Origin of the sequence: Desulfoluna sp. (assembly GCF_030145185.1) — a bacterium.
Taxonomy (GTDB): domain Bacteria; phylum Desulfobacterota; class Desulfobacteria; order Desulfobacterales; family Desulfolunaceae; genus Desulfoluna.
In genome coordinates, this window is the sequence record NZ_JAQYWB010000005.1 from 57,672 (window position 1) to 115,342 (window position 57,671).

The 57,671-nt window shown below is 55.1% G+C and carries 50 protein-coding genes and 1 pseudogene (2 of these 51 cut by a window edge); 34 read left to right on the forward strand and 17 right to left on the reverse strand.

The window, feature by feature from the left end; all coding sequences use genetic code 11:
• The 3 genes from Q1Q75_RS02325 to Q1Q75_RS02335 all read right to left on the reverse strand — a co-directional run.
• Positions 1 to 2,675 carry the 5' portion of a hypothetical protein gene (locus tag Q1Q75_RS02325; RefSeq protein ID WP_300667403.1) on the reverse strand. It extends 1,378 nt beyond the left edge of the window, so 2,675 of the gene's 4,053 nt are visible here — the first part of the coding sequence; its start codon is at positions 2,673 to 2,675; its stop codon lies beyond the left edge, outside the window.
• 332 nt (positions 2,676 to 3,007) lie between these two features.
• Positions 3,008 to 3,736: a methyltransferase gene (locus tag Q1Q75_RS02330; RefSeq protein WP_300667404.1), complete on the reverse strand. Its 729-nt coding sequence runs from the start codon at positions 3,734 to 3,736 to the stop codon at positions 3,008 to 3,010.
• Between the two features lie 2 nt (positions 3,737 to 3,738).
• On the reverse strand, positions 3,739 to 4,062 hold the full coding sequence (locus tag Q1Q75_RS02335; RefSeq protein ID WP_300667405.1) for a DUF721 domain-containing protein: 324 nt from the start codon (positions 4,060 to 4,062) through the stop codon (positions 3,739 to 3,741).
• 421 nt (positions 4,063 to 4,483) lie between these two features.
• Here Q1Q75_RS02335 and hflK point away from each other — a divergent pair, with 421 nt between their 5' ends.
• Both hflK and hflC read left to right on the forward strand, forming a co-directional pair.
• Entirely contained in the window at positions 4,484 to 5,428 is a 945-nt protein-coding gene (gene hflK / locus Q1Q75_RS02340) for an FtsH protease activity modulator HflK (RefSeq protein ID WP_366945139.1), read from the forward strand.
• Positions 5,425 to 6,366, forward strand: a complete 942-nt coding sequence (hflC, locus tag Q1Q75_RS02345) for a protease modulator HflC (protein WP_300667407.1) — start codon at positions 5,425 to 5,427, stop codon at positions 6,364 to 6,366. The genes hflK and hflC overlap by 4 nt, the downstream gene beginning before the upstream one ends.
• Positions 6,367 to 6,512: 146 nt before the next feature.
• On the opposite strand, the gene Q1Q75_RS02350 is transcribed toward hflC, so the two are convergent.
• Positions 6,513 to 6,611, reverse strand: a complete 99-nt coding sequence (locus tag Q1Q75_RS02350; protein WP_073474648.1) for an AURKAIP1/COX24 domain-containing protein — start codon at positions 6,609 to 6,611, stop codon at positions 6,513 to 6,515.
• Positions 6,612 to 6,874: 263 nt separating this feature from the next.
• On the opposite strand from Q1Q75_RS02350, the gene Q1Q75_RS02355 reads away from it, so the two are divergent.
• The 15 genes from Q1Q75_RS02355 to Q1Q75_RS02425 all read left to right on the forward strand — a co-directional run bounded on the left by Q1Q75_RS02355 (position 6,875) and on the right by Q1Q75_RS02425 (position 18,870).
• The gene (locus tag Q1Q75_RS02355) at positions 6,875 to 7,399 is read left to right on the forward strand and encodes a hypothetical protein (RefSeq protein WP_300667408.1); all 525 of its coding nucleotides are present in this window, start codon (positions 6,875 to 6,877) and stop codon (positions 7,397 to 7,399) included.
• Between the two features lie 148 nt (positions 7,400 to 7,547).
• On the forward strand, positions 7,548 to 7,760 hold the full coding sequence (locus tag Q1Q75_RS02360) for an FmdB family zinc ribbon protein (RefSeq protein WP_300667409.1): 213 nt from the start codon (positions 7,548 to 7,550) through the stop codon (positions 7,758 to 7,760).
• Positions 7,761 to 7,909: 149 nt separating this feature from the next.
• Complete coding sequence (gene groES / locus Q1Q75_RS02365) at positions 7,910 to 8,203, forward strand: co-chaperone GroES (protein ID WP_300667410.1); 294 nt, start codon at positions 7,910 to 7,912, stop codon at positions 8,201 to 8,203.
• A gap of 88 nt (positions 8,204 to 8,291) precedes the next feature.
• Entirely contained in the window at positions 8,292 to 9,941 is a 1,650-nt protein-coding gene (gene groL / locus Q1Q75_RS02370) for a chaperonin GroEL (RefSeq protein ID WP_300667411.1), read from the forward strand.
• 247 nt (positions 9,942 to 10,188) lie between these two features.
• Positions 10,189 to 10,899, forward strand: a complete 711-nt coding sequence (gene tolQ / locus Q1Q75_RS02375; protein ID WP_300667412.1) for a protein TolQ — start codon at positions 10,189 to 10,191, stop codon at positions 10,897 to 10,899.
• Positions 10,896 to 11,309 (forward strand): protein TolR, encoded by a 414-nt coding sequence (gene tolR, locus Q1Q75_RS02380; protein ID WP_300667413.1) that lies wholly within the window; start codon positions 10,896 to 10,898, stop codon positions 11,307 to 11,309. The genes tolQ and tolR overlap by 4 nt, the downstream gene beginning before the upstream one ends.
• Positions 11,310 to 11,343: 34 nt before the next feature.
• Positions 11,344 to 12,180, forward strand: a complete 837-nt coding sequence (locus Q1Q75_RS02385; RefSeq protein WP_300667414.1) for an energy transducer TonB — start codon at positions 11,344 to 11,346, stop codon at positions 12,178 to 12,180.
• 6 nt (positions 12,181 to 12,186) lie between these two features.
• Positions 12,187 to 13,539, forward strand: a complete 1,353-nt coding sequence (gene tolB / locus Q1Q75_RS02390) for a Tol-Pal system beta propeller repeat protein TolB (RefSeq protein WP_300667415.1) — start codon at positions 12,187 to 12,189, stop codon at positions 13,537 to 13,539.
• Between the two features lie 19 nt (positions 13,540 to 13,558).
• Positions 13,559 to 14,125: a peptidoglycan-associated lipoprotein Pal gene (gene pal / locus Q1Q75_RS02395; protein WP_300667416.1), complete on the forward strand. Its 567-nt coding sequence runs from the start codon at positions 13,559 to 13,561 to the stop codon at positions 14,123 to 14,125.
• A gap of 127 nt (positions 14,126 to 14,252) precedes the next feature.
• Positions 14,253 to 15,023: a tol-pal system protein YbgF gene (ybgF, locus tag Q1Q75_RS02400; protein WP_300667417.1), complete on the forward strand. Its 771-nt coding sequence runs from the start codon at positions 14,253 to 14,255 to the stop codon at positions 15,021 to 15,023.
• A 77-nt stretch (positions 15,024 to 15,100) separates the two neighbouring features.
• Positions 15,101 to 15,589, forward strand: coding sequence for a crossover junction endodeoxyribonuclease RuvC (locus tag Q1Q75_RS02405; RefSeq protein WP_300667418.1), 489 nt, complete (start codon positions 15,101 to 15,103; stop codon positions 15,587 to 15,589).
• A 15-nt stretch (positions 15,590 to 15,604) separates the two neighbouring features.
• Entirely contained in the window at positions 15,605 to 16,219 is a 615-nt protein-coding gene (gene ruvA, locus Q1Q75_RS02410) for a Holliday junction branch migration protein RuvA (protein WP_300667419.1), read from the forward strand.
• 165 nt (positions 16,220 to 16,384) lie between these two features.
• Positions 16,385 to 17,428, forward strand: a complete 1,044-nt coding sequence (gene ruvB / locus Q1Q75_RS02415; RefSeq protein ID WP_300667420.1) for a Holliday junction branch migration DNA helicase RuvB — start codon at positions 16,385 to 16,387, stop codon at positions 17,426 to 17,428.
• A gap of 260 nt (positions 17,429 to 17,688) precedes the next feature.
• Positions 17,689 to 18,456 (forward strand): hypothetical protein, encoded by a 768-nt coding sequence (locus tag Q1Q75_RS02420; RefSeq protein WP_300667421.1) that lies wholly within the window; start codon positions 17,689 to 17,691, stop codon positions 18,454 to 18,456.
• Positions 18,457 to 18,477: 21 nt separating this feature from the next.
• Complete coding sequence (locus Q1Q75_RS02425) at positions 18,478 to 18,870, forward strand: polymer-forming cytoskeletal protein (RefSeq protein ID WP_300667422.1); 393 nt, start codon at positions 18,478 to 18,480, stop codon at positions 18,868 to 18,870.
• A gap of 56 nt (positions 18,871 to 18,926) precedes the next feature.
• Here the strand turns inward: Q1Q75_RS02425 and cyaB are convergent, their stop codons facing one another.
• Positions 18,927 to 19,538: a class IV adenylate cyclase gene (gene cyaB / locus Q1Q75_RS02430; protein ID WP_300667423.1), complete on the reverse strand. Its 612-nt coding sequence runs from the start codon at positions 19,536 to 19,538 to the stop codon at positions 18,927 to 18,929.
• A 166-nt stretch (positions 19,539 to 19,704) separates the two neighbouring features.
• On the opposite strand from cyaB, the gene rplM reads away from it, so the two are divergent.
• The 3 genes from rplM (at position 19,705) to Q1Q75_RS02445 (ending at position 20,887) form a co-directional block, all read left to right on the forward strand.
• The gene (rplM, locus tag Q1Q75_RS02435) at positions 19,705 to 20,145 is read left to right on the forward strand and encodes a 50S ribosomal protein L13 (protein ID WP_366945140.1); all 441 of its coding nucleotides are present in this window, start codon (positions 19,705 to 19,707) and stop codon (positions 20,143 to 20,145) included.
• A 40-nt stretch (positions 20,146 to 20,185) separates the two neighbouring features.
• A complete protein-coding gene (gene rpsI / locus Q1Q75_RS02440) occupies positions 20,186 to 20,581 on the forward strand; it encodes a 30S ribosomal protein S9 (protein ID WP_300667425.1) in 396 nt (131 codons plus the stop codon).
• Between the two features lie 138 nt (positions 20,582 to 20,719).
• Complete coding sequence (locus tag Q1Q75_RS02445) at positions 20,720 to 20,887, forward strand: hypothetical protein (RefSeq protein WP_300667426.1); 168 nt, start codon at positions 20,720 to 20,722, stop codon at positions 20,885 to 20,887.
• On the opposite strand, the gene Q1Q75_RS02450 is transcribed toward Q1Q75_RS02445, so the two are convergent.
• Positions 20,872 to 22,854, reverse strand: coding sequence for an LTA synthase family protein (locus Q1Q75_RS02450; protein ID WP_300667427.1), 1,983 nt, complete (start codon positions 22,852 to 22,854; stop codon positions 20,872 to 20,874). The genes Q1Q75_RS02445 and Q1Q75_RS02450 overlap by 16 nt on opposite strands.
• A 434-nt stretch (positions 22,855 to 23,288) precedes the next feature.
• On the opposite strand from Q1Q75_RS02450, the gene Q1Q75_RS02455 reads away from it, so the two are divergent.
• The 3 genes and pseudogenes from Q1Q75_RS02455 to Q1Q75_RS22570 all read left to right on the forward strand — a co-directional run.
• The gene (locus tag Q1Q75_RS02455) at positions 23,289 to 24,401 is read left to right on the forward strand and encodes a hybrid sensor histidine kinase/response regulator (protein ID WP_300667428.1); all 1,113 of its coding nucleotides are present in this window, start codon (positions 23,289 to 23,291) and stop codon (positions 24,399 to 24,401) included.
• A 7-nt stretch (positions 24,402 to 24,408) separates the two neighbouring features.
• The gene (locus Q1Q75_RS02460; RefSeq protein ID WP_300667429.1) at positions 24,409 to 27,495 is read left to right on the forward strand and encodes a cache domain-containing protein; all 3,087 of its coding nucleotides are present in this window, start codon (positions 24,409 to 24,411) and stop codon (positions 27,493 to 27,495) included.
• 87 nt (positions 27,496 to 27,582) lie between these two features.
• Positions 27,583 to 27,891: pseudogene (locus tag Q1Q75_RS22570) on the forward strand (hypothetical protein); the annotation flags it as partial.
• Between the two features lie 57 nt (positions 27,892 to 27,948).
• Here the strand turns inward: Q1Q75_RS22570 and Q1Q75_RS02465 are convergent.
• Together Q1Q75_RS02465 and Q1Q75_RS02470 are read right to left on the reverse strand one after the other, a co-directional pair.
• Complete coding sequence (locus Q1Q75_RS02465) at positions 27,949 to 28,224, reverse strand: hypothetical protein (RefSeq protein WP_300667430.1); 276 nt, start codon at positions 28,222 to 28,224, stop codon at positions 27,949 to 27,951.
• A gap of 110 nt (positions 28,225 to 28,334) precedes the next feature.
• Positions 28,335 to 28,664 carry a hypothetical protein gene (locus Q1Q75_RS02470; protein ID WP_300667431.1) on the reverse strand — a complete coding sequence of 110 codons (330 nt, stop codon included), beginning with the start codon at positions 28,662 to 28,664 and terminating at the stop codon, positions 28,335 to 28,337.
• 122 nt (positions 28,665 to 28,786) lie between these two features.
• Here Q1Q75_RS02470 and Q1Q75_RS02475 point away from each other — a divergent pair, with 122 nt between their 5' ends.
• Entirely contained in the window at positions 28,787 to 29,971 is a 1,185-nt protein-coding gene (locus Q1Q75_RS02475) for an MFS transporter (RefSeq protein ID WP_300667432.1), read from the forward strand.
• A 75-nt stretch (positions 29,972 to 30,046) separates the two neighbouring features.
• On the opposite strand, the gene Q1Q75_RS02480 is transcribed toward Q1Q75_RS02475, so the two are convergent.
• Entirely contained in the window at positions 30,047 to 31,660 is a 1,614-nt protein-coding gene (locus Q1Q75_RS02480; protein WP_300667433.1) for a PilT/PilU family type 4a pilus ATPase, read from the reverse strand.
• Positions 31,661 to 32,121: 461 nt separating this feature from the next.
• Positions 32,122 to 32,511 carry a hypothetical protein gene (locus Q1Q75_RS02485; RefSeq protein WP_300667434.1) on the reverse strand — a complete coding sequence of 130 codons (390 nt, stop codon included), beginning with the start codon at positions 32,509 to 32,511 and terminating at the stop codon, positions 32,122 to 32,124.
• Positions 32,512 to 33,315: 804 nt separating this feature from the next.
• On the opposite strand from Q1Q75_RS02485, the gene Q1Q75_RS02490 reads away from it, so the two are divergent.
• From Q1Q75_RS02490 to Q1Q75_RS02525, 8 genes are all read left to right on the forward strand, one after another.
• Positions 33,316 to 35,034, forward strand: a complete 1,719-nt coding sequence (locus Q1Q75_RS02490) for a Na+/H+ antiporter NhaC family protein (RefSeq protein ID WP_300667435.1) — start codon at positions 33,316 to 33,318, stop codon at positions 35,032 to 35,034.
• Positions 35,035 to 35,377: 343 nt separating this feature from the next.
• Positions 35,378 to 35,587, forward strand: coding sequence for a hypothetical protein (locus Q1Q75_RS02495; protein ID WP_300667436.1), 210 nt, complete (start codon positions 35,378 to 35,380; stop codon positions 35,585 to 35,587).
• Positions 35,588 to 35,597: 10 nt separating this feature from the next.
• The gene (locus tag Q1Q75_RS02500) at positions 35,598 to 35,795 is read left to right on the forward strand and encodes a DUF2892 domain-containing protein (protein ID WP_300667437.1); all 198 of its coding nucleotides are present in this window, start codon (positions 35,598 to 35,600) and stop codon (positions 35,793 to 35,795) included.
• Between the two features lie 253 nt (positions 35,796 to 36,048).
• Entirely contained in the window at positions 36,049 to 37,443 is a 1,395-nt protein-coding gene (locus Q1Q75_RS02505) for a TolC family protein (protein WP_300667438.1), read from the forward strand.
• Between the two features lie 6 nt (positions 37,444 to 37,449).
• A complete protein-coding gene (locus Q1Q75_RS02510) occupies positions 37,450 to 38,568 on the forward strand; it encodes an efflux RND transporter periplasmic adaptor subunit (protein ID WP_300667439.1) in 1,119 nt (372 codons plus the stop codon).
• Between the two features lie 176 nt (positions 38,569 to 38,744).
• Positions 38,745 to 41,954: an efflux RND transporter permease subunit gene (locus Q1Q75_RS02515; protein WP_300667440.1), complete on the forward strand. Its 3,210-nt coding sequence runs from the start codon at positions 38,745 to 38,747 to the stop codon at positions 41,952 to 41,954.
• A 903-nt stretch (positions 41,955 to 42,857) separates the two neighbouring features.
• Complete coding sequence (locus Q1Q75_RS02520; protein ID WP_300667441.1) at positions 42,858 to 43,856, forward strand: TRAP transporter substrate-binding protein; 999 nt, start codon at positions 42,858 to 42,860, stop codon at positions 43,854 to 43,856.
• 317 nt (positions 43,857 to 44,173) lie between these two features.
• On the forward strand, positions 44,174 to 45,328 hold the full coding sequence (locus Q1Q75_RS02525; RefSeq protein WP_300667442.1) for a uroporphyrinogen decarboxylase family protein: 1,155 nt from the start codon (positions 44,174 to 44,176) through the stop codon (positions 45,326 to 45,328).
• Positions 45,329 to 45,830: 502 nt separating this feature from the next.
• Here Q1Q75_RS02525 and Q1Q75_RS02530 read toward each other — a convergent pair.
• The gene (locus Q1Q75_RS02530) at positions 45,831 to 46,559 is read right to left on the reverse strand and encodes a helix-turn-helix domain-containing protein (RefSeq protein WP_300667443.1); all 729 of its coding nucleotides are present in this window, start codon (positions 46,557 to 46,559) and stop codon (positions 45,831 to 45,833) included.
• Between the two features lie 538 nt (positions 46,560 to 47,097).
• Between Q1Q75_RS02530 and Q1Q75_RS02535 the strand changes: the two genes are divergently transcribed.
• Together Q1Q75_RS02535 and Q1Q75_RS02540 are read left to right on the forward strand one after the other, a co-directional pair.
• Positions 47,098 to 47,730, forward strand: coding sequence for a corrinoid protein (locus tag Q1Q75_RS02535; RefSeq protein WP_300667444.1), 633 nt, complete (start codon positions 47,098 to 47,100; stop codon positions 47,728 to 47,730).
• 491 nt (positions 47,731 to 48,221) lie between these two features.
• Positions 48,222 to 48,848, forward strand: a complete 627-nt coding sequence (locus tag Q1Q75_RS02540; RefSeq protein ID WP_300667445.1) for a histidine phosphatase family protein — start codon at positions 48,222 to 48,224, stop codon at positions 48,846 to 48,848.
• Here Q1Q75_RS02540 and Q1Q75_RS02545 read toward each other — a convergent pair.
• From Q1Q75_RS02545 to Q1Q75_RS02570, 6 genes are all read right to left on the reverse strand, one after another.
• Positions 48,845 to 50,104: a M23 family metallopeptidase gene (locus Q1Q75_RS02545; protein WP_300667446.1), complete on the reverse strand. Its 1,260-nt coding sequence runs from the start codon at positions 50,102 to 50,104 to the stop codon at positions 48,845 to 48,847. The two genes, Q1Q75_RS02540 and Q1Q75_RS02545, sit on opposite strands and share 4 nt — an antisense overlap.
• A gap of 200 nt (positions 50,105 to 50,304) precedes the next feature.
• On the reverse strand, positions 50,305 to 51,177 hold the full coding sequence (gene speB, locus Q1Q75_RS02550; RefSeq protein WP_300667447.1) for an agmatinase: 873 nt from the start codon (positions 51,175 to 51,177) through the stop codon (positions 50,305 to 50,307).
• A 662-nt stretch (positions 51,178 to 51,839) separates the two neighbouring features.
• Entirely contained in the window at positions 51,840 to 52,985 is a 1,146-nt protein-coding gene (gene nspC, locus Q1Q75_RS02555) for a carboxynorspermidine decarboxylase (RefSeq protein ID WP_300667448.1), read from the reverse strand.
• On the reverse strand, positions 52,982 to 54,160 hold the full coding sequence (locus tag Q1Q75_RS02560) for a saccharopine dehydrogenase family protein (RefSeq protein WP_300667449.1): 1,179 nt from the start codon (positions 54,158 to 54,160) through the stop codon (positions 52,982 to 52,984). The genes nspC and Q1Q75_RS02560 overlap by 4 nt, the downstream gene beginning before the upstream one ends.
• Before the next feature lie 728 nt (positions 54,161 to 54,888).
• Entirely contained in the window at positions 54,889 to 56,823 is a 1,935-nt protein-coding gene (gene speA / locus Q1Q75_RS02565; RefSeq protein ID WP_300667450.1) for a biosynthetic arginine decarboxylase, read from the reverse strand.
• Between the two features lie 612 nt (positions 56,824 to 57,435).
• Positions 57,436 to 57,671, reverse strand: the 3' portion of a protein-coding gene (locus Q1Q75_RS02570; RefSeq protein ID WP_300667451.1) for a hypothetical protein. It continues 205 nt past the right edge of the window; 236 of the gene's 441 nt are visible here — the last part of the coding sequence; the start codon falls outside the window, past its right edge — the gene reads right to left on this strand; it ends in the stop codon at positions 57,436 to 57,438.

Consider the following 57,671-nt stretch of genomic DNA (forward strand, 5'->3'; position numbering starts at 1 on the left):
TCCAGCCTGCGTTCCACCTGAAACCAACTGAGGAGCCGCCCTTTGCCGGTGAGGGGTTTCAGGGCATCGGCCCCTGTGGCCATCCGGGTGGCCCGAATCACCCCATCCACTTGAAGGGTATCGGTCAACCCCGTGACCTGCCAGCCGGTCTCCTCCTCCACACGAACAGAACCCGGCGGCAAAGGGAACCGAAAGGTCCACTCGCCGGTCTGGCCCGCCCCTTTAAGAGTCAGGTGATGAATTCCCGGAACCAGGTGCACCCAGGTTTCTCCATTCAGTCGGAGGCGTTCAAGGGAGCCCCTGCCTTTTTCAGCCACCTCGACCAGTCGCCAGCTTCCATCTCCTGACGGGAGAGGGACCGCCACATGGGCCTGGGTATCGACCTGAAGTCTCAGCGTCACGGCATCGCCCTGCTGCTGAGGCAATATTACGACAACACGGGTTAAAGCGGCACAGGAGGGGTAACAGGGGGAGGCCTCTGTCAGACGGGATTCAAGCTCTGAAAGGAGGGGTTCAGAAGGAAAGGGCCCGGCAAGAGCCATCCGGGGGGAAAGGGTCAAAAAAGCACCCACAAGAATCAGGAGCACACCCCCGGCGCCCCTGGAAAAGCCCCCCCGCGTCACAGGAGCCACACGAAGCAGCAGCAGGAGCAGCAACCCCACCCGCAGCACGCACAGCCCGCGCCAGACAAGGGAAGGAATCAGATGCAAGGTGATGAGGTGGGTTTCTGAGGCCGGACCCGTGGACGCCGTCACACGCTTGCCGTACCAGCTCGGAAGGGCAGGACCGGTCTGGGTTTCCCCCTCTTCCACGGCCGGTACGACCTGTGAACGGGCCCTCTTCCCCGCCCCTTTCTGCATGGACCGCGTCATCACCGCATCCATCTGACTCCTCGACTCATTGGCCATTGATTTCACCTCCATCTCCAGGGATTCAGCCCGAATCGGAGCCATCGTGGGTTGCTCCAGCTGGGGATAAAGGGCCTGACGAAGCTGTTGAGACGCAAAAAGCAGGGACACCGCAAAAAGAGCCACAAGCACGACACCATGAAGTCCCCTGACCCCTTGTGCCCAAAGCCCACCGAGCCATCCCTCCCCCCGACCCGCCAAACGCATGAGCGCAGTGGTCACCAGAACCGCCGGCCAGACCAGGGCCGGTGTATAGGGTTCATGCCACACCAGGGCCAGCCCCGGGACAAAAAGAAGCCCCCAGGAAATCCCCCAGAGCTTGAAGGCCGCCACCGCCACCACCAGGATCAAAAAAAAGTCGAGGAGGGACCAGGCCTCTATAAAAACACGCCCGGACTCCACGGCGGCCCCGGCAACAGCGAAAAGCCCCCAACCCACCGGCAGATGAACCGCCAGTGAGGTGCGGTCAAAGGAGAGATTCCACCCCACGGGAAGGGGCCTGTTAACAGCCCCGGTCTCCATGCGTGAAACGGACTCAAGGTTCACCGCCCCCTTTTGAACCTCCACGCCAAAGCGGCCCTCACCCGAATCGGCCACCCGGCGAGCCCGTCCGTCCAGGCGAATGCGCCCGGGCTCATAAAGCCCCTTCGGCAATGAAACAAACCGACGGGCATTGACCTCTCCGGAAATCCGGTCCCGAACCGTGGCCCCTCCCCCGTCAAAATCGAGCCACACGTCCCGTTTTAAGGTGAGCCGGGAGGCACTTTTTCCCTGGCCGCGCCTCACCTCGGTGACGGCAAGGACATCCCCTTTTTTCGCCAGATAAGCCGGAAACCGCTTCCAGGCATCGGGCAGACGGGTCATCTCGGGGTCCACCTGCCTCAAGCCCGCAAGAGAAACCAGCCTCATGGCCGAAGACCGCCTGAATGTCCACACCTCCTGCCCGAAAGGTGCCGCAAAGGGAGCCAGGGTCGACAGGATCCCATCATAGACCGCCGTCACCGTGACCACCCATTTCCCAGGCCTGACGTCCACCTCCAGACGCCCGTTTTCCGCCATACGGGCCGGCAGCTCACTCCGGAGTTCCACCGGCGACGTTCCGGCAAGAAGAATACCCGAAAGGGTCTCCCTCCGTTTGCCCCCGGAGATGGAGAGGGTCAGCTTCGTGGTCACCGTGGCCGGAAGGGTATCTGAAAAAAGGCGGGCCACCTCCACGGTGGTTTGATCGTTTTCCCGGGGTTTTTGGCTGGGACGACGCATCCAGAGCCGATCCCCAGCGTCGATATAGGGGACTTCCACCGCCGTCCCATCCACGGTCAGCAAAAGCGAGGCCGTGGTACTTGGAATCGGGATGGCATGGGGACGCCGTTTCCAGGCAAACCGACCGGCAAGGGCATGATCCCCCGCCGTGAGATACACCCGGGGCCGCCCGCTCTCAAGGGTCACCGCGATGGGCTCGCTGTCCGCCGTCACCCTCTGAGGCCAAAGGGTTTGATCCCCGGGGAGCATCACAAATCCGTCGGCAAACAGGGTCACTTTCTGACGAAAACGCCCGTGATCCGGTGCCACCACGAGGTGAAGGGTCCCGGGCCAGAGGCACTGATATCCTTTGTCATCCTGGTAAAGACGGGGACAGACGACCTGCTCGTTGCCGTGCATCACCCAGCCCTGCCACGCAGAAAGAGACTCCGGTACCGTCCCCCCATCCGCAGCCAAGCTTGCGGAACATGATAGAAAAAAGAAAAGAATCGCAAAAAACCGTTTCATCCTGTCTCCCCAAAGAAAAGCCTCCGGCGGCAAGGTGACGCCCCCTTGAAAGCGAGTTTGCGAATGCGATGCGGGTGTCGGTACTCTCAGCACCTCGCGTCCGCATTCGCGTTACGGGTGAGGGGGTGCACGTGTCGCGGCAAAGCCAAAAGCGGTGACTGATCGTACATTGCAAGCGCATGAGCTGCCGGTTCTTCCGTGTCAATTCACGGGTTAAGATCAACCGGAGCCACGCCGACGGCGAGGTAGTGAAACCATACATCCAGCTCCCGAACCACGACAAGACGGGGATCGAAGGGGCTTAAACGCGAGGGGCTTCGCCATCAACCATCCTATTTTTTAAACATTTTATCAACCTCATCTGTGAAGGGTCCATGGGGTTCATGGACCACCAGAGGCGGCAAAATATGGTGAGATATGGGACATATGGAAAGAGAAAGAAGCAGGCGTTTGGGCGGAGCCCCGGCATGGGAATGGACCATGCGGAGTCTTCCGGGATGAAATTTTTTCCGGCTGGCAGTGGCCATCACCTCCTCCAGCCGTTCGGCTGGATAGACCATAGAAAACATCCCCGTAGGAGACAGGTTCAGGCGGGCGGCGTCCAGAAGTTCGGAAAGGGAAAGGGCCACTTCATGGCGGGCAATGGCTTTCTGGTCCCGGGGATTCAGTCGGCCTCTGCCCAGGGGGGTGTAGGGGGGATTGCTCACCACCCGATCAAAGGGGCCACCTTCATAGGGTTGCGTACAATGGCGCATATCGGTGTGAAGAATCGTCAGCCGATCGGTCAGGCCATTTTCTACCCGATTTTTTTCGGCCAGGTGGGCCAGTGCGGCCTGCAGTTCCACCCCCACCACTCGGACCAAACCGGGATGACGACGGGCCAGGACCAGGGGCATGACCCCACACCCGCAGCCGAGGTCTAACAGGGAAACCGCCCCTGTCATCTCTGCAAAATGGGCCAACAGGACCGAATCGATGGAGAACCGGTATCCCCGCTTCTCCTGAAAAAGAACGAGTTCCCCGTCAAAAAGCGTATCCGCGGTCAAATCGGAAGGGACCAAGGTCAGGGTTCCTCAACATGGCCGATGGAAAATCGGATCTCGCGCAGAGTCTCCTCGCCGAGCTGTTTATTAATACGAGCCATGATCTCATGTTTCATCATGGAGAGGTGGTGGATCCAGACGGAGCTGTCCACCGTGACAAGCAGGAGGGTCCCCCGAAAGGCCTTGGGCCGGGTGTGACGCGCCACCTCCTCACCCACAGCTTCCGTCCAGGTTTCCCAAAGGGAGAGAAGCTCCAGGTCGGCACGACCGGCAAGGGCTCCAATATTTTTCGTCAGGATATCGCCGATATGGGATGCATCCTGTTTTTTTTCACGTCTCTTCATAACCCGAAGGTTCACCACACCTGCTTCAACCTGTCAACCTCTTCCATGGCCTCTGGGTCAACTTTATCTGAATTTGTACTTTGGTCCTTGAAACTTTTCCCGTATTTGATTAGATTTTTAACATTGATGATTTTGTAAATTAGCGTACATTTAGAGTGTGGCTTTCCAAAGAGCCTGATGTCATGGCAAATCAGAACTGGGGAGAAGACGACCTCGGCCATGAGCCCCTCTTGAATCAACAAAATAAAATCATCGTTCCATCGGTATGAACCCCATCACGCATCTGCAATCACAAACCACAGGAACCACTATGAATTGGGACTGGGACAAGCTCAGAGAACAACAAGGCAATAAAAAACCTTTCGGAGGTGGCGGTGGATCAGGCGGCGACGGCCCCACCCCCCCGCAATTGGATGACCTGATGAATCAGTTTAAGAACTTCAAGCTGCCCGGTGGGCTGATCCTTATCGTTCTTTTTCTGCTTTTTTTTGGCAAATCCATGGTCTACACCATCGGCGTAGGCGAAGTGGGTATTATCCAGCAATTCGGTAAATACTCTCGACAGACCTTGCCAGGCCTTCACTTCAAGCTGCCCATCGGCGTCGAGAAGCTCACCAAGGTCAACGTCGACATCATTCGAAAAGAAGAGTTCGGCTACATGCAGGCTCAGTTCACCGGCCGGGGGGGAAGTCCCAGCGATGACGTCTCTCTGATGCTTACCGGTGACTTGAACGTAGGGCTCGTGCCATGGCTGGTACAGTACCGCATCGACGATCCGGTGAAATACCTTTTTGAAGTCGAATCCCCTGAAAATCTTCTCCGAGATATGTCCGAAGCCTCCATGCGCCAGGTGGTGGGGGACCGCACCATCAATGAGGTGATCATCAAGCGTGATGAGATCGCCATGGCCGCCAAAGAGCTCCTCCAAGAAGAACTCAAGGACGCCAAGACAGGCATCGTGGTCTCCACCATTGAGATGCAGAAGACCAACGTACCCGGACCGGTTCAGCCCTCCTTCAACGAAGTAAACAAGGCCCAGCAGGAAAAGGAGACCATGATTTATAAAGCCCGGGAGGGTTACAACACGGCCATCCCCACGGCTCATGGTGAGGCAGAACGAACCGTTCTCGCCGCCGAGGGTTACGCCCTGGATCGCATCAACCGCGCCAAGGGTGATGCCAACCGTTTCCTCGCCCTGTTCGAAGAGTACGACAAAGCCAAGGATGTCACGACCCGCCGCATCTACCTGGAAAAAATGGGAGAAATACTCCCCAAGCTGGGTCGAAAATACATCGTGGATGAAAATCAGAAAAACATGCTTCCCCTGTTGAACATGGGACCCGGCAAGGAGGCGATCTCCAAATGAAAAAGACAGCCCTATCAACACTGATTTTAATCTTTGCCGCCGTCGCCGTACTGGTGACGTCCGCCTACATCGTGGACGAAACCGAGCAGGTGGTGGTGACTCGATTCGGCAAGGTGATGGGGACCCCCGTCACCGAAGCTGGGCTCCATTTTAAGATGCCCTTTATTGACCAGGGGAACACCTTCCCCAAAAACCTTCAGGAGTGGGACGGTGAAGCCGGAGAGATCCCCACACTCAACAAAACCTACATCCTCGTAGACACCTTCGCCCGCTGGCGCGTCGTGGACCCGGTTCTCTTTTTCCAAACCTGCCGGGACATGCGCGGAGCCGTGATCCGCATTGGTGACATCATTGACCCGGCGGTGAAAAACGCCATCGCGTCTTACGACCTCATCGAAACGGTTCGAAACTCAGACCGCCTTGTCAACGTGGACGATCCCATCTTCGGCGTCACAGGTGACGCGGCCAAAGCGAACAAAACCATCAAAGCGGGCCGCACGGTCATCACACGCCAGATCATGGCCAACGCCGGGGAAAAACTGAAAGGTTTCGGCATCGACCTGGTGGACGTGAAACTCAAGCGCCTCAACTACCGTGATGACGTCCGAAACTCTGTCTACGACCGCATGATCGCCGAGAGAACGCAGATTGTGGAGAAGTTTCGTTCGGAAGGACGGGGCGAGGCCCAGAGGATTCGGGGTGAAAAGGAAAAAGAGCTGAAAAAGATCGAGTCCATGGCGTATCGAACCGCCCAGGAGCTCAAGGGTAAGGCCGATGCGGAAGTCACCCGCATCTATGCCGATGCCTACGGCCGGGACCCGGAGTTTTATTCCTTCACCAAATCCCTTGAGGTTTACGGCAACGCCTTGAACAAGGAGAGCACCATCATCCTCTCCACTGATTCAGAATTTCTCAAGTACCTGAAAAAGAGACTATAGCCCATCAGCAGAGAGCGGGTACGGCCCAAGGCCGTACCCGACACGTATAAAAAAAATCCGGAACTGCCCGGTTGCCAAAAACAAAAAAAGCACCTGAGCGCATGCGCCGGTGCTTTTTCTGTTTCTTCAAAATCGGGATAGAAACCCTATTTACCCTTTCGTCGCTGATGACGAGTACGGGCCAAAAGTTTTCTATGCTTGTGCTTGCGCATTTTCTTGCGCCTTTTTTTAATCACGCTACCCAACAGACCACCTCCGTTTCATAGAGATATTTTATGCAATCATAATCACATTTAATGTGTTTCGGTAACAGCCGGCGAAATCACCGAAAGAATCTAATATTCGGTGCGGTACACAGAAGATAAGCTCTTCTACAATGCTGGAATCCTAAGGCGATAACCCAAGGAAGCATGTAACTTCTTTACCTTTTCGCCAATATATGGCGTTACACAAAACAAGAATTTAACACCTTCACCCCCATTTTGTCCACATTTTTTTCCAGGAGCTCATGGAACGACAGCATTTCAACAAGGACGAACTCCACCTGGTGGCCCGAGCCGTCTCCGTCTCCGAAGATTTGGTAAGCAATGACTACAAAATTTCGGAAAGTCAATGGCTTAGAAATCGCTTTGACGTCAAGACGGGCGTCAACCTCACCCCGGAGGAACGCATTGCCCAGGACGTTTTCGCCCAGGTCATCCGCTACCGAGGCCGCCCCTCTCCGAATGCAGGCGCCCCGCGGGAGTTCGATCTTTATATGATTTGCCTTCAGGATCATACGATCCTGAAGGAGGTCGCGACCAACGCCGATGTATCCTTTTATCCCTTCCTCCTGTATTTATTTATCCATGAGCTCGTCCATATCATCCGCTTTGGCCGCTTTCTGCAGAGCTTCACCATACCGGATGCCAAACGGGACCTTGAGGAGAACCTTGTCCATGACAGGACCCGTGAAATCCTTGCCTCCACACGCCTTTCCGGCGTTAAAAATATTATCGCCCAACGCTGGGCGATCCGCCACTGCAACCCCTGAGTTCGGCGCAACAAAACCTTGCTGTTTTTTTTGAGTGTTTCTTGACAAGCGTTTTATCCTGATTATATTTCAGACGTTCAAACCCACAGATCTCAAGCGTCAATTCCTGTGAGATCTGATTCTTAGAAGCGACCAGGAGGTAATCATCATGCCGATTTATGAGTATGAATGCACCGAATGCGGTGAAGTGGAAGAGGCGGTTCAGAAAATGACCGACCCTCCCTTGACCCGGTGTAAAAAATGCTCCGGAGCACTCCGCAAACTGATCTCCCACAGCACCTTCCACCTTAAGGGTGGGGGATGGTACTCCGATGCCTACAGCAGTCCGGGGGGCGGTGCCAAGACTTCCGGCGGCTCTTAAGCTGACCGGGCTTCGATCCAGCCGCCACGCCTGAAGGTCAGGCCCTGGCGCAACGTTTCAGTTTTTTTTAAATGAACCCAGACATTTTCTTCTTCAAATAATCATCTTACACCATTTACGTGGATACAGTGCAAAGGAGAACAGGAACCATGAAAATCAGACCGTTACAGGACCGAGTATTGGTAGAACGTCTGGAAGAGCAAACCACCACCAAAGGCGGCATCATCATTCCCGATACTGCCAAAGAAAAACCTGCTGAAGGCCGCATCGTGGCCGCAGGCAAGGGCAAAATCAAAGAAGACGGCAGCCTCATTCCCATGGAATTGAAACTGGGCGACCGTGTCCTCTTCAGCAAGTACGCCGGAAGCGAAGTTAAATTTGACGGAAACGACTTCCTCATCATGGGCCAGGACGACATCCTCTGCGTTGTCGACGAAGCCTAAGGCTCACTTGCAATCCACGACCTGTCTGTAAATGATATTCTAACGACCTGAACTCAACATTTCAACATACACGGAGGTTCGGTGAACCATGGCTAAACAGATTATTTACGATGCAAAAGCACGCGAGAAAATGCTCAAAGGTGTTAAAACTCTTGCTGACGCAGTCGTCGTTACCTTAGGTCCCAAGGGCCGCAACGTTGTCATCGACAAATCCTGGGGCTCCCCCACAGTAACCAAAGACGGCGTTACCGTCGCCAAAGAAATCGAACTGGAAGACAAGTTCGAAAACATGGGCGCTCAGATGGTCAAGGAAGTCTCTTCCAAGACCAGCGACACCGCCGGTGACGGCACCACCACTGCAACGGTTCTGGCACGTGCCATCTATGAAGAAGGTCAGCGCCTCGTGGTAGCGGGTAACAACCCCATGAGCATCAAGCGCGGCATCGATAAAGCCATTGAGACCGTTGTTAAAGAACTCGTCAAGGTTTCCAAGCCCACCAAAGATCAGAATGAAATCGCCCAGGTCGGCACCATCTCCGCCAACAGCGACGCGACCATCGGCAACATCATCGCCGAGGCCATGAGCAAGGTCGGCAAAGAGGGCGTTATCACGGTTGAAGAAGCCAAATCCATGGACACCACTCTGGACGTCGTGGAAGGCATGCAGTTCGATCGTGGCTACCTCTCTCCCTACTTCGTCACAGAAACGGAGAAGATGGTCTGTGACCTGAACGACCCCTTCATCCTCCTCTGTGAGAAAAAAGTCTCCAGCATGAAAGACCTTCTCCCCATCCTTGAGCAGGTTGCCAAGACAGGCAAACCCCTCCTCATTATTGCTGAAGATGTAGACGGCGAAGCCCTGGCCACTCTCGTGGTCAACAAACTCCGCGGCACCCTGAACGTCTCTGCCGTTAAAGCACCCGGCTTCGGCGACCGTCGCAAGGCCATGCTCGAAGACATCGCTGTCCTGACCGGTGGCCAGGTCATCTCCGAAGATCTCGGCGTGAAGCTTGACAGCATCACCCTCGAAGACCTCGGTAAAGCCAAGAGCGTCACCATCGACAAAGACAACACCACCATCGTTGACGGTGCCGGCTCCCGCACGGCCCTCGAAGCCCGCGTGAAAATGATCCGCGCCCAGGCTGACGAGTCCACCAGCGAGTACGATCGTGAGAAGCTCCAGGAGCGTCTTGCTAAACTCATCGGTGGCGTCGCCGTCATCAGCGTCGGTGCAGCCACCGAGACTGAAATGAAAGAGAAAAAAGCCCGCGTTGAAGATGCACTGAACGCAACCCGTGCTGCTGTTGAAGAGGGCATCGTCCCCGGCGGCGGCGTGGCTCTGGTTCGCTGCATTGAGGCACTGGCCAAACTGAAAGTAAAAGCCGAAGAAAAAATGGGCGTAAAAGTCATTATGCGCGCTATCGAAGAGCCCCTTCGCATGATCTCCAACAACGCTGGCGTTGAAGGCTCTGTTGTTCTTGAAAAAGTGAAGAACAGCGAAGGATCCTTCGGCTACAACGCAGCCACGGACACATACGAAGACCTCCTTGAAGCCGGTGTTATCGACCCCACCAAGGTGGTTCGTCTCGCCCTCCAGAACGCAGCATCCGTTGCCTCCGTCATGATCACCACCGAAGCCATGATCGCAGACCTTCCTTCCAAGGATGAGCCTGCCATGCCTGCCGGCGGCGGCATGGGTGGTATGGGTGGCATGGGCGGCATGGGCGGCATGATGTAAGTCCACACCTGAGCGAAAGTGCCTCCGGGCACTTTCCTTAGCCCTGTATACCCCCTTTGCCCTCCCGGACAAAGGGGGTTTTTTATTGATTTTTCAGTGAGTTCTCACCACAAACGCACCTTTGGCCTCACCATCTCCAGCCTTGACACCCAGCCGCGGCTTGTATAGATTAACGTGGAACAACGGCCCCTGCGCCGTTACACCACATTCTTGACACCTCCATCTGCCCAAAACGGAGACGGCACACATGGCCAATGAGTCTTTAGGTATTTTCCAGATGATCAGTGGGGCTGGCCCCATGGTAAAGCTGGTCCTCTTAACGCTCCTTTTCTTTTCCATCACCTCCTGGACGATCATTATCCTGAAATTCCGCACCATCCGACGGGCTCACAAAGAGTCTCTCATCTTTGTGGAGACTTTCTGGAAAAGCAAAAACCTCTCCGACGCATACTCTTTATCCAAAGAGCTCAGCTATAGCTCCATTGGCAAGGTTTTCCGTACCGCCTACGCCGAACTGAAAAAGCTCTCCAGTGCGGGCATCGGCGTCACCAATGAGGTGGGAATCATCATGGGGGGGACGGGGATCGACAACATCAGGCGCACCCTGCGTCGTGCCACCTCCCAGGAGGTCACCCGCCTCATGCAGCTCACCCCTTTTCTGGCCACAGCCGGAAGCACCGCCCCGTTTATCGGCCTCTTCGGGACGGTCTGGGGCATCATGAACTCGTTTCAGGGCATCGCTTACAAAGGGTCCGCCAACCTGGCCGTTGTGGCCCCGGGCATCGCCGAAGCCCTGATTGCCACGGCCGTTGGGCTGATGGTGGCCATCCCCTCGGTCATCGCCTACAACTACTTTTCCCAGCGCATCCGGATTATTGAGGTGGAGCTCAACAACTTCTCCGCCGACTTTTTAAACATCATCGAACGTGACATCATGCGTAAAGGAAACGGAAAATGATCTCTGGCGGCAACGACAACCAGCTGATGAGTGAAATCAACGTCACCCCTTTTGTGGATGTGATGCTTGTGCTCCTGATCATCTTCATGGTAGCGGCCCCCATGATGACGCAGGGTGTTGATGTTTCTCTGCCTGAAGCACCCTCCGGGTCCCTCTCCCGAGATGACGACGAACCTTTTTACATCACCCTCAAGAGCGGCGGAGAGATCTTTCTCAACGACTTCCCTGTAGACGCGGACAGGCTGCGCCCCAAGCTGACCGCCCTGCTCAAAGAGCGCCCAGGCACTCGGGTCTTTCTGAGGGCCGACAAAGCCATCAGCTACGGAACGGTGATCCGAGTCATGGCCGAAATCAAGGGATCCGGCGTGGAAAAATTAGGCATGGTGACGGAACCCCTTGAAACCAAGTAATGATCGGCCCAGACCCGGGAAGAAAAAGCCTCACATGATGCAAGCGTTCACACATTATCTGACCGGTGGCGATGAAAACCGTTTCCTCACCCTTGCCGTGCTCTTTTCTCTGACCGGCCATATTCTGTTGTTTACCCTCTCCCACGTCCTGACCACCAGCGGATACAAGCCCCACAAAACCCCCCGTTCCATTGACGTGGATCTGATGCAGACCGAGCTTCCGCCTCCACAGCCAAGCAAAGAATCCGTCCAGGCAAAAAGCAGCGCAAAGCCTGCGACCCCATCGACCTCCGCGCCGTCAAAAAAAGCCACTCGCAAAAAAACGGCAAAAAAGGTGACACCACCCGCCGCCAAATCCTTCACTGGAAAACGGCCGACCAAGCGCAAGCAAAGAGTGATCACACCGGATGAACTGGTGCAAAATGCCCTGCAGAAGATGGCGAAAGAGACCTCGAAGAAAGAACCCCTTTCCCATCGGCTGAACCGCCTTAAAAAAGAGGTCGCCGATCGCAAGGCTCCGGAGACCGTCGGCGCAAATGACGGCGCCGCCACCGGACAACCCACCGCCGTTCAAATGTCGATCAAAGAACGCTACTATCGAACCATCGAGGTGATTATTCGTAAAAACTGGGCCTTTCCCACCCAGATGGCCAGCAGCAAAACCCAGCTCAAAACCCAGATCATCTTCACCGTCATGCCCGACGGTTCCGTGCGTGACGTCTGGGTGTCCCTGCGCTCGGGCAATGCAAACTTCGACCGTTCCGCCCTGAGCGCCGTCCACAAGTCCACCCCCCTGCCTCCTTATCCAGCCGGGATCACGGACCAGAAAATACCCTTTGTCATCGACTTTGACGTCAGCGAACTTTTATAGGTACCCATGAAAAAAACATATAGAATCATCGTCCAAACCCTTCTTCTCATGGCCTTTCTTCTTTCTGGCACCCCAAGTCAGGCCGAAGACCGGGTCCAATTAAGGGTCACCAACCCTTTCGAGAATAAAACCCCCGTCGCCGTTCCCGCCTTTCACATCGCTGCCGCCTCGGACCACGAAAAGGAGCTGGCAACCCAAGCCGTGACCCTTCTTCAGGAAACACTGGCCTTTACCGGATACTTCCGCATGGTAAATCCCGAAGCCTTTCTGGAAGCCCCGTCACAAACCGGTATCACCGAGCAGGATATCCATTTTGATCGGTGGCGTTCCTCTGGTGCCGAGCTCCTGGTCACCGGCAGCCTCACCGTCAGTGGCCAGGCCATTATCGGTGATTTCTATCTCTACGACATCTTTAGGCAAAAAAGCCTTTTCGGCGTGCGGCTTCGCGGCGCCGGCTCGCCAGACGAGAATCTGCGTCCCCTGATCCTGAAACTCGCCGATAAAATCATGGTCACCTATTCCGGAAAACACGGATTCTTCGGCAGCCGTATCGCCTTTGTCTCCAAAGGATCAAGCACCCCCAAAGAGATCTGGACCTGTGACTTTGACGGGTACAAACCGGCCCAACTGACCCGAAATAAAGCCATCACACTGACACCCGCGTGGTCCCCCGACGGCTCAAAAATTGCTTACACCTCCTATGTGAACGACAAGCCCGACATTTTCGTGCAGGGCGCCTGGCCTGGGGCCAGGCGTGACATTGTAACGGCAAAGGGGACAACCAATATTACACCCGCCTGGTTGCCGGACGGACAAATGATGGCGGCATCGTTGACAATTGAAGGGGATCAGGCGATTTATCTGTTGACCCAAAAGGGTAAAATACGTAAAAGGTTAACAAGAAAGTGGGGCAAATGGGGAATTGACGTGTCTCCGGTATTCTCCCCGTCAGGCGACAGGATGGCCTTTGTATCCAAGCGATCAGGCTCCCCTCAGATTTATATCAAAAACCTGAACAACGGACGCATTGAACGTCTCACTTTCGACGGAAAATACAACACGAGCCCTGCTTGGTCCCCCACAGGAGACCAGATGGCATATGCCGGTTTCAAAGACGGACATTTTGACATTCATGTCATGGATGTCCGAGGAGGCCGTCCCATGCAGCTCACCCTTGGCACTGGGGACAACGAGACCCCGTCCTGGTCACCCGATGGCAGCCTGATTGTTTTTTCTTCAACCAGAAAAGGCAAATCATCCATTTATGTCATGAATGCTTACGGTACAGACCAGCGGCAACTCGTATCACTGCCCGGTGAACAGACCGCCCCAGTGTGGTCATCCAATTTAAACCAATGACATTTGTTGACGAGGAGGAATGATGGGAAAAACCTGGAGAGTAAGATTAGCGCTCATTACCGTGCTGCTCACCATGCTGGTGGCTGTATCGTGCTCCAAGAAAGCAGTGGAGACAGACCCCGCTGCCGGAATCACTGCCCAGGAGACCATGACGGAAGAAACCTCTGACGATGCTGCCGCAACCGATGCGGCCCTCATCGCTGAAGAAGAGCTGATGAAAAAAGAGGCGGCTGCCCGCGAAGAAGCCCGCACCGCTTTCCAAGACACAGATATCTATTTCAACTATGACAGCTCAGCCGTTCAGGACTCCGATATTGCTATTCTTGAAGCAAAAGCCGAGTGGCTCAAAGAGAACCCCGGCGTCCGCATCACCGTTGAAGGCCACTGCGATGATCGAGGCACCACCGATTACAACCTCGCCCTCGGTGACCGACGTGCGGCCCGTGCCATGGCATTTCTTGAGAGCTTAGGCGTTGAGGCCGACCGCATGGTCACTGTCAGCTACGGGGAAGAGCGTCCCCTGGATCCGACAGCCTCCGAAGCGGCCTGGTCCAAAAACCGACGCGCTCATTTTGTAATCCGTTAAGACAACCGGCCATGGCCCAAGGGCCCACCCGGAAATCCAAATGGAATGTTTACCGAAGGGCGTCTCAGACGCCCTTCGGTCTTTTGTGCTTTCAGCAACACCACGTCCGCATCGGGAGAAATCTGCCATGAAGCCCAAGGTGATCGCCTGCCTGTTGGTGGGTCTGTTCTTTTCCGGCTGTGCCCTCCAGAAAGATTACATTGCACTCCAGGGGCGCATCACCTCCATAGAAGATGGGATGCGTGAAAACCAGGCCCTGTCCCAAGGTGTAGAAGACTCTGTGGCCAGCAAAAACGCCCGCCTGGCGAATAAAATTGAGAAGATTCAAGAAGAACTGCGGATCGTCCGCGGTGATATGGAAACAGCCCTCCACCACAGCGAGCAACTCTCCACCCGCAACATCGACCTGGAACAGACCTTAGGTAAGATACGTCTCTCCATTGACGCCCTGTCCAAAAAACTCAGCCGGCTCGAAACCTTCACTGGCTATGAGCCCTCGGATACCGCGCCTCAAAAACCAACGGCCCAGGCCTCGGATCACACCCTCTACATGAACGCAAAAAAAGCCTTTGACGCCGGAGAGATGGACACGGCTAAAAAAGGGTTTACGTCCGTGGTCGAAACCTTTCCCGCATCAGACAATGCCGACAACGCCCAATTCTGGATCGGTGAGATTTATTACCGGGAAAAATGGTATCAGAAAGCCATCCTTGAGTATCAAAAGGTCATCGAAAATTACCCCAAAGGCAACAAGGTCCCCGCCGCCTATTTAAAGCAGGGATTGGCCTTTGAAGCCCTCGGGGAGACGGAAAATGCCCACCTGATCTTGGGTGAACTTCTGAGAAAATATCCCGATACGTCCGAATCCTCCATTGCCCGGAAAAAACTGGGGCAGTAGATACCGGCGATCGCCACACCACCCATGTGCGCCCTGGCCCCAACGGCCAGGGCGTATGAACGACGCAGGCATCAACCATGGTTACAGTAATGGGCATCGACCCCGGCCTTGCAGAAACCGGCATCGGCGTAGTCAGCGGCAAGGGCCTCACCGTGTCTGATTACTCCTTCGGCCACATCCGCACATCAAAAGATGAGAACACCCCGGCCCGGCTTCACCTGATCTACCATCGGATCAGTGAAGCCATTGCCATAAAAAAGCCCGATGCGCTTGTGGTGGAGGCCGTCTTCTCCCTGGAGCGCTACCCAAAATCCGGCATTCTACTGGGCAAAGTGGTGGGGGTGATCCTTTTGGCAGGATGCACCGCGGGCATTCCGGTGACGGAGATCCCGGTACGGGAAGCCAAGAAAATTCTCTCCGGCAACGGAAACTCAAGCAAAGCCCAATTGGAACGATCCGTCCGGGACTTCCTGAGACACAAGGAACCGATCCGACCTGACCACGCCTCTGATGCCTTAGCACTGGCCCTTATCGGCCTCTTCCGACACAACCGACCCCACCCCTGATGAGGTATTTTCCCTATGATCGGCTACCTGCAAGGACGCCTCCTGAAACGAGAGGAAGAAAAAATTCTTCTCCTCGTCGGCGGCGTTGGTTATGAAATTCTCCTCCCAGCCTCGGTGATGGCCTCCATCGCCCACTGCGAGACCGGAGAGGAACTCTCTTTTTCCATCTACTATCACCAAACCGAACGCCAACCCAAGCCCACTCTCATCGGCTTTCACACCGAAGAGGAGAAAGAGTTTTTTCAGCTCTTTATCTCTGTAGAAGACATCGGCCCCATGAAGGCCGTAAAGGCCATGGGACTTCCCATCGAAGAGATCGCAGCGGCCATCGAAGGAAGCGACCTCAAGAGCCTCATGAAACTTCCCGGCATCGGCAAACGAACCGCCCAGAAAATCATCGCCACCCTGGAAGGGAAAACCGCCAGATTTGCCCTTGAAGGCCCCTCCCCCACCGGCACGCCTGCCCCTCCCCAAGTCGCCTTCGTCGACCAGGTGATCGATGTGCTCACCCACCAACTGGGCCATAAAAGCAGCGATGCCAAAATACTGGTGGCCGAGGCCATGGCGAGAAACAGCAGCATTAAAGGACCCGAAGAGCTTCTGGATGAAGTGTATCGGAAATCTCTGTAAAGGAGTCCTTGCCCCAGGCAGGGGGTTGCTTCGCCACACAGGAGCATGTATCATCGGGGATTATTGGCAGCGCCCACCCGTCAGAGGTTTTGACCGATGGGTCGCCCCATGGCATCGGCGCACTGTTTAACCACTCAATAGCATTTCAGGAGTCCCCGACACGCGATGAGCGACGACCTCTTTTCCTTTTCATCCAGCACCCCCCCCATCGTCTCCGGGCAACCCATCACCCCGGAGGAGGAAGAGGGTCTCTTCTCCCTGCGCCCTGAGTCCTTTGCCGACTATGTCGGACAAAGAGAAGCCGTCGAAACCCTCCAGATTGCCATTGAAGCGGCCAAAAAACGGGAAGAGCCCATCGATCACGTGCTCTTCCATGGCCCCCCCGGGCTGGGCAAGACCACCCTGGCCCACATCATCGCCAATGAGATGGGAGGCGAGCTCACCATCACCTCGGGTCCGGCCCTGGAAAAGGGAGGGGACCTCGTCGGCCTCCTCACCAACCTCCAACAAGGTGACATCCTCTTTATCGATGAGATCCACCGCATCCCCAAGGCCGTAGAAGAGTTTCTCTACCCGGCCATGGAGGACTTTTCCATCGATATCGTCTTTGACAAGGGGGTGCATGCCCGCAGCCACCGGTTCCGCCTCAATCGATTTATCCTCATCGGAGCCACCACCCGTATCGGACTCCTGTCAGCGCCCCTTCGGGACCGCTTTGGCATGTTCCGGACCCTGGATTTCTACGACACCGAGGATCTCATCCGAATCGCCCGACGATCCGCTGCCCTGCTCAACACCCCCCTGACACCCGAAGGGGCACGAGCTCTGGCCATGCGCTCCCGAGGCACCCCTCGCATCCTGAACCGCCTCCTCAAACGGGTCAGGGATTACGCCGACGTGCGTGCCGACGGCGTGCTCACCGATGAGGTGGTGGAAAAAGCCCTCGCCCTGGAAGGGGTAGACAGCCTGGGACTCACCAACCTTGACCGGGCCTTTTTAAAAACCATCATCGACTACTACCGGGGCGGACCCGTTGGCATTGAGGCCATCGCCGCGACACTGCAGGAAGAGACCGACACCCTGGTCGATGTGGTGGAGCCCTATCTGCTGAAAATCGGCTTTCTTATCCGCACCTCATCCGGGCGAAAAGTCTCTCAAGACGCTTGCAGCCACTTGGGGTATGCGGTCCAGGGCACCCTTTTTAAATAGAAAGGCAAACGGCATCAGCGACCGATGCCCGAACGTTTTTTATGGGGCCCTCCACATCACCATAGGCATCATGTCACGCACAACAGATGCTGACTTTCCCGACAAACCTGTCGGCGCTACGAAAGGAGTTCCACCCGGCCCTCCCCAGAAGCCAAAGCACCCTTGAAATCGCAGTGAGCGGTGACCCTGCCGCGCAAACACCTGAAATTGTCAGGGAAGGCTCACGCCCTCACCTGGCCCGTTGGATAAGGAGAGTCCTTTTGCCCTCAGACGATTACACCAAAGACATTCAAGAGGAGATAGCCCGCTACGCCCCTGCCAACCTCTATCACCACAAGCGCCGATGGAGACTCCTTTTTGTCAGCAGCGATGGACATGTGAAACAATCCATCAACTATCGGCGGGTGGTCACCTTCACCCTGGTTCTCATCCTTCTTCTGTCCGGTGCCCTCACGGCCACCACCGGCCTCTGGCTCCGAACGCGAAGCCTTGCTGCCGAAGCCATCCTCCAGCAAGGCGAGCTTCGCGCCACCTTGATCAGACAATCCACCGATCAAGAGCTTCTCATGGCTCGTCTGGCCCTGGCCGAAGAAAAGAGCGCCATAAAACCCGAGGAACACCCCGTCCCGAACTCGGCCCCCGCCACGGCGGACACGCCCCCTGTCCCCAAGCCCTTTGTGCGCGTGGACACGCTGGAGACCCACCGAGCCAAAGATGGAACATCCCTTAAGATCAGTTTTAAGCTCCTCAACGACACGAAAGAAGGAAAACGCATTAACGGCACCCTTTTCCTGGCCTTTCCACCCAAAGAGGGAAGCACGCAAGCGCTGCGCATTCTCCCCGCGGTACGGGTCGCCCAGGGTATTCCCTCCCAGCCAAGCCGAGGAAAAGGGTTTCACATGCGGAACTTCAGCTCGATGAGCTTCAAACTTCGAACCGATCCCGGAGAGCTGCCCCACAGCAAGGTGATTGTCTACGCCTTCGACAAAAAAGGCTCCCTGCGTTATAACAACACATTTTCACTCTAGTCCCATGGGAACATTGACATCATGAATCGATCAAAACATCTCTCAGTGATAGACAAAGGACTCTTCTTTACCGGGGACATCACCGGCAAAGGACAACTCGTGGTCAAAGGCGAAATCAGCGGTACCCTCAAGGCCGACAGCGTCATCATCGCCGAAGAGGGCAAAGCCCTGTGCGATGCCACGGTTCACTCCATGACGGTGGGCGGTGTCTATGAAGGCACCCTGAAAGCCGAAAAGGAACTCATTGTGCTCAAGGGAGGCTGTTGCTCAGGCACGGTAAGTTGTGGTGACCTGATTGTGGAGGCCGGCGGAGTCATCAATGCATCGGTGACCTGCACAAAAAACGAGAAGGGCAAGGAAAGCCCGAAATCAGTGACCGAAACACCGAAACCCTTGAAACTGGCGAAATCATAAAGACCGAGGCCCCCAATCAATAAAGAACCCCACTCTGATCAGGGGGCCGCAGGCATTCAGCCGTTGGTTTCAAATCGTGAGAGAACACGCCCAAAATCCTCGGTCCGACCCACAAAATTATCAAAGGTCAGATCCGAAAAGCCAAGGTCATATTCTCGGCACAAGGCCTCAAATAGAGCCAGGTAATTGGAGACAATCCGTCCATGCCTGGCGAGCCCCAACATCTCCGCGACCTCATTGATCGGCGCTTTCTCACCCTCGATCTCCATGAACTCACCGTAAGGAAGGGTATCCAGGCAGATCTCACACCCATTAAGGTGAAAGGTTTCCCGCCATTTTTCATAAATCTGGACCGCTTCAAACCCCAAAGCCTTTAAAAGGCTGTCCATGGTATCAAAGTCACTGACCTCCACCTCCAGCTCCCGATGAATTTTAAACCCCTCTTTTCCACAGTCAACGTGGGGGGCTTTATGCGTCAGCCGGGTTTTTCCATCTTTTCTCAGCCGCAACAGACATCCTGCTTGCGTGATGCCTCCATTTGCAGTATCATATCGGACGTTGGTCTCAAAAGATCGTCCAAAGCCTTTGGCCCCCACCTCAACCAGTCGCCGCCGGACCATGTCGGGATGTACAAGACGATACTTCACTTCCACTTCAATATTTTTCACTTTTTTAAAATCTCCTCTTTATTTTACTGGTGATTCTATGGTATCACGTCTCCGGCAAGCCTTTACCACGTGTGCCCAAAAAATTAAGAAGCCACTTGACAATTCAGGTGAATTCAATTATTAAATTTCAGTTATTTGTATGAAAACCGACCGGGAGTATACAACATTGAAAAAATATACCTATAGCGCAAAGAAATCGGACAATCCACAGAAATGGTTCGTCGTCGATGCCAAGGATCAGGTGCTTGGCCGACTCGCTTCCGTTGTCGCGGCACACATTCGTGGTAAGCACAACCCCATGTACACACCGCACGTTGATACCGGAGATTGGATCATTATCATCAACGCCGATAAGATCAAACTCACCGGTAACAAGCTTAAAAATAAGACGTACTACCGTCACAGCGGCTACGTAGGTGGAATCACCGCTATCACCGCCGGCAAACTTCTTGAGAAGCGTCCCGAGGATCTGCTCCGTTTCGCCGTTAAGGGCATGCTGCCCAAAAATCGACTGGGTCGTGAGCTCAATAAGAAGCTTTTCGTATACGCAGGGGAAGAACATCCCCATGCCGCCCAGAAGCCAGAGGCATTGGCCGTAGCAGTCTAAGCAACCATCACAGCGAATTAAGAGATACTCGAGGATATTCATGGAAAAAGAAAACGTATTCTACGCCACCGGCAAACGGAAAAACGGCATTGCCCGTACCTGGCTTACTCCTGGCAGCGGCAAGATCACTGTCAACGCAAAGCCTGTTGAAGAGGTCTTCCCAAACCCTATGGCACGCCTTGTTCTGGCAGCGCCCCTGGCCCTGACTGAGCTTCAGGAAAGCTACGACATCGACGTCAAAGTCAAAGGCGGCGGAATCATGGGACAGGCCGGTGCCATTCGTCATGGCATCACCAAAGCTCTCCTTCTCGCCGAGCCAGAACTTCGCGATGTTCTGAAACGTGCCGGGTTCATTACCCGTGACTCCAGAATCAAAGAGCGTAAAAAATACGGTCAGAAAGGCGCCCGAGCACGCTTCCAGTTCTCCAAGCGCTAATCCCTCGTACGATTTATACAAAAAAGGAGGCAGATATCTGCCTCCTTTTTTTGTATGCTTTTTCAGGCAACACCCTCCCGATCCTCTCCTCTTGACAACGCATTCTATTCAGAACACGGCCATAAACGACGCACGGACATGGCGACGTTGAGCTGCCCTTGCTATCTTTTCAAAGCCTTGCGTCCCCAGGCCCGCCCAAGGCCGCGCCTTATCATCGCCCTTATCATCGCCCGGCGTATGACCGCCGACATGGCCACCCCCTCGGGTAACAATGCCGATGTCATCCCCCGTCACGGCATCCTGTAGAGCCTGTTGCTGTAACTCCAGGACGCCCACTGGGCATGGGCCAAGGCCTTTTCAACCAGGACTGGATCTGTCTCGCCTTCGGTGAGCTCTCCCCCATCGTAGGAGAACTGTCGATGTACCCCACCGGGCTGCAGTACCACCACCTGACGCCCTTCCATATAAGCCTGATTCTGATAAAACTGCATGACAGCTCGCCCGGCAACCCCTTCAGGCATCTTCATCAAATCTCTTCCGATCATGGGCGTCTGGCCGTCCAGCCCCATCAGAGAGAGAAGGGTCGGCGGTAAATCGGCCTGACTGGCAAGGGTATTATAAACCTCGGGTTCCACGCCCGGGCCGATGATGAGAGCCGGAATCCGAAACCGTTCAATGGGCACAAGCGAATCACCGTAGACCCTTGAGTTATGATCCGCCACCACAAGAAACAGTGTTCGGTCCCAATAGCTGCTTTTCTTGGCCTTTTCGAAAAACTGGCCGATGGCATGGTCGGCATATTTAACCGCATTGTTCACCGTATTTTTCGGTTCTTCATACAAATCAATGGCGTTATCGGGAAATTCAAACGGGGAATGGTTGCTGGAGCTGAACACCAGGGTAAAGGAGGGCGTCTCCCCCTCACCTTCCAGGACTTGGTGCGTCCGGCTCAGAAGATCCTCATCACACACGCCCCAGGACCCCTTAAAACGGTACTCCTCGAAATCCTTCTCTTCAATCACCTCGTCGAAACCATTTCCCAGGAAAAAGGCCTTCATGTTGTCAAAATCAGCTTCTCCGCCATAGACGAAGCGTGTTTTGTAGCCTTTGGTCTTTAGAAAGGACGCCAGAGAAAAAAAACGGTTCTGTGATTTACCCAACTTCACCACACTCCGTGCAGGGGTGGGGAAAAAACCCGTAATAACCGCCTCGATCCCTCGGACAGACCGGGTACCCGTGGCATAGAGCCGATCAAAGAAAAGACCCTCCTCTGCGAGGGCATCCAGATGTGGGGTCAGGGGAAGGCCTCCCATTCGCCCGACGAACTCGGCCCCCAGGCTCTCCTCCAGCAAAATCACAAGATTCAAAGGAACCTTCCGCTCCGCAACCGGCGTAAAACGATGCAGGGTCGGAATGGCCTCCGAGGAAAAATCCTCGGCATCCCCGAGGGCATTGTCTCGGACCACCTCCAGCATGCGATCCACCGCCATCCTGCCGTAAATTTTGGAGGCATCCGCCTCATCCTTCATGCGATACACCGCATCAAGAAGCGTGTACCCCGACGGCAGAGAAAGGCTGTTGACCAGATGATCCGAGCTGAACGCCACCGTACTGGCGTTGGCCGGACGATGCCCCATGGAAGAGCGAGCCCCGGCAAACACGAGCAATCCAATCAAAGGCAGGGCAAGAAGACGAGAGATCCCCCCCCAGCTGGCTCGTGGCCTCACCAGGCTGGGATAGTTCCGGCATGAGAAAAAAAGCACGGCGGTGACCATCACAAAACCGACAAGCAGCTCAGCCTTATAGCCGGTCAGAAGCATGGTGAAGACCTCCCTGGGGTAAACAAGATACTCCACAAAGAGGCGGTTGGGGCGGGTGTCATACTCGAGGATAAAAAAGGGGGTGGCCGTCTCCATAACAAGGAGAAAACACAGAGAGGCGGAAAACCAAAAGGCGGCAAAGAGCCGCCACAAGCCATGGGTGCGCCTGAACCCATTTAAAAAAGGGGCCATGAGTACCGGAAAAGCCACCAGATAACAGATCATCACGGTGTCCATCCTGAGTCCATCCCTCAAAATACGAAGGAAATCCCCCCCCACACGATCCCACTGCCAAAGCATCAGACCCACCCGGCAAGCCGTCAACACGAGATACGCGTGCACGGCAAACTGCCAGATAGGATACCAGGGGCTCTCCTTTATAAAGAACGCTATCCTCTTGCCGGGGGAAGGACCCGCCCCGTTATCACCTGCCGCACCCATTAAACCGCTCATAGCCCACCCATAACATACAAAACAATGACACGCGGCCCGGCCTGTAGTCAGCCACACACGCTCCAATGCCCTCCCTTTTTGCCCAAAAACCAAGGGTCTTAGACATGCACAGCGTTTAAACTACCCGTACACGGTAAAAAATGTCTATGAAACAAATGTAACAGTTTGTATCATGAGTAAATTTACTATAAAGCGCCTCCATCACACGCATCAACCCTTCCCATGTGACTTCATCGATAACGATTTGGATGGAAAAACTTATCCTAGTTGCATTTGATACATTATATTGGTAACCTTTTCATTCCTTAGCATTCTGTCGAAACATCCGCGCAACAAGGCACAAGGGAGTATTACCCGGCAGGAATGAGACCACCGTAAGACATTCCGGTGAGTGAAATACCGCCCAAGCCATTGCTGGTCAGCAAGGAGAAATAATGACCCCCACGCCGTACCGAATGAACGTTCTGATTGTGGACGACATGCCCACCAACATCAAAATTCTCGGTGAAACCCTCAGAAGAGACTATGACATCAGCTTCGCCCGAAGCGGTTCCAAGGCATTGGAAATGATTGACGACCATTGCCCGGACCTGATCCTTCTCGATATCATGATGCCAGGCATTGATGGATATGAGGTCCTGCGGCGTATTAAGGGAAACCCCGATCACACCCACATCCCCGTCATCTTTATCTCTGCTCGAGACGATGAAAAGGATGAAACCTTCGGCTTGGAGCTGGGCGCCGTGGACTACATCACCAAACCCTTTCGACCCGCTGTGGTCAAAGCCCGGGTACGGACCCATATGGAGCTTAAGATGCACCGGGACCGCCTGAACACACTGGTCCATGACCGGACCCGGCAATTGATCCACTCCGATCGCCTCGCCACCCTGGGCACCCTCTCCGCCGCCATCGCCCATGAGGTGAAAAACCCGCTGCACTACGTTGTGGGAAACGCCGAGATGATCATGGATGACATCCTGAATGGAGACATGGTCTCCATCCAGGAGCGCACGGTCAATATTGTCAAAGGCGCCAAACGAATCAATGCGCTCACCGACCGACTCAAAGGCTATTCCAAAAAGAGGGTCCAATCCTACGTCCCCACCCCCTTAAACACTATCATTGACGACGCCCTGGAGATGCTCCGGTACCGACTTTTAAAATACGACGTCGAAATCAATACCTCCGGTGTGGACAAAGAGTTGACGGTTTTCTGCGACCCTCACCAGATATCCCAGGTCTTCGTCAACCTCATCAACAACTCCACCGAAGTCCTCACCCACGGCTCCGGAAAAATTCTCATCCAGGCTCAAAAACAAGACGACATAGCCTGGGTCACCCTTGCGGATAACGGCCCCGGCATTCCTCAAGACAAAATTGACACCATCTTCGAGCCCTTCTTTACCGAAAAATCCGACGATACAGGCACCGGCCTGGGCCTCTTTATTACCCGACACATCCTCGCGCGGCACGGTCGGGACATTCATCTCTCGAGAACCGATGCCTCGGGCTCTGAGTTCACCTTCACCCTTCCTTTAAATTAATCACCCCATGAAAAAACGCTGGACCATCTCGGGAACCTACTTCTCCTTTATGATGCTCCTTATGGTCTGCACACTCACAGGCCTTGGAGGCCTCTGGGTTGCGGAAGAACTCAACCAGTACAAGAAGGATTCCCATCAGATACGATCACAGTTCATGGCGTCTCGACGAACAACTCTCGTTCACCTGACCGATCAGATCGAAACCTCCCTTCAAAGGGATATCGCCCTGGCTGAACGTATTTTTAAGCAACAGCTTAAGGAACGGGTCCTGGAAGCCGCCTCACTTCTTCTGGCCATCCACTCAGAGAACCAGACGGGCCTGCCCCTTGAGACACGCCATGCCCTCATGAAAAATGCCCTGCGCAACACTCGCTACTCGGAGCATCGCCGTTTCTTCTTCGCCTTAAGCGCCGACGGAGCCCTTCTGTTCAACTCAATCCGACCGGAACTCGACGGCACCCCCTTTGATCATCTCGCCCATCAAGAAGAATTCCCCATCGCCCGTCAGATCGTCGACCTGGCCATGAATCACGGGGAAGGGTATCTCACCTACCGCTACCCCAAACCCACGCAAGCCCAGGGGCCGCTGTACCCGAAGACCTCCTATATTCGGCTTATCAAACCCCTGGGATGGATTGTCGGTACCGGCTACTACCACGATGATTTTTATCAAAGGCTTCAAAAACGACTGATTCAGGAGCTGCACCCGCTGATAAACACAAACGGTGACCGCATCTTCATCTTTTCAGACAAAGGAAAGTTGCTGATCGGCCCCTCCTGTCCCGAAATGGATGCAGCATCTCTGTCAATCTCCGGCCCCGGCAAGGCAGGACAATTCATCGACTATGCGTCCCCCTTAAAGGGCACCCCTTTCCTTGCCTACATGCGTCCTTTTCCCCAATGGGGATGGACGATCGTAGCCTCCGCAGACACCCTTGCCATGGACCGGGCCATCCTGCGCAAACAGGAGGCCTTGAAAAAACGAATTCGCGATCACCTCCTGTATGTCCTGCTCATCCTCTGCACTGCCATCACCATTACTGCCCTCGCCTCGGGCCTCTTCGCGAGACACCTGGCTCGGTCCTTTGCTTTTTTCAGCGCCTTTTTCAAAAAAGCCTCCCTTGATTTCACCACGATTGATCCGGCAAAGCTCTTCTTCTCCGAATTCAAAAGCCTGGCCGATGCCGCCAATCGCATGATCTTAAAACGAAAACTTACAGAAACCGCGCTACGGGAAAATGAAGAAAAATACAAAGCCTTGGTGGACAACACTCTGCAAGGCGTTATCATTATTCAAAATCGCTGCATTGTGTTTGCCAATGCCGCCTGCACCACCATCTCCGGCCTTCCCCACGAAGACATCATTCATGCGGAAGACGAGACCCTTCGGCAATGGACCCACCCAGACGACATAGATCCTGTCTGGGCCTGCTTCGAGACGGTCTTTGAAAACCCCGACAGCCCCCCCATGACCTGGACATACCGCGTGATCAAAGGCTGCGGAGCCATCGCCTGGGTGGAAATCACCGTCAGCCATCTCTGGTATCTGGGGCATCCCGCCGCCTTGTGCACCCTCAGTGACATCACCCGGCGCAAAGCCTCAGAAATTGAACTGGCGGGTTATCGAGAACAACTGGAGGAGAAGGTCGCTGAAAAGACGCGGGAACTCACCGAAGCCAAAAACCTGGCGGAGACGGCCCTTGAAGTAAAAAGCCGATTCCTCGCCAACATCAGCCACGAAATTAAAACCCCCATGAACGCCATCATGGGGGTTGCCGAACTTCTCGAAGCCGAGGGACTCACCGACAAGCAACAGAATTACATCGATATTATGGGCCGCTCCTCACGGGCCCTCTTGACGCTCATCAACGATATTCTTGATTTTTCACGAGCCAAATCAGGGAAAATCACGCCCGAAATGATCTCCTTCAACTATCTGGAGCTGATGGAAGAGGTAGCCGATATTTTCACCCCCCAAGCCGAAGAAAAAGGGCTGGCCCTTGTGATCGATATCGACCCCGAGCTGCCCCCCGCCATCACAGGAGACCCCTTGCGCATCCGTCAGGTTCTCGTAAACCTCACCGCCAACGCCATCAAATTCACCCATTCAGGAAGTGTGACCCTGGCCTGCCGTGTGGTCAAAAAAAGGGATCAAACCATCACCTTCCAAACCCTGACCCAAGACACAGGGATCGGCATCGATTTCAAAAAGCTTCCTCACGGAGACGCTCGCAGCCTATTTGAGCCCTTCAGCCAAGCCGACAGCTCCACCACACGAAAGTATGGGGGCACCGGCCTGGGGCTGGCTATATGCCAGAACATCATCGCCCTTCTCGGGGGAGAGCTGACAGTACAAAGCAGCCTGGGCCAAGGGAGCCTCTTCTCCTTCCATCTCACCACGCCCTGGGACACCAGCAAGCGACGCCCCAGACTCAACATCACGGGCAGCGCAGTCCTTGTGGGGCCGCCCTGCCCGGAAGAGACGACGATCCGTCAGACCCTGCAATGGTTCGGGTTTACCGTGGAACGCATCCCAGAAGAAGCATGGACGCCATCGGCTCCCGCAAGATGGACACTCGCCTTCTGGCTGCTCCCCCGCGATGAGATGGACGTACCCGGCCAGCCGATCATCCCGGACTGGCCCAAGGGTCTCAAGAAAACGTTCGCGGTATGCCCTGGCCCCCTGTTCGATACCACCCGCTCCCTGCTCAAAGATCATGCCGATCTGGTTCTGCTCAAAACGCCTTTAAAACCCAGCCAACTGAACCGACGCCTTTCAGAGGTCCAAACCTGTCTTGTCCAGGAGGAAACGCCCCCCCAAGAAAGCGGCCAGAAGATCCCTGCCCCTTCATCGGCCGCCCTGACCGAGCTGGCCCAAACCCTGGCGCTGCTTCGCGAGAAACTCTCGGAAAACAAGTTCGATACAGACCTGGAAATTGAACAACTCAAAGCAGTGCTCCCCCCTGAAGCGGAAGCACTGATCGAGGATCTCGCCTACAACATCGAAAACTTTAATTACTACTCGGCCCTTGTCACACTGAAAAAAATCACCGCCTCCTGTACCGGATGTTCACCCCTCAGCACTGACAATTAATCATGACCCAACAGGCCATCAACCCTCGGTTTTCCTTCGACCACCACGTACAAATCAACGAGGAGGGTCCCCTCAACGCGTGAGAAGACCCTCCCTGTCCGTCGATGCGACATCGATTTTAACGGGCATGCGAACAACAGCCTCTATGCAGAATGCATGATGGAAGGGATTTCAGATGCGTTTTATGAACGGTTCAGGCCTGTTAAGGCAGAAATCGTTTTAAAGGAAGACGTCTTTTACGGGGAAGAGAGGGTGATAAGAACCGACGAGGAAAAAAATCAAAAGGAACCGACAACCCGTCACAGCCTGATCTCTCGGCCCCAGGAGAAGGAAGTCGCCAGAGCAAGGATCCTCTGGAAAAAAAGAGGGCGGTCAAAAGGTTCACACCACCCGTAACGGGAAAGGCGAAAAGACCTCTATTTCAGATAATAACCGGTGCCCGTCTGGCCGTGATCAATCTTTTTTCAATCCACTGAGAAGAATGAGCAAAAGCCCCACGCCAAAGCAATAGAGATACAAAGGGGCTCCAACCATCCAGGTAACGGCAGATTGCAATCCCGAGCTCGAAATCGTTTCGATCCATGTCAAACGATCCGGATCGAGCAACACGTTAAGGCTGTAATTGAAGCGTTCCGGGTCACCGGGCATCAAGCGAGCCAGGCCTTTCATGACCAGTAAAAACAGGCCGACCATCATCGCTACACTACCCCAAAAAAAGGATCTGTTCATGACCGTCTCCATCGCTGCAAAATAAGATTTATAAGACAAAGCTTAAGACCTGTATCCCGGCTGAATCCGTGAAGTCAAGAGCACAACACCTCCCCTGCACCGGCAGCCCCCTACCAGGGCAGCTGCACAGGATAAAGCTCATGAATCAGCTCCCGGTAGGCCTCAGAGCCCTGATAGTAAAACTGTGCCAGCACCACCAACCGCATACCAGCAGCCACCACAGCATGAATCATTTCATGGGATGACATACCTCTCTTTTCGAGCATTTGGCGCTCTAAGGTCAACCTTTTTTTAAGGGCCATCTTCAAAATAGAGTCGGGAAGTCGCCGCCACACAGAGTAATCCCGGTTAAAATCCTCCATATCCTCCTTGAGGAGGAATTCACCCAAAGCCTCCACATCGACAATTTCCTGGTCCATAAAGGGTTGCAGTCGTCTCATCTCTCCCCCTGTCGGGACGAAGCCCTTACGCGACTCCGTAAGAAAAGGTTGATCTTGCCCCGAAAGAGGCCCTGTGCCATACTTTCATTTTTTTATCCTCAAATATTCAAGTGATAGAGGCCATGCCCAAACTTCCGCTGCAGTCCTGGAATCAACCCATGTACCGATTCCTCCTTCTTTTGACCCTCTGCGCCACCTTCGGGCTGCAATCCTGGCGTATCCTCTTTGACAACTTCTCCGTTCAGATCATAGGGCTGGATGGCAGCCAGGTTGGAGCCATCCAATCCATCCGTGAGATCCCAGGTTTCCTGGCACTTCTTGTCATTTATGTCACCCTCATCATGAAAGAACACCGCATCGCCTCCCTCTCCGTCGCACTTCTCGGAATCGGCGTAGCGGCCACGGGATGGTTCCCCCAGTTCTATGGCCTCGCCCTCTGCACCCTGATCATGAGTTTCGGATTTCACTATTTTGAAACGGTCAACCAATCCCTCACCCTGCAATACTTTGACCGAACGACCGCCCCTCTGGTACTGGGCCGGCTTCGAAGCTACGGGGCTGCCGCCAGCATTGGGGCCAGCCTCCTCTTCTTCTTTGCCTCCCCGTACCTCAGCTTCCAAAACATGTTCGCCGTCAGCGGTGGGGCCATCACCCTACTTGGGCTCTGCACTCTTTTTCAACAACCCACCAGCCACACCGCCGTCCCACAACACAAAAAAGCGATCTTTCGAAAACGCTACGGGCTCTTCTACTTTCTCACCTTCATGGCCGGTGCCCGACGGCAGATCTTCGTCGCCTTTTCCGTCTATCTTCTGGTCCAGCGATTTCATTTCTCCGTCCAGGAGATCGCCATGCTGTTTCTCTTCAACAACCTGGTCAACTACTTCATCAGCCCTCTGATTGGACGGGCCATCAATCGATACGGCGAACGACGACTCCTCTCCCTGGAGTACTTCAGCCTCATCTTCATCTTCATCGCCTACGCCTATGCCGAATCACGGGTTCTGGTGGCATGTCTCTACATCCTGGATCATGTCTTTTTCAATTTTGCCATGGCCATCAAAACCTTCTTCCAAAAGATTGCCGAGCCCCAGGACATCGCCCCGAGCATGGCTGCCGGATTCACCATCAACCATATTGCCGCCGTGGCCCTGCCCGTGATCGGGGGCATGCTCTGGATGGTCGACTATCGCATTCCTTTTTTTGCGGGAGCCGTCATGGCCTGTATATCGTTGGTTGCGGTTCAAAAGATACCCGACCCACCGAAGCGAAACGATGGACCCGTCGCCTCAGACGACCAGGGTTAAGACACCTCAGGGAGGGGCTGAATCAGCGAGGGGGACGAAAAGCGGCCACGCCATACAGGCGTGACCGCATGCAGCTTACCCTTCTTTGGCGGGCAGATATCCGTTCTGGATAGAGGCATTTTGCAAGGTCCCGATGTTTTCCATGTAGCGGGCGGCATCCTCAAAGGACACGATGCCCCGGGAATAAAGGTCCGCCAGGGCAAAATCCATGGGAATAAACTCGTCGGAAGCCGTCTGCATCTGCGTACGGATCATGTGGGTCTTCTCTTCACGAATCAAGTTCTTCATGCGGTAACTGTTGATAAACTTCTCCACCGCCAGCACCAGCCCCTTGCCGTCTTTCCGCGGAATCAGACGCTGGGAGATCGTGCAGAGCAGAGAGGCAGCCAAAAGGGAACGGGTCAAATTCTGCTGGTGTGAGGGAAACATGTTGATCACCCGTTCGATAATACCCGTCGAGTTGTCGGCGTGAACCGTGCTGATCACCAGATGACCGGTATGAGCGGCGCGAAGGGCAATCTCAAAGCTCTCTTTATCCCGCATCTCGCCGATCACAATGACGTCCGGTGACTGCCTGAAAATACTCCGCAACCCATTATAAAAGGTGTCACAGTCGCGACCGACCTCACGCTGATTCACGTTGCACTTCTTGTGTTTGTGGAGATACTCCACCGGGTCTTCCAGGCTGATGATGTTGCACCGGCGATTGTCGTTGATTATATCGACCATCTTGGACAGGGTGGTCGACTTGCCGTGCCCTGCCGGCCCGCACACCATGATCAAGCCCTGGGGTTTCAAAGCGAAGTCATGAATCCAGTCTGGAAGGTTCAGGGCCTCCATGCTGGGCAGCACCTCAGGCAACCCCCGGAAGGCGATGGACACCGTGTTGCGCTGTTTGTAAAAAGCGATGCGAAAGCGTCCGACCTCCTTGACGTTAAGCGCCATCTCAAAATCATTGTCTTTTTGAAAGAGCCCCCACTGTTCATCACTTAAGAGCTCCCGTGCATACTTTTCACAATCGACGGGTGAGAGTACCCCCATGGGCATTCGCTTGAGCTTGTTGCTGATTTTAAGGGAGGGAGGGGCACCGGCCGAAAGAAACATGTCACTGGAACCCTGCTTCACCATCTCCTCCAGGAGGTTTTTCAACTTGGGTGCCTTTTCAATACGAAGGCTCAAGGCCTCAGCCGTCCGCCGAATCACCTCTCCAGAGATGCCGCCCCCGTAGCCACCGGCAAGTGACTGAAGGGCCGCTTCCATCATAAAGCTAGGCGTCACCACGGGCTTGATCTTCATGCCCAGGGAAAATCCGAGGTCATTAAGGGTGACAAAATCCTGGGGTGCCACCATGGCCAGAACGAGCTCATGCCCTTCCACACGCACCGGCATGACCCGTAAATCACGCATCTTCTCCAGCGGAATGAGGTCGAGAACATGCTGGGAGATATTGATGCTGAAAAGATTGACCGGCTTCACCTCAAAATGCTTGCCGAGGAACTTCAGAAGATCATCCACACCGATATATCCCATATCGATAAGAATCGACCCCAACTGCCCCCCGTCATGCATCTGGCGTTTCAGGGCGGTTTCCAACTGCTCTTCACTGATGTAGCCATATTCCATCATCAGTTCGCCAAGGCGATGCTTTCGCCCCGGGACACTTTGCGCCCCGTTCTTCTCTTTGGCCATCGTGATGCCTCCTTCCGCTTGGACAGTTCCCGTTCATTGGATCCAAAATTGCCACATACCCCGCGGGACCCATCCCGCATGCGTTCGCACATTACCCCAAATCCATAAACTGATTTTCGCAAAGGTTCAAGGAAATACAATGCCGTGTTAAGCCATCAAACTCAAAGCGTTTCTCTCCCGGGCACACCGCCTGATACCCTCCGGCGATGCCTCTATCCCGGATATTTCATGAGAAAACAATCAGGACTAAGGAATAACCCGTCATTACAGTTCTTTGCAGTAATATTTTCAGCCGTTTCAAAAACGCAAAATGTAATCCACGGTATTCTGTTTGATTTTCTCACCCTTCGGGCGAGCCGGGTGCACTCATCTGCCGCGTTATCAGAGCCTTGAGGTAAACCACTACATCTTCAGCTCTGATGCCTTGCATATGAGCGCGCCCAACTCGTGAAATATCCGGGCTAGGGCTGAGATATTTCATCATCAAGGCTATGGACGATTTCAAGAGCCACGGAAACGTCCACGCTGCCCCCGTCATCACCCGCCACTTTCATGGAGGCACGCATCTCGCCCCCTCGGAGATCCTTCACCGTGGCATAATATTCCCCCCACTCGGAACGACTCTCTTTTGTGACATCGTTTTGAGAAAACCAGAGAGACATGATCTTCAGCATCCCCCTGGGAAGCCTTTTACGTATAGAAAGATGGGTCATGGCCGGAATCCCACCGTCGGGATTTCCCTGATAGTGTCTCTGAGAAGCCACCAGGGTAAAAAGACCGGATATCTCTGGAGGAAGACCACGAAGAGCCAGGGTGATACGAAGCTTCTGAGCCGGTGAGCCCTCATTCATGGAGACCCCTGAATCGCCCTAGTCGGGCAGATGGCGAGTGAACATAGCCCGGATATTTCATGAGAAAACAATCAGGGCCAAGGAATAATTCGTCATTACAGTTCTTTGCGGTAATATTTTAGTCGTCCCAAAAATGCAAAATGTAATCCACGCTATTCTGTTTGATTTTCTCACCCTTCGGGCGAGCCGGGTGCACTCATCTGCCGCGTTATCAGAGCCTTGAGGTAAACCACTACATCGTCAGCTCTGATGCCTTGCATATGAGCGCACCCAACTCGTGAAATATCCGGGATAGACCCGTAGCCCCTTCTTATAAAAAATGACAAAACGCAGGATGCGGGGGGGGGGAGCCGAATCGACCGCAACGGAAAGGAACACAGAATAAGTCGAATATTAAATATTTGTAATTATAACCCATCGGCTCCTTCCTTTCAAGATACCCCCTGCCTTATTCTGCCCATCGGTCTCTACAGATGAGTCAGGTGACCCCTTCCGTCTGCACCTGTTCATCCCGGTTAATATGGCCGCCACGGCCACACCAACCTTGTGTTTTTTAATCCTTTATTCCAGCGAGATGCACCTTCGTCAGGCCCCCCGGCTCATTTTTTTCTTGATTTCCTACCTCATTCCTGCTTTTTCTCAATGACGGCAACCTCAAAAAAAGTACTCACAAACTTAAAACGGTCTCACCTTGTGGCACACCTTACTGCACGGCAGCCACAAGCAATCTGCAATACGTCTTCACCCGATCTGTCTGTCGGGTGGCCCTGCAACAATTGCATCACAGTCCTTAGGAGGATATTCATGGTTCGATCACACAAGATGGCATTTCTTTCGGCCATTTCGTTACTATTTACCCTTACAGTTCCCGCGCTGCTCTTTGCCGCCGATCCCGTCGTCGCAAAAGCCAACGCGGAGCACTTCAAATTTCTCACCCTGATCCCGCCGGTCGTGGCCATTGTCCTGGCCTTTGTCACCCGCAACGTGGTGCTCTCCCTTTTTGCCGGCATCTTTTCCGGCACCTTCATGCTCTCCCTTCAGGGAGGGGTGGTCTCCGCCCTTCAGAATGGTTTCATCAAGCTGAACCATGAAGTGCTGGGGGCCCTGGCCGATCCCTGGAACGCCGGCATCGTTCTTCAGTGCCTCGCCATCGGCGGCCTCATCGCCCTGGTGTCCAAAATGGGCGGCGCCAAAGCCATCGCAGAGGCCCTGGCCAAAAAGGCCACCGGTCCCACCAGTGCCCAGATGTACGCATGGTTCATGGGGCTCCTCATCTTCTTCGATGATTATGCCAACTCCCTGACCGTCGGCCCCATCATGCGCCCGGTCACCGACCGCATGAAGATCTCCAGGGAAAAGCTCGCCTTCATCATTGACGCCACGGCCGCTCCCATTGCCGGCATCGCCCTGATCTCCACCTGGGTGGCCTACGAAATCGGCCTCATCAAGGACGGATATGCCGGCCTCGGCCTGGAAGCCAACGCCTATGGTATCTTTGTGGGCACCATCCCTTTCCGCTTTTACAACATCCTTATCCTCATTTTCATCGTAGCCACCGCCGTCATGCTTCGTGAGTTCGGCCCCATGCTCACCGCAGAAAGACGCGCCCGAACCACCGGGAAAGTTCTGGGTGACCACGCCAAACCCATGGTGGCCGCAGAATCCACCGGGCTGGAGCCCGACGAAGGGGTGCCCCTTATTATCTGGAACGCCATCATTCCCATCATGACCCTGATCCTCGGTGCCTTCCTCGGGTTCTATTTCAACGGGCGCGGTTCCATCATGGGTGGGGATGACGCAGCTCTCATCCAGATCCTGAAAGAGAGCCCCGCCTCCTTTACCGCCATCCGGGAGGCCTTCGGTGCCTCGGACGCCTCCATCGTTCTTTTCGAAGCGGCCCTCTTTGCCGGCATCGTGGCGATGATCCTGGGTGTGTCCCAGCGAATCTTCTCCATCGAAACCGCCGTGGACACCTGGGTTCAAGGCGTAAAATCCCTGGTGATCACCGGGGTGATCCTCCTGCTGGCCTGGTCCTTAAGTTCCGTCATCAAGCAGCTGGGTACCGCCATGTACCTCGTGGCGATTCTCTCCGACAGCATCCCGGCCTTCTCGCTGCCGGCCATCATCTTTATTTTGGGCTCCTTTATCTCCTTTGCGACGGGAACCTCTTACGGCACCATGGGCATCTTGATGCCCCTGGCCATTCCTCTGGCCTATGCCATCAGTCCGGAGGAGAGTTACATGCTGATGAACGTCGGTGCGGTGCTTACCGGCGCCATCTTCGGCGACCACTGTTCTCCGATCTCAGACACCACCATCCTCTCCTCCATGGGGGCCGCCTGTGATCATATCGACCACACCCGGACTCAGCTGGCCTACGCGGTGACCGTCGCGCTGGTCACCGTCTTTTTCGGGTACATCCCCGCCGGTCTGGGTGTTCCCGTTTACATCATCCTGCCCGTAGCCATCGCGGTCCTTGTGGGGATTCTCTACTTCTTCGGAAAGCCCGTCGAAGAGGCCTAACCCCTCTGTTCCCATAAACATCCACAGCCCCCGCCCCTTCGGCGGGGGCTGTCTCCCCTGCCTGGATAAGACATCTGTGTTTCACTCGCACCTTATGAGACACTCAGGCTCTGACAAAGGCCCTCTCATCGAGGTGGGCAAAGCACCCCCCAACAACGACCATAACGCACGTAACGCCTATCAATAAAGGGTCATAGAGCCCCGCCTCGATCTCATCCTCTTCACTTTTTATCCCATCTGTGCGGCCCCCACATCTCTGGCACATATCTTGTATTGGTTTAGAACCAGAACAAAGCGCAACGCCAAAATGCCTATTGTAATGAACCGACGCAGGAGAGATAATGTGAAAACATGCGATCACAATATAAAATCCACCCTTGAGCTGGTGGAGGCCATGATCCAACTGGCGGAAAGGGGGGACAGCGACCGCGAAGACAACGGATGCGGTATCCTTTATGGCATCCTTCGAGACGCTGCCTATAAGATAAAACAGGTGGCGGAGATGGAACGAGAGGCCCACATTCGCAAAGGATGGTGGGAAGAACACCCTTAAGGAGACACTCATGACCCTTGAAAAAAGCATTCGCGCCATTGCCGGACTTTTTGTGTTGTTAAGCCTTGCCCTGGGGTATCTGACCAGTCCCTGGTGGCACCTGTTCACCGCTTTTGTGGGAGCCAATCTCCTGCAATCTGCCTTTACCGGCTTTTGCCCCATGGAACGCCTCTTGATCAAACTCGGCGTCAAGCCGGAAGCGCCCTGATCCAACGGTGCGTTGAAACCCTGCCCCGAAACCGGCAGGGTGCTCTTTACACGCACCACGCCAACCCGCAATTAAGATCACTTCAAAAAATACCTTTGCCCCGAAGCCGTGTCTTCAACCCATTGCTTCCATCCGTATTTTCCTGTAATCTTTTTTCGCTTTTCCATTCATCACGACACCATGCATGCCGTCACCATCACTGAGCGAACCACCCCGCAAAACCACCGCCACCGACCAAGGAGCACGGGTGCACATGAAACAAGGCAGAAAAGTTCCTCTCTCCCTTTACGGGATCCTCACATCAGCCCTCCTTTTTTTCGCCACCACGACAGGAGCCGCCCCCCTGACCTTGCCACTGGCCGTTGAGTCCGCGTTAAAAAACAACCCGGACCTGCAATCGGCTAACGAAGCCGTCACCCTGGCCCAAAGCCAGATTGACAAAGCCAGGGCCGCCTACTGGCCTACCCTGAGCCTTTACGCCGAGGCCCTCCGCGCCGATGCCCCGTCCACCTATCTTTTTAAAACCATCGACCAGCGACTGTTCACCCCTGGCACCGATTTCAACTCCCCCGGCATTGTCGAGAACCTCGAAGGGGGGCTTGAGGTGCGGCTTCCCCTCTACAACGGCGGGCGAAACCGATGGGCCGTGGTCTCGGCCCACTCTGGCCTTACCGCGACCCAGGCCCGACGTTCCGGTGCGCAACGCCGACTCACCTCCGACGTCATCAATGTCTGGTACGACATCCTCTCCTCCCGGCAGTTCATTCACATCGCCGAAGAGTCCGTCAAAACCGTCACCGCCCAGCTTGAAGCCATGACAGTCCGGTACAAAGGGGGAAGCGCCCTCAAATCAGACCTGCTCTCCCTTAAAGTACGCCTGGCCGAAGCCGAAGAGCAGCTCCTGACCAGCCAGAACCGACGAGCCCTCGCAAGGGCCGCTCTCTTCACCCTCCTGGGTCAGGAGCCCGACACACCGGATGCATTGAGCCCCGAGCCCCCCTTCAGCCACTGGCAGCCCCCCACCTATGCCGAGGGGCTCGAACGGGCCCTGACGAGACGCTGTGAAATCACAGGGGTCCAGGCCCTGGTGGCTCAGGCCGAAGCTGGGATCGGCACCGCACAGAGCGGGCACCGTCCCGTGGTGAACCTGGCAGGCAACCTCTATGCCGCCGACGACGGATTCGACCACACCGCGGACCGCGCCAACTGGTCGGTGGCCCTGCGCATGGATGTCCCCCTCTTTTCCGGATTCTCCGTAGAGGCCGACACCCGATCCGCTCGAGCCCGTGAGCGTCAAGCGGAATCCCTCAGAAAAAAAATCCTGCTTCAGATTCGGCTGGATGTCAAAAATGCCTACCTGCACTACGATGAAGCGGCCAAACGCCTCCAGGTGGCTAAAAACGCCGTGGACATGGGGGAAGAGACCCTCTCCCTCGTCAAGAAGCAATACGAAGGGGGCTCTGCCACCATCACCCGGTACCTGGAAGCCGAGCTGGCTCGAAACAGAGCCCGCATCAGAGAAACGGCCGCCTACTACGACCAGAAAAAAGCCCTGGCTGCCATTGCCCGGGCCACGGCCACCTCAAATGGCGGCCCAGGCACCCTCTTTCCTGAATTCTCGCCCCAACCCCACAACCCGGAGAAATGATTCGCCATGAAAAATAAACGCCCCCTTCGCCTCTGGCCCCTGGGTCTTGCCCTGCTCCTCATCACAGGGTGTGGCAATGAAATCGGCCCCTCCACACCGGTGGAACATGCGGGTGATCTCTTCGTTCCCTCGAACCAGATCCATGCAGCCCTGCGTCCTGTGGTGCAAACCTACGAAGCGGTGGGGACCATCCGACCTGAAACCGAAACCATTATCGAAGCGCAAGTCACCGCCCAAATTCGAGAAATTGCCGTGGCCCCCGGCACCTCCGTCACCAAAGGGCAACTGCTGATCCGCCTGGACAGCCGCCAGCTCTCATCACGCCTCGACCAGGCCCGGGAATCCCACACAGCAGCCGTGGCCTCAAAAAAACAGGCCCATCAAGTCCTGATCGCCACCCGCGCGGGGTTCGAACAGACTCGCGCCGCCTTTGAACGCACAAAAAAATACCACGCCGCCGAAGCCGCCACCGACCAGCAGTTGGAAGAATCCCGCGCGCACTACCTCGCAGCCGAAGCCGATGTCAGCCGTGCCGAACAATCCCTGGCCGCCGCTGAAAGCGGCATCCGTCATGCCCTTGAAGTGGTGAAGGAGGCGGAGATCGCCCTCGGCTACTCCGAGCTGACGGCACCAGAAACCGGGGAAGTCCTCAAAAAAATGGCAGAACCCGGGGACCTCGCCCTGCCCGGCAAGCCCCTGATGATCCTTCGGACCAGCCGTCGGCTCATTCTCGAAGCCTACGTGCGGGAAGGCCTCATCGGCACGGTGCGTACCGGGGACACCCTCACCGTGGCCTTAAAAAGCCTGGACCAAACCGTCCAGGCCGAGGTCAAAGAGATCGTCCCCTACGCCGACCCCAAAACCCGCACCTTTCTCGTCAAAGCCACCCTCCCGATTGTGGAGGGTCTCTACCCGGGTATGTACGGCAAACTCCAGGTTCCCCTCTCCACCGTAGAGGTCATCACCCTGCCTGAAAAGGCCATCCAGCGCGTGGGCCAGCTCGAACTTGTCCGGGTCAAGGCAAAGGAAGGCTGGCTACGACGCTACATCCGCACCGGCAACAAACTCGGCGATGAGGTGGAGATCCTCTCCGGCCTCAAAGCTGGCGAAATGGTAGGGTATTAAAAAACGGCCTCCGGCGGACAGGGGATGATCCCCTGGACCCCAGGTTGCGAATGCGGACACGAGGTGCTTTGAGTACCGACAGCCGCATCGCCTTCGCAAACCCGCTTTCAAGGTGGCACACCTTGCCGCCGGAGGCGTTACTTTGATCACGTGAAAGGCCCGTACAGATGAGCGATATGGAAAAGATCGACAACAGCGCGTTGATGGGTATGGTGAAGCGGTTTCTCACCTCAAGACTTTCGATTATTATGGTGGTCACGGCCTTGCTCCTGGGGATGGCTGCCATTCTCATCACACCTCGGGAGGAGGAGCCCCAGATTGTGGTGCCCATGGCCGATATTTTTGTTCAGGCCCCGGGAGCCACGGCCGAAGAGGTGGAGCAGCTGGTGGCCACTCCCCTGGAGAGACTCCTCTGGCAAATTGATGGGGTGGAGTACGTCTATTCCATGGCTCAAAGGGACATGGCGGTGGTCACCGTCCGATTTTTTGTGGGGGAGAACCGGGAAAACTCCCTGGTGAAACTCTACAACAAGATCGACATGAACATCGACCGGGCCACCCCTCTGGTCCACGGCTGGGTGGTCAAGCCTGTAGAAATAGATGACGTGCCCATCGTGGGCATCACCCTCTACTCGGAAGACCACAACGACTTTCAACTCCGGCGTGTGGGGGAAGAGCTTCTGGCGCGACTCTCAGAGGTAAAAAATGTCTCGGGGACCCAGATGGTGGGGGGAAGAAAACGCGAAGTCCGGGTGGAACTGCTCCCCGAGCGAATGGAAGGATTCGGCATCTCTCTGCCGGAGGTGACCCGCGCCCTGGCCGTCAGTGACGCCTCCATTACCGCCGGGAAGTTTAGCCGTGTGAACACCGAATACAAGGTCATCAGCTCCTCTTTTTTAAAGACCGTCAGCGAGGTGAAGAACCTCGTGGTGGGGGTCACCAACGGACGCCCGGTCTACCTTCAGGATGTGGCCGAGGTGATCGATGGCCCGGAAGAGCCCCTCTCATACAGTCGCCTGGGGTTCTCCTGGAACGCCCGTAAAGAGAGAGGGCTTGAGGGGTCAGACGACTCGCTGCCCGCCGTCACCCTGGCCATCGCCAAAAAAAAAGGCACCAACGCCGTCACTGTCTCCCGGGAGGTCCTTAAAAAACTCGAAGAGCTGAAAGCCACCCTGCTCCCCCACGGCATCCAGACCGAAGTCACCCGAAACTACGGCCAGACCGCCCAGGATAAAGTCAATGGGCTCTTAAGCTCCCTGGCCTTTGCCATCCTCTCCGTGGTGATTCTTCTCATGATCGCCCTGGGCTGGCGGGAAGCCCTGGTGGTGGCCGTGGCCGTGCCCATCAGCTTCTCTTTGGCCCTCTTCGTGAATCATCTCTTCGGCTACACCATCAACCGGGTGACCCTCTTTGCCCTGATTCTCTCCCTGGGGCTCGTGGTGGACGACCCCATCACCAACGTGGAGAACATCCAGCGCCACATGGCCGAAGGAACGAAAAACGCCATCGATGCCACCCTCATCGCCATCCGGGAGGTCCTCTCCCCGGTGATCATGAGCACCATCTCCATCATCATCTGCTTCACGCCCCTTTTCTTCATCACGGGAATGATGGGCCCCTACATGGCCCCCATGGCCATCAACGTCCCCTTGACCGTCACCTTCTCCACCCTGTGTGCCCTGACGATTGTGCCCTGGATGACCTACCTGCTCCTGAAGGGAAGCCAGGTGGCCCTGAAAAAGGAAGTTCAAAACCCCAAGGCCAAACCGGACAACCTCTTTATTCGTCTCTACAAAGGGGTGATGCGCTTTTTTCTCCTCTCCTCGAGACGACGAAAAACCCTGGCCGCAGGTGTGGTCCTTCTCTTCATCGCCTCGGCCCTGCTGGCTGCGGTGGGGTTGGTCCCCTTAAAACTCCTCCCCTTTGACAACAAAAACGAGTTCCAGCTCGTCCTCGACATGCCGGAAGGCACCCCCCTGGAAGCCACAGACGCCGTCGTCAGACGCTTCGAGGTCTTCTTGAAAAAAGTCCCCGAGGTGACCAGCATCGCCACCTACACCGGCACGACCTCCCCCATGGACTTTAACGGCATGGTCCGCCACTACTACCTGAGACAGGGGAGCCACCTGGCCGATATCCGCGTCAACCTGGCGGATAAAAGCAAACGAAGCATGCAAAGCCACGCCATCGTCCTGCGTCTTCGGACGGAACTCGAGGACCTGGCCCTGGAATGCGGCGTCGATCTCAAAATCGTGGAGGTCCCCCCGGGGCCACCGGTTCTCTCGACCCTCGTTGCTGAAATCTACGGCAGCCCGGAGACCCCCTATGAAACCCTCATTGATGCCGCCCGACAGGTCAGCGATACCTTGGGCGGTGAAGCCTTCGTCACCGACATCGACACCACCGCCGAGGCATCCCACCACCGCGTAGAGGTCACGGTGGACCGCGAGAAAGCGGCCATTCATGGCGTGGGGACTCAAACCCTCATGGCCACCCTGTCCGCCGCCTCCGGGGGGACCGTCTCGGCCCAGCTCCACGCAAAAGGCGAGCGCACCCCCTTGAACATCCGGGTCACCCTCCCCTTATCCAAACGCTCCGGCATGGCGGCCATCGGGAGCATCCCCGTGAAAACCAGTGACGGCAGCATGGTCCCCCTGGCTGAAATCACCACCCTCCACACCGTGGAGGAGGTCCAGCCCATCTACCACAAAAACCTCGAACGGGTGGTCTTCGTCACCGCCGAAATGGCCGGACGCGCCCCGGCCGAAGCGGTCCTCTCCCTTCAGAGCAAATTGAAACACAGCTTTCAGGACCAGGGCATCCGCATCAACTGGGCCGGTGAAGGGGAGTGGAAGATCACCCTGCGCGTGTTCCGGGACATGGGCATCGCCTTTGCCGCGGCCCTTTTAGGCATTTATATTCTCCTGGTCGTCCAGTCCGGCTCCTTCTCCATGCCGGTGCTTATTATGATGGCCATCCCCTTGACCCTGCTCGGCATCATGCCCGGTTTTTTTCTCCTGAACCTTCTCACCGCAGAGCAGGTGGGGGGCTTTCATAACCCCGTCTTCTTCACCGCCACCAGCATGATCGGTATGATCGCCCTGGGCGGCATCGTGATCCGAAACGCGCTGGTCCTCATCGAGTTCATTCAAGACGCCATGAAAGCCGGCATGCCCCTGGCCGATGCCGTCCTTGAAAGCGGTGTCAAACGCCTGAGGCCCATTATCCTCACCGCCCTGACCACCGCCATCGGCGCCGTGCCCATCACCTTCGACCCCGTCTTCTCGGGCCTGGCCTGGGCCCTCATCTTCGGCCTCCTGGCCTCCACCCTCTTCACCCTGGTGATCATCCCTGTCACCTACTACGCCCTGCATGAAAAGCCCTAAAACATGCCTTCGGGGTCAGGGGATGTATCCCCTGCCCCCCCAGGTTCTCGGTATGGGAGAAAGACCTCCCCGTGAGAGCCTCCTCTCAAAAAAACGATTACCGCCATCAGACTCAATCCCATCACCCCGGCAAGGCTCCACGTCCTCATGGTTTTTCCTCGCTTCTGCTCTCCCCCACCCCTGAAAAAGGGTACAAAACAAGTGTCATCACCCACCGTTCATCCCGCCTGACACCCACTGAGGGTCTCTCTTCCCCACGACCACCCAAAACTCAAGCCTCAGAGAAAATTCTCCATAATCAAGCCAGTTGCACACTTCAGCAGCCGATTCAATGTCCTTAAGGCCCTGCCCACAGACTGTGCCATATCCCATATTGTGGGATTATACTAAATTTTATCATATTGTGTTGACACGTTTTGGCTGTTGTGCGAGTTTATCAAACATTGCGTTGAGTAACGAAAATCAACCACCTCTTGTCTGGCACCAGACAACTCATCGCAGGCTAAAGCAAACATTCTTTGAGAAGCGTATGTATCCATTGCGTCATTGCTGTACCCAGCAATGTCAAACCGAAAAAGTGGCCTGATACATCACAGTAGCAATTCCAAGTCAGCTGTTTTTTCCGGGATTGTCACAAAAGAGACGAAGCGCCCGCCTCAGTACCGCCGGGGCGTGTCGTTTTTAAATACATTCCGAATACTGCGATTTACCTGAATTTTCTGCCCGAATACTTATCAGGTAAGCATTTCAGCCCCAACGCTGTGGCGAAATGATGTGGATGCGTAAATATTTTGTTGCCCTTCCCGGCAACAATCAAGGCATATATCCCTGTATGGTAACATGGGGCACCAACCGCCCCCAACCGTATATGCCCAATCAACAATGCGTATAGGAGGAGGTAGTATGTTACGTAAGTCTTTTGCTGTTGCCCTTGCATTCGTGACCCTGGCCGTTTTTGGCCTCACAGGCGCCCAGGCTGGCCAGACCATCAAACTCGGCTTTGGTGATCCCCCAGAGTCTGACCAGGGTGTCTATGCCCGACGCTTCAAAGAGGTTGTGGAACAACTTTCCAAAGGCGAAATCAAAGTTGAACTCTTCGGTGGCGGCGCCCTGGGCACCGAAACCGAGATGCTTCAGACCACACGAAAAGGGACCCTTGACATGTCCCTGGTTTTCAGTGGCAACGCGGTTCCCTTCGTGAAAGAGTTGGGCACCCTCACCATGCCCTACCTCATTAAAAACGAATATGATGCGGTCAAAGTCACCACCGGTGAACTCGGCGCTTTCTGGAATGAGACCTGTATTAAAAAGGGTGGATTCCGCATCCTTGGCTGGGTCTATTCCAACTTTCGCCATCTCACCAACAACAAACGCCCCATCACCACGATCAAAGATATCAAGGGCCTCAAAATCCGTATCCCTCAGAACAAAATCCACATGGCCACCTACCGCGCCTGGGGAGCCAACCCTGTCCCCATCTCATGGCCTGAGACCTTCACCGCCCTTCAGCAGGGTGTTGTGGACGGGCAGGACAACCCTTACATCGTCATGTACACCTCAAAATTCCAGGAGGTACAGAAGTACTGTACCGAAGTCCACCACCAGTATGCTCTGCAGTTCCTGTCAGTGGGTGAACGCAGCTGGAAAAAATACGATGATAAAACCCGCGAAATCTTGACCCGTGCAGGTATCGAAGCCCAGCAGTACAACCTGCTCTTCCAGGTGAGCGAAGCCTCCAAGGCCAAAGCTTCCATGGCCGCCGAAGGCGTCCAGATGAGCAACCTCACCGACGAAGATGAATGGATCAAACGAGCCAAAGAGAAAGTATGGCCCGAGTTCTACGACTTCATCGGCGGCAAAGCACTGATCGACAAAGTCGAAGCCACACTCGAAGCAAAATAAGCCTTTGCTTTGGACGGATCATCTCAGGTCAGCCACCCTGGCCTGAGGTGACCCCCCCTTCGCAATGAAAGTAAAACGGTCTTCAGACGTACACGAATGGGGTCAGCCATCGGCTGAACTCATCGGATACTGTCCCTGATAAGGGGTGACCCCATCCGTGTATCGCTGCAGAGGGAAAAAAAACATAACTCGGGTTCCACAGAGCACCGCACGGCATGAAATCTATCGGATACAACCAGTGCCCTCCGTTCGAACCCTTACCACCCCATCATTGACCCATACATACGAGATCCCTTTCCGGGATGAAGGAGTCGTCCATGAATCATAAAGAACGCGCACTTACCGCCTTGAACCACGAAGAGCCGGACCGGGTTCCCATTGACCTCGGGGGCCGCAACACCACCTTGATGCTCAACGGCTATGAGGCCTTCAAGAAAAAACACGGAAAAGAGGACCTGCCCACAGAGATCATGTCCAAGGTTTGGCAGACCGCATTCATCGACGAATTTTTTCTGAAAAAGTACAACGCCGACTTTCGCCATGTCCGGCCCAAAAATGTCGTGGTACTTGGCGAAGACGTCAAGCAGGAGTTCACAGAAGACGGCTGCGAAATTTTTACGGATCAGTGGGGCGTGAAACGCAAGGTCGACGGTGAATACGCCACCATCCACGAGTACAACATGCAAGAGCCCACCCTGGAGGCCATTGAGAACCACCCCTGGCCCCACGCGGCAACGGACTTTGATTACAGCCACGTTAAGGCTGAAGCCAAAAAGCTCCATGACGAAGGGGAATACGCCGTGGTCGGCTGCATGGGCAGCCCCGGAAACCTCTTTGAGCAGTGCTGGTGCATGCGAGGCATGCCCGAATTTTTCATGGATATGATGTGCAGGAAAGATTTCGCCCACGCCCTGCTTCGCAAAGTCTGCGACCATAGAAAAGAGAACGCGCGTCTCTTCCTTGAAGAAGCGGGTGAGTATATCGATGTGGTCCAGTGCGCCGATGATCTGGCCATGCAAAACGGCCCCTTCATGTCCCTGGCCATGCACCGGGAGTTCATCAAGCCCTACCAGGACGAACTCTTCAGCTACATCAAGAGCATGACCAAGGCAAAACTCTACTACCATAGCTGCGGCGCTGTCACAGGCCTCCTGGACGACCTCGTAGACGTTGGCGTGGATATCTTAAACCCGGTCCAGGTCTCCGCCACCGGTATGGAGACCGACCAGCTTAACAAACGATTCGGGGACAAGCTCTCCTTCTGGGGCGCCATCGATACCTTCCATGTCCTCCCCAACGGAAGCGTTGAAGACGTTCGCAATGAAGTCGCCAAGCGTATCCGTGACCTCGGACCGGGTGGGGGATATATCTTGGGCTCCGTTCACAACATGCAATCTGACATCTCTTCCGAAAATGTCATCGCCATGCTGGAAGCGGCTATAGAGTTCGGTCAGTACCCCCTCGTCTCCTAACCCACCTTTTTTTAGCTCCCTGGCCCAATGGACCGTCGGGACGAAAAAAAGAGGGGTTTCGGTGGAGAAGACCTGAACACTTCTCCACCCTCAATCTCTATCCGCGAGAACACAAAAGCCCTCTCTTCCTAATCGAAGAGAGGGCTTTTTAATTTGCGGGTGCGCTCGAAAAGAATCGGACAAACCACACCGAGGAAACATCTCTTTATCGCTTGTCCGACAATGTCCGAGGCCAACGACCTCATCACAACCCTTAGCCCGGATATTTCACGAGTTGGGTGTGCTCATATGCAAGGCATCAGAGCTGAAGATGTAGTGGTTTACCTCAAAGCTCTGATAACGCGGCAGATGAGTGCACCCGGCTCGCCCGAAGGGTGAGAAAATCAGACAGAATACCGTGGATTACATTTTGCATTTTTGAAATAGCTGAAAATATTGCTACAAAGAACTGTAATTATGAGTTATTCCTTAGTCCCGATTGTTTTCTCATGAAATATCCGGGTTAGTTCAGGTTCTGCCTCAGATAGTCCACCAGCCCGTCACGCTTGGAGTCCCATTCCCGCCCGACAAGGGCATCCACAGCCATGGCACCGACCACCTTGCCCTCGTATTTTAAAGGGTAGGAAACCCCGAGCCCCCCCTGCACCAGAAAGGCTTCCGCGTAGCCGTACCCCAGCTTTCGAGACAACGCAACGTACTCCTGAAAAGTCTTCCGATCCACAAGCAGCACATCACGCAACCGCTCCTTGTTTCGATTCAGAATGCTCTCAATCTCCGAATCCTCAAGGAAGGCAAGCATCCCCATTGAAGGAGACCCGAACCCCAGAGGCGCCTTCTCTCCAGGTCTGCAGGCCGCCAATTGAATCACATTGGTCCCCTGGTAGATCCCCACGCATTTGCAATCATCCCCCTCCCGGATGAAGAGAGAGGTGGTGTACCCGAACATCCGGGCCACGTTGCCGGCCAGCCCCCCATAGCTCGTCCGAATATAGTGCTCCATGGAGAGTCCGGAGTAGATGACGCTCTCCGATCCGACCACATAGGTTTTGGCCTTTGAGTCAAAAGAGAGGAACCCGGAATCTGTCAGCACGGACAGGAGCCTGTGGGCTGTGGAGGTCGTAATCTCCATCGCCTCACTCACCTCCTTGAGCGTCGAAGGGGATTCCCCCCGCTGAATAATCATCTTCAATATATTTAGAGTACGATAAACACTTTGTGCGCCTTGAATCATAAAATCCAACCTGTGGGTTTGCGGATCCTTTATCCTTTTTCGACCAGATTAGCCTTCGGAAGACGTACGAATCCATTATCAATTCACAGAGATGACATACCGAGGCGTTAGGAAAATTGCAAGGTAAAATCCAATGCTATCCACCGTCCCCTCTCTCAACAATCTCATAATATGGCAATCGTAGAATAGATTCCCATATTGTATTGACACAGAAAAAACCTTATGAGATGATGCCCGCGAAGAAGAAGGAAAACCACGGTCACAATACCATTCCTCTTCTTTATCGTGCGCCGCACCAACGGGGGCTCCTGATGATCGACAGCTTTCAGGAGCTTCTGCTGCATGTGCGATGAGTCCGATAAGTCTGCCCCCACTTAAACCGATCTGATTTTTTGATGGATCGCACAGGTCTGAAGGCAGGGAAACAACACACGCGCTGGTGTGTTGCAGAGCTGCCATCGTCCCCGCAGGTCACAACCAACGAGCCGGGGTCGAAATGACTTTTCATGCGTCTGTCTTGACCAAAGGAGTGTATAAAATGTCTGTTGAAAGTATTTTTCAGGCCGTTATCGATCTGAACCCCCCCAAAGTGGTTGAAGATGTCACCGCAGAGATTGCTGCCGGAACCGCCGTCAATGAGATTCTCAACCAGGGCCTGATTCGGGCCATGGATGTTGTCGGTGAACGGTTTTCTGCCGGGGAAACCTTTGTTCCCGAAATGCTCATGTCCGCCCATACCATGAAAGCCGGGGTCGAAGTCCTGAAACCCTACCTGAGCGGAGACGATGTGAAAAAGGTGGGAACCATTGTCGTGGGAACAGTTCACGGGGACCTGCATGACATCGGAAAAAACCTGGTCTGCATCATGCTGGAAGGGGCTGGGTTCAACGTCGTGGACCTGGGTGTTGACGTCCTTAAAGAAAAATTCATCGAAGCGGCCAAAGAACACAACGCAGACATCATCGGCCTCTCAACCCTTCTGACCACCACCATGTGCGTGGTGGAAGAGACCGTGGAAGCCATCCATGCCGCCGGGCTTGGAGACTCCGTAAAAATTCTTATCGGTGGCGCCCCCCTGACCCAGGACTTCGCCGACCGCATCGGCGCTGACGCCTTCGCCCCCGATGCCGGAGCCGCCGGTAAAGTGGCCCGCGAGCTGGTTCTTCAGTAAAAGTTCCAAAGCCTCCGGCGGCAAGGTGGCGCCACCTTGAAAGCGGGTTTGCGAATGCTCTACGGCTGCCGTTACCCTGAGCTCGTCGCGCCCGCATTCGCACGACGGGTGAGGGATGACAACGGATGTCGCAAGTACATGAGCTGTCGGTGCTTCCGTGTCAATTCATGGGTTGACTTTAGCCGGAACGACTCCGGCGGCAAGGTGTGCCACCTTGAAAGCGGGTTACGGCGTAACCGCAGGCGAAAACGGATCGCTTGTCGCGCCGTAGCCCTTGGGCGAAGGCGGATCAAAAGCTTAGCCCCCGGCAGGGCCGCCGGAGGCACAAGCTGAATAGTTACCGTATTTTTTCATAGAATCATGTTTTTTATCGACGCACCGATTTCACGAAGACTCCTGCCAAAAGCCAGCATGCCCCTTGCAATTTGTGAACACCACGATATGCTCGACATCGTTTAACCATGAATCATCCAAGCAAATGGGGCACTGACATGTCACAAACGTCCACCACCCTCTTTCTCGTCCGCCACGGCCAGACCCACTGGAACGTTGAACGCCGCCTTCAGGGACACCTGAACTCACCCCTCACGGAGACAGGGAAACGGCAGGCGCTGGCCGCCGGTGAAGCGCTCAAAGAGCGGCCGATCACCGCCGCCTTTACCAGCCCATCCGGACGGGCCATGGAGACCGCAAAGGGCATCATCGGATCCCGCAACATCCCCCTCGCCCCCGTGGAAGGGCTCCGAGAGATCGGCCTTGGCCCCCTGGAGGGCCTTCCCATTGAGGAGGCTGAAAAGCGCCACCCCAAAGCCTGCCGAGACTTCTGGCAGGCCCCTCACCACTTTTCGCTCTCCGGGGCAGAACGGTTCAGCCAGGTTCAAGGGCGGGTCGTCAACGCCATCACGGCGCTCCTGAACACCCATCCGGGCGAAACCCTTCTGGTCGTGTCGCACGCCATCGCCATCAAAACGGCTCTGGCCTTCTATTTAAAGAAAGAGCTTAGCGACCTGGATGACATTCGCCTCCCTGAAAACGGGCGCATCCTCACCCTCACGGCGGACGATAGAGGCCTGACCCTCCTCAATCCAGAGTCCTGCCTCATCGCCCATGGCGTTTAACTCTTTTCCTGCGGTCCCTTGGCTGCCTTGGCATAACGGGTCTCAAAAAGAGGACCATACTCGGCGAGGACACGGGAAAAAGCTTCTTTCTGATTGTCTTTGATGGATGCGGCGCGGGGGGTGTCAATTTTGGTGGGGTCCACGGGCTTGCCGTGAATCTTCATGCGGAAACAGAGGTGAGGGCCGGTGGCAAGGCCAGTGGATCCGACGTAACCGATCAAATCCCCCTGCTCTACTTTCTTCCCGGTACGAATGCCTTTCGCAAACCGGGACATGTGAAGGTAGCCACTTTCGTAGCCATTGCTGTGGGTGATAAAGATATGATTGCCCGAACTGTTGTTGCTCGCAACCCGCTTCAGGGTCCCGCTTGCAATAGCGTAAATGGGCGTCCCCGTCGGCGCGGCATAATCAACACCGTAATGGGGCTTGTATCGTTTCTGGATGGGATGGTATCGCCGCAGAGAAAAACCGGAGGAGATCCGGGTAAAGGCGACAGGGGTTTTCAAAAAAGCGTGACGAAGATTTTTTCCGGCACGGGAATAATAATCCGCGGACCCATCCTCATTCTCCAACCGATAGGCCTCATAATGCTGCCCCTGATTGATGAACTCTGCGGCCAGGATTTTCCCATACCCTTTGAAGGTGGATCCCGAGTATCGTTTTTCCACGAGCACAGAGAAAGAATCGTCCACCCGGAGGTCATGGATGAAATCGATCTCCCAGCCGAACAGGTTGCCGAGCCGAACCGCCAGGATGGTTTTTTCATTGATTGAGGCCATGGCCTCGTAAAGGGAGGTTCGAATGTTACCCCTCACCGTGACCCGCTTTACCTCATACGCAATGGGTTTTCTGGCCGCCTTGTAGGATTCCCCGTCCCGGGACACCTCGAGGTAACTCTCCGAGTCAATGATGTACTCAAACCGCTCGAACTGATCATCCACCGTGGCAACTCGCCAATCTTTTCCCACCCGAATCGTGGTGAGATCATAGACCGGTTCGCAGGCTCCGGCAAAGGCGTGCACTTCCGCCGGGGAGAGCCAGGCCTTTAAAATCGCTGCGGCCGTACTGCCTGAGGCCACCTTGCCTTTAAAAAGCGTCTCTTCGGGTTCCGAAAGCACAGGCGCAACGGCCTCCACAGCGGGGGGCGTTGCCAGCGCTGAGGCAGCAGGTGATTGAGACTCCACGGTCTCATCACAACCAACAAAAAAAGGGACAACTGCCATCAGCAGAAGAAGGGGAAAATTTTTATATGTCATCAACTCTTGATCACTCAAAGGGGTCATTGTAAGTCTGTAAAGACAGGGACTCCGCGTTCCAAACCAGATAATTTCGGTGTCATAACATCCCTGTCCTGCAAGAAGTTATTGTCAACAGGAACTACCACGTTCTGTGATTCCCTGTCAAACAGACCGGTTGCCCTCCTTCCGGGCGTTACCTGAAGACTCCCCCGCCCCCATTAAGGAAGAATCGCCTTCCGGCTGATAAAACCCAGGATATCGTAAACCAGACGCGCGGCCGCAAAATCCGGAAAATGAAGGCCTTTGATGGGGGCCAGCTCCACCACATCAAAGCCGACGACCTGCCGTCCCGTCACGGCCTGTTCGATGATTTCGTGGGCCTGGTACCAGGAGAGCCCCCCGGGCTCCGGGGTACCGGTGGCCGGCATGATGGAAGGGTCGAGACCGTCCACATCAAAGGTCAGCCAGATGCGATCGGGAAAGCCCTCGGGGATCAGGTCCTCGGGGATTCCATTTTTTGCAATCTCCCGGGCGTCCAGATGATGCACGGGGTGGCTCTCCCGGAAGGCGACCTCAGGAAGGGAGAGGCTCCGAATGCCCGCCTGAAACACCGTGTGCCCCATGTCGCAGGCCCGTTTCATGACGCAGGCGTGACTGTACGGCGTGCCCTCATAACGGTCCCTAAGGTCGGCATGGGCGTCAATCTGAACCACCCCGATCTCTCCAAAGGCCTTCTTACACGCGGCCAGAGCCCCCACCGTCACGGTATGTTCTCCCCCGAGAAGAACGGGCATCTTACCCAGGTTAAAGGATCTGCTTACCGCCACTTCAATACGCGCCACCACCTCGTCAAGCGCCCCGTCCGTCGCCACAGGCGCAGCCGTCCAGATGCCATGCTCACTCGGGTTGGAGACCCCGTCATACACCTCCAACTGACTCGAGGCCCGCAAAATGGCCGACGGCCCCTCACCCGTGCCCCCCCCGTAACTCACCGTCTGCTCCAAAGGCACTGGGATTACATGGAATAAGGCCTCTTCCGGCCCCAAATCGTCAATCTCGCTCTCAAGAAATCGAGGATACCTCTCCTGCATCGTTTTTCTCCTTTTATGAAAACATACCTTCAGCGGCGAGGTGAGTCACCTCGAAAGCAGGTTACATCCGTGACGTAACATGAAGCGTTGTGGCAAATTTTGAAGGGGGTGGGGAAAGACCCCAGATATGCAAAATGTAATCTACGGTCTTCTGTCTGATTTTCTCACCCTTCGGGCGAGCCGGGTGCACTCATCTGCCGCGTTATCATAGCTTTGAGGTAAACCACTACATCTTCAGCTCTGATGCCTTGCATATGAGCGCACCCAACTCGTGATATATCCGGGCTAAAAGCCGCACCGGAGTGCGGCGCTCCATTGCAGTCCATCTTTCTCGGGATTATTTTAAAGGTCTCGATTGAAAGGATACCCAAAAACCAACTGCGTCATAAAGTTATTCCGGTTAAAGTTAACGCTGAGTTGAATTCTGGCCACCGACCCCCAACTCATGCACCTGCGACGCACTGTGGGTTTCCTTGCACTTCACGCGAATGCGGACGCATGTCAGCCCGGAGTGACGACGCCCGATGCGCATTCGCAAACCAGCTTTCGAGGTGGCACACCTCGCCGCCGGAGGCTTTTCGCTTTTCCCTTTTTCCCTTTTTCGCTTTTCCACTGTTCCGCTTTTCCACTGTTCCGCTTTTCCACTGTTCCGCTTTTTCACCCTAAGCCAACCGATGTACAAAATCCTCGTAGCCGAAGCTGCGTTCCAGATGGAGGGCGCCTTCGGTGTCGATGCGATAGATGGCGGGCAGGCCGATACCATTGAAGGTGTTGGTTTTCACCATGGAATAAATGGCCATGTCGGTGAAGACGAGGCGATCCCCCATGGCAAGGGGGGCATCGAAGCTGTACTCGCCGATAACGTCTCCGGCCAGACAGGTGAGGCCGCCCAGACGATAATTTTTCGCTTTTTCCCCTTTTTTTCCGCTGCCGATGATGTGGGGACGGTAGGGCATCTCCAGCACATCGGGCATGTGGCAGGAGGCGGAGGTGTCCAGGATGGCTGTTGTCATGTCAGAGGCCTCGGTGATGTCCAGGACCTCGGCCACGAGAAAACCGGCGTTCAGAGCCACGGCCTCGCCGGGTTCCAGGTAGACGGTCAGGTGGGGGTGGCGCACCTTGAACTCCGTGATCAGGCGAATCAGCCGATCGACATCGTAATCCGCCCGGCTGATATGATGACCGCCCCCGAAATTGACCCACCGCATCGTCGGCAGAAAGGCCCCGAATTTTTCTTCAAAGGCGAGAAGCACCGGCTCCAGATCGGGGCTGTCCTGTTCGCACAGGGCATGAAAGTGAAGGCCCTCGATGCCGTCTAATAAATCGGCTCGAAAAGCGTCCCGCCGCACCCCAAGACGCGAGCCGGGACTGCAGGGATCGTAGAGGGGGGTGGCCCCCATGCTCTTTTCCGGGTTAACCCGCATGCCGCAGCTCACCGTACGCAGCTGGGCGGCCACCTCGTCCTTGAACCGTTCCCAGAGGGAAAAAGAGTTGAAGACAAGATGATCGCAGAGACCGCAGAAGGTCTCCACCTCCTTTTTGCTGAAGGCGGCAGCAAAGGCGTGGACCTCGCCGCCAAAGCGCTCACGCCCCAGCATCGCCTCGTGAACGGAGCTCGCACAGGTGCCGTCCAATACCTGCCGAATCAAAGGAAAGGTACTGGACATGGAGTAGCCTTTAAGGGCGAGGAGAATCCGGCACCCAGCCTCCTCCTTCACCTTTGCAAGCACCTCGAGGTTTTTCCGGATAAGCCGTTCATCCACCACAAAGCTGGGGGTGGTGACGGCCGATACGTCAAACCCTGTCACGACACCACTTCCTTCCAGGGGAGGCCGTGACGGTTCAGGGCGTCCATAAAGGGATCGGGGTCGAACTCTTCCATATGCCTCACCCCTTTTTCCATCCACTTGCCGGTGAGCATCATCATGGCACCGATCATGGCGGGCACGCCGGTGGTGTAGCTTACGGCCTGGGACCCCACCTCTTTGTACGCCTCTTCGTGGTTACAGATATTATAGACGTAGACGGTCTTTTCTTTGCCGTCTTTGATGCCTTTCATGAGGCAACCGATGCAGGTGCGCCCCTTGGTCAGAGGGCCGAGGCTGCCCGGATCGGGGAGCACGGCTTTCAGAAACTGAATGGGAGCGATCTTCTGGCCCTTGTAATCGATCTCGTCGATACGGGTCATGCCAATGTTCTCCAGCACCTTCAGGTGGGTGAGGTACTGCTCGGAGAAGGTCATCCAGAAGCGGGCACGTTTGAGCCCTTTCAGATGCATCACCAGAGACTCCAACTCTTCATGGTAAAGAAGAAAACACTTTTTGGGGCCGATCTCTTCCGGAAAATCGTAGGTCATGGACCAGGAGAGGGGATCGGTCTCCACCCACTCTCCGCGCTCCCAGTAGCGACCGCGCTGGGTGATCTCCCGGATGTTGATCTCCGGGTTGAAGTTGGTGGCAAAGGCCTGGCCATGATCGCCTGCGTTGCAGTCGATGATATCGAGCTCATGGATCTCGTCAAAGTGGTGCTTGGCGGCGTGGGCGCAGAAGACGTTGGTCACTCCAGGGTCAAACCCGCTGCCCATCAGGGCCATGAGCCCCTTCTCCTTAAAGCGCTCCTGATACGCCCACTGCCACTTGTACTCATATTTCGCCTCGTCCAGGGGCTCGTAGTTGGCGGTGTCCATGTAGTGCACCCCCGTCTCCAGACAGGCGTCCATGAGGTGCAAATCCTGGTAAGGAAGCGCCACATTAAGAACCAGATCGGGCTTAAACGCCTGGATCAAAGCCACGGTCTCGGCCACATTGTCCGCGTCGAGTTTGGCCGTCTGAATGGCACGGGGAAGCTGGGCCGCAATCTTATCGCACTTTTCCCTGGTGCGGCTCGCCAGCATGATCTCAGTAAACACCTCGGGAACCTGGGCACACTTGTGGGCCACCACCTGGCCAACCCCACCGGCCCCGACTATCAATACACGGCTCATGGTGTCTCTCCTTTATTTTATGAGGAACAAATAAATTTAAATAAAAAAAGCAGCCTCCGGCGGCGAGGTGTGCCACCTCGAAAGCAGGTAGGCGAATGCGCGTCGGGCCTCTTAATTCCAGGCTGTAATGCGTCCGCATTCGCATGACGTGTAAGGGCCTGCGCCCTGTGTCACGAGCGCGAGAGTTAAGGTGCTCCAAGGGCAAGAAACTCGAAAAAATGGGCCGGTACATAAAAAAGCAATGACCGTCGTGGCGATGAGACGTCACACCGGTTGCATTACCTTGGTTTTATGAGGGTGCAACAGCCTTCAAAGGGTATCGTTATTTTTCGTTTAGCCCGGACATTTCATGAGAAACCACAACACAAAAGGATATGCACTTTTATTACGGCGCGTTGGGGCAAAAAAAATCAGACGTTCGAAAAATACAAACTGTCATTTCCGGTTTTCTCACCCTTCGGGTTAGGCGGCTGGAAATAAACAATCGTAACTATTCAGCTTGTGCCTCTGGCGGCCCTGCCGGGGGCTAAACTTTTGAAAAGTTTAGCCCCCGGCAATAAAAATTAATTTTGATTAAATTTCATCTTAAAGGCGGATGTGATTTGCCCCGAGGAACGAGGGGCAAAACGCATTCGCATTCTGCTTTCAAGGTGGCTCACCTTGCCGCCGGAGGCGTTTTTTGCTTATCGCTTTTTTGCTTATCGCTTTTTTGCTTATCGCTTTTTTGCTTATCGCTCGAAATAGGTGTACCCCTGCAGCCCGTTCTCGTAGGCCTTCATGATCCGGGTGCGTTCTTCCACGGTGATCTGGCCGTTTCGAATGGCCGATTCCGCGGTCCTTCGGAATCGATTGATCATGGAGCGGGGAGCGTACTCTACGTAATCGAGGACATCGGCCACAGAGTCCCCGGAGACCTCCTTGACGTAATCCACGGAGCCGTCCTCCTGCATGCGGATGCTCACCACGTTGGTGTCCCCGAAGAGGTTGTGGAGGTCGCCCAGGGTCTCCTGGTAGGCACCCACAAGAAAGACCCCCAGGTAGTACTCCTCATTGTCCTTGAGTTCATGCAGGGGCAGGGTATTTTTCACCCCGTGGGGATCGATAAACCGATCGAGCTTGCCATCGCAGTCGCAGGTGATGTCTGCGATGACCCCATGGCGCGTAGGCATTTCATTCAGACGGTGCATGGGCATGGTGGGAAAGAGATGGCCGATGGCCCAGGCGTCGGGCAGGCTTTGAAACACGCTGAAGTTCCCGTAATAGATATCGGCCAGGGCCTCTTCGATCCCTTCGAGTTCCTTGGGGATCCGTTTGAGATGCTTCACCTTCCGGGCGATGGTGTGGATGATGTGCCAGAAGATATTCTCCCCCATGGAGCGTTCACGCAGGTTAATCTCCCCGTGCTTAAAGCGCTGGCGCACCTCGTCCCGGTAGTAGATGGCGTCGTTGAAGCACTCCTGGAGGTTTTTCAGGGTCAGCCCCTCCAGCACCTCCATGAGGTTGCCAATCACTTCCGGGGTCTCTTCGGTCATCTCTTGCAGAAAGGGGCGGGGTTTCAGGCGTCCCACATCCAGAATATTGAACAGGAGCATGGAATAATACGCCACGGTGGCACGCCCGGACTCCGTGACAATGGTGGGGTGGGCCAGCGCTTCATCGTCCATCACGCCCATGACGGTCTCGATGATGTCTACGCAATACTCATCGATGGTGTAGTTGCGAGAGCTGGAAAAATTGGTATGAGAGCCATCGTAATCCACGGCAAGTCCGCCGCCCAGGTCGAGATACCCCATGGCTGCACCCTCTTCCGCAAGCCCGGTGTAGATACGGCAGGCCTCCATCATCGCGTTTCGAATATCCCGGATGTTGGGGATCTGTGACCCCAGGTGGTAGTGAAGCAGCTTCAGGCAGTCCAGCATGCCCGTCTCTTTGAGACGATCCACCAGCTCCACCACCTGGGTGGTGTTCAGGCCGAAGATGCTACGATCACCGCCAGACTCGGTCCAATGGCCCCCAGCCCGGCTGGCCAGCTTGATGCGCACCCCGAGGTTTGGACGAACCCCCAAGGCCTCGGCACGACGCATAATGAGCTCCAGCTCCCCGGGCATCTCCACCACGAGAAAGCAATTAAGCCCCATCTTGGTGGCCCAGAGGGCAAGGTCCACAAACTCTTCGTCTTTATAGCCATTGCAGATCAGGCAGGCCTCAGGATCGGTGAGAAACGAAAGGGCGGCGATGAGTTCTGCCTTGGAGCCCGCCTCAAGCCCGTGGTGGTACTGACGCCCAAACTCGGTCACCTCTTCCACCACTTCCTTCTGCTGGTTGACCTTGATGGGATAAACGCCCCGGAAGTCCCCCTGGTATTGAAAGGTCTCGATCGCCTTTTGAAAGCTTGTGTGAAGATGGGTAATCTGGGAGTCGAGGATATTTTCAATGCGCAAAAGCACGGGCATCTCCCGACCTCGCGCGCGGATGCCTGAGATGACGTCCAGAACCCGGATTCTTTTCTCCGGAGCTCCGGGGTCGGGAATCACCTCCACCTGTCCGTCATCGGAGATATCAAAATACCCATTCCCCCAGTTTCGGATGCCGTACAGATCGGCGGAATCCTCAATGGTCCAGCGTTCAAGTTTATCTTTACCGAACAATGTCGAATCCTTCATGTTATCGGGTTTCACGTGAGCCCTCAGGGGCGCCATACACATCCGTCAATTTTCGCCCCAATCGAAGGGAAAAAACCGCTGAAACACACTATCTCAACAAACCAACACAGGCTCTAACCCGGATATTTCATGAGAAAACAATCAGGACTAAGGAATAGCTCTTAATTACAGTTCTTTGCAGTAATATTTTCAGTCGTTTCAAAAATGCAAAATGTAATCCACGGTATTCTGTCTGATTTTCTCACCCTTCGGGCGAGCCGGGTGCACTCATCTGCCGCGTTATCAGAGATTTGAGGTAAACCACTACATCTTCAGCTCTGATGCCTTGCATATGAGCGCACCCAACTCGTGAAATATCCGGGCTAACACGCCGTAATAAGTACCCTTGCACTATAATACAGAAGAACAAAACAATCTAAAACAAACTGAATGACAGGCCCCTAAACCCACCCGGTATCCCTGGGATGATGCCCTGATTTTTCCGCTGCCGGCCCTCCCCCCATAGAGTCAAAGATCCCAAGGTTACCGCAGAAGGGCAAGCGCATTTACCATTTACGAAAAAAAAGATCAAGGCAAAACAGACACCACGCCGGAGCCCCCCTGGGACCGATCTCAGGCAACCAGTTTCTTGCCAGTCAGCCTCACCAGGGCCTTTTGAAGGGCTTCGGGCTTCCCGGGCTCAGGCAAGCCGCCGCTGGCGGTAAGAAACAAGAACGCCTGGGCAAAATGGGAGAGGAGGGTAATTTGCGTCTGAGAAATCTCTTCGCTGGGGATAATTCGGATGTTATACGGGTTTCCGTCCTCTGTCTTAAAAGGGATGGCGGCCACCATCTGTTCGGGGGGATTTT

What these genes read in the sequence shown, in the direction of transcription:
- Q1Q75_RS02335 (WP_300667405.1), bottom strand. Translation starts at nt 4,062, where the DNA reads ATGAAGAGACGTGAAAAAAAACAGGATGCATCCCATATCGGCGATATC.
- hflK (WP_366945139.1), top strand. Translation starts at nt 4,484, where the DNA reads ATGAATCAGTTTAAGAACTTCAAGCTGCCCGGTGGGCTGATCCTTATC.
- hflC (WP_300667407.1), top strand. Translation starts at nt 5,425, where the DNA reads ATGAAAAAGACAGCCCTATCAACACTGATTTTAATCTTTGCCGCCGTC.
- Q1Q75_RS02355 (WP_300667408.1), top strand. Translation starts at nt 6,875, where the DNA reads ATGGAACGACAGCATTTCAACAAGGACGAACTCCACCTGGTGGCCCGA.
- Q1Q75_RS02360 (WP_300667409.1), top strand. Translation starts at nt 7,548, where the DNA reads ATGCCGATTTATGAGTATGAATGCACCGAATGCGGTGAAGTGGAAGAG.
- groES (WP_300667410.1), top strand. Translation starts at nt 7,910, where the DNA reads ATGAAAATCAGACCGTTACAGGACCGAGTATTGGTAGAACGTCTGGAA.
- groL (WP_300667411.1), top strand. Translation starts at nt 8,292, where the DNA reads ATGGCTAAACAGATTATTTACGATGCAAAAGCACGCGAGAAAATGCTC.
- tolQ (WP_300667412.1), top strand. Translation starts at nt 10,189, where the DNA reads ATGGCCAATGAGTCTTTAGGTATTTTCCAGATGATCAGTGGGGCTGGC.
- tolR (WP_300667413.1), top strand. Translation starts at nt 10,896, where the DNA reads ATGATCTCTGGCGGCAACGACAACCAGCTGATGAGTGAAATCAACGTC.
- Q1Q75_RS02385 (WP_300667414.1), top strand. Translation starts at nt 11,344, where the DNA reads ATGATGCAAGCGTTCACACATTATCTGACCGGTGGCGATGAAAACCGT.
- tolB (WP_300667415.1), top strand. Translation starts at nt 12,187, where the DNA reads ATGAAAAAAACATATAGAATCATCGTCCAAACCCTTCTTCTCATGGCC.
- pal (WP_300667416.1), top strand. Translation starts at nt 13,559, where the DNA reads ATGATGGGAAAAACCTGGAGAGTAAGATTAGCGCTCATTACCGTGCTG.
- ybgF (WP_300667417.1), top strand. Translation starts at nt 14,253, where the DNA reads ATGAAGCCCAAGGTGATCGCCTGCCTGTTGGTGGGTCTGTTCTTTTCC.
- Q1Q75_RS02405 (WP_300667418.1), top strand. Translation starts at nt 15,101, where the DNA reads ATGGTTACAGTAATGGGCATCGACCCCGGCCTTGCAGAAACCGGCATC.
- ruvA (WP_300667419.1), top strand. Translation starts at nt 15,605, where the DNA reads ATGATCGGCTACCTGCAAGGACGCCTCCTGAAACGAGAGGAAGAAAAA.
- ruvB (WP_300667420.1), top strand. Translation starts at nt 16,385, where the DNA reads ATGAGCGACGACCTCTTTTCCTTTTCATCCAGCACCCCCCCCATCGTC.
- Q1Q75_RS02425 (WP_300667422.1), top strand. Translation starts at nt 18,478, where the DNA reads ATGAATCGATCAAAACATCTCTCAGTGATAGACAAAGGACTCTTCTTT.
- rpsI (WP_300667425.1), top strand. Translation starts at nt 20,186, where the DNA reads ATGGAAAAAGAAAACGTATTCTACGCCACCGGCAAACGGAAAAACGGC.
- Q1Q75_RS02445 (WP_300667426.1), top strand. Translation starts at nt 20,720, where the DNA reads ATGGCGACGTTGAGCTGCCCTTGCTATCTTTTCAAAGCCTTGCGTCCC.
- Q1Q75_RS02450 (WP_300667427.1), bottom strand. Translation starts at nt 22,854, where the DNA reads ATGAGCGGTTTAATGGGTGCGGCAGGTGATAACGGGGCGGGTCCTTCC.
- Q1Q75_RS02455 (WP_300667428.1), top strand. Translation starts at nt 23,289, where the DNA reads ATGACCCCCACGCCGTACCGAATGAACGTTCTGATTGTGGACGACATG.
- Q1Q75_RS02460 (WP_300667429.1), top strand. Translation starts at nt 24,409, where the DNA reads ATGAAAAAACGCTGGACCATCTCGGGAACCTACTTCTCCTTTATGATG.
- Q1Q75_RS02465 (WP_300667430.1), bottom strand. Translation starts at nt 28,224, where the DNA reads ATGAACAGATCCTTTTTTTGGGGTAGTGTAGCGATGATGGTCGGCCTG.
- Q1Q75_RS02470 (WP_300667431.1), bottom strand. Translation starts at nt 28,664, where the DNA reads ATGAGACGACTGCAACCCTTTATGGACCAGGAAATTGTCGATGTGGAG.
- Q1Q75_RS02475 (WP_300667432.1), top strand. Translation starts at nt 28,787, where the DNA reads ATGCCCAAACTTCCGCTGCAGTCCTGGAATCAACCCATGTACCGATTC.
- Q1Q75_RS02480 (WP_300667433.1), bottom strand. Translation starts at nt 31,660, where the DNA reads ATGGCCAAAGAGAAGAACGGGGCGCAAAGTGTCCCGGGGCGAAAGCAT.
- Q1Q75_RS02485 (WP_300667434.1), bottom strand. Translation starts at nt 32,511, where the DNA reads ATGAATGAGGGCTCACCGGCTCAGAAGCTTCGTATCACCCTGGCTCTT.
- Q1Q75_RS02490 (WP_300667435.1), top strand. Translation starts at nt 33,316, where the DNA reads ATGGTTCGATCACACAAGATGGCATTTCTTTCGGCCATTTCGTTACTA.
- Q1Q75_RS02500 (WP_300667437.1), top strand. Translation starts at nt 35,598, where the DNA reads ATGACCCTTGAAAAAAGCATTCGCGCCATTGCCGGACTTTTTGTGTTG.
- Q1Q75_RS02505 (WP_300667438.1), top strand. Translation starts at nt 36,049, where the DNA reads ATGAAACAAGGCAGAAAAGTTCCTCTCTCCCTTTACGGGATCCTCACA.
- Q1Q75_RS02510 (WP_300667439.1), top strand. Translation starts at nt 37,450, where the DNA reads ATGAAAAATAAACGCCCCCTTCGCCTCTGGCCCCTGGGTCTTGCCCTG.
- Q1Q75_RS02515 (WP_300667440.1), top strand. Translation starts at nt 38,745, where the DNA reads ATGGAAAAGATCGACAACAGCGCGTTGATGGGTATGGTGAAGCGGTTT.
- Q1Q75_RS02520 (WP_300667441.1), top strand. Translation starts at nt 42,858, where the DNA reads ATGTTACGTAAGTCTTTTGCTGTTGCCCTTGCATTCGTGACCCTGGCC.
- Q1Q75_RS02525 (WP_300667442.1), top strand. Translation starts at nt 44,174, where the DNA reads ATGAATCATAAAGAACGCGCACTTACCGCCTTGAACCACGAAGAGCCG.
- Q1Q75_RS02530 (WP_300667443.1), bottom strand. Translation starts at nt 46,559, where the DNA reads ATGATTCAAGGCGCACAAAGTGTTTATCGTACTCTAAATATATTGAAG.
- Q1Q75_RS02535 (WP_300667444.1), top strand. Translation starts at nt 47,098, where the DNA reads ATGTCTGTTGAAAGTATTTTTCAGGCCGTTATCGATCTGAACCCCCCC.
- Q1Q75_RS02540 (WP_300667445.1), top strand. Translation starts at nt 48,222, where the DNA reads ATGTCACAAACGTCCACCACCCTCTTTCTCGTCCGCCACGGCCAGACC.
- Q1Q75_RS02545 (WP_300667446.1), bottom strand. Translation starts at nt 50,104, where the DNA reads ATGACATATAAAAATTTTCCCCTTCTTCTGCTGATGGCAGTTGTCCCT.
- speB (WP_300667447.1), bottom strand. Translation starts at nt 51,177, where the DNA reads ATGCAGGAGAGGTATCCTCGATTTCTTGAGAGCGAGATTGACGATTTG.
- Q1Q75_RS02560 (WP_300667449.1), bottom strand. Translation starts at nt 54,160, where the DNA reads ATGAGCCGTGTATTGATAGTCGGGGCCGGTGGGGTTGGCCAGGTGGTG.
- speA (WP_300667450.1), bottom strand. Translation starts at nt 56,823, where the DNA reads ATGAAGGATTCGACATTGTTCGGTAAAGATAAACTTGAACGCTGGACC.